General features: G+C 70.6%; 49 protein-coding genes and 2 pseudogenes (2 of these 51 only partly in view). 22 read left to right on the plus strand and 29 right to left on the minus strand.

What is annotated here, in order from left to right; genetic code table 11:
* The 4 genes from glgB to sppA all read left to right on the plus strand — a co-directional run.
* Nucleotides 1-1767, plus strand: the 3' portion of a protein-coding gene (gene glgB, locus AB0F88_RS40740; RefSeq protein ID WP_362696827.1) for a 1,4-alpha-glucan branching protein GlgB. It extends 555 nt beyond the left edge of the window; 1767 of the gene's 2322 nt are visible here — the last part of the coding sequence; its start codon lies beyond the left edge, outside the window; its stop codon occupies nt 1765-1767.
* Between the two features lie 269 nt (nt 1768-2036).
* Nucleotides 2037-3635, plus strand: a complete 1599-nt coding sequence (locus AB0F88_RS40745; protein WP_362696829.1) for a glycosyl hydrolase family 18 protein — start codon at nt 2037-2039, stop codon at nt 3633-3635.
* A gap of 147 nt (nt 3636-3782) precedes the next feature.
* A complete protein-coding gene (locus tag AB0F88_RS40750; protein ID WP_362696831.1) occupies nt 3783-5855 on the plus strand; it encodes a S8 family serine peptidase in 2073 nt (690 codons plus the stop codon).
* A 104-nt stretch (nt 5856-5959) separates the two neighbouring features.
* Nucleotides 5960-7663 (plus strand): signal peptide peptidase SppA, encoded by a 1704-nt coding sequence (gene sppA / locus AB0F88_RS40755; RefSeq protein ID WP_362696833.1) that lies wholly within the window; start codon nt 5960-5962, stop codon nt 7661-7663.
* 92 nt (nt 7664-7755) lie between these two features.
* On the opposite strand, the gene AB0F88_RS40760 is transcribed toward sppA, so the two are convergent.
* Entirely contained in the window at nt 7756-8226 is a 471-nt protein-coding gene (locus AB0F88_RS40760; RefSeq protein WP_362696835.1) for a flavin reductase family protein, read from the minus strand.
* A gap of 286 nt (nt 8227-8512) precedes the next feature.
* Between AB0F88_RS40760 and AB0F88_RS40765 the strand changes: the two genes are divergently transcribed.
* The 3 genes from AB0F88_RS40765 to AB0F88_RS40775 all read left to right on the plus strand — a co-directional run bounded on the left by AB0F88_RS40765 (nt 8513) and on the right by AB0F88_RS40775 (nt 10350).
* Nucleotides 8513-8680, plus strand: coding sequence for a hypothetical protein (locus AB0F88_RS40765; RefSeq protein ID WP_362696837.1), 168 nt, complete (start codon nt 8513-8515; stop codon nt 8678-8680).
* A 75-nt stretch (nt 8681-8755) separates the two neighbouring features.
* Nucleotides 8756-9133 carry a hypothetical protein gene (locus AB0F88_RS40770; protein ID WP_362696839.1) on the plus strand — a complete coding sequence of 126 codons (378 nt, stop codon included), beginning with the start codon at nt 8756-8758 and terminating at the stop codon, nt 9131-9133.
* A 584-nt stretch (nt 9134-9717) separates the two neighbouring features.
* Nucleotides 9718-10350 carry a hypothetical protein gene (locus AB0F88_RS40775; protein ID WP_362696840.1) on the plus strand — a complete coding sequence of 211 codons (633 nt, stop codon included), beginning with the start codon at nt 9718-9720 and terminating at the stop codon, nt 10348-10350.
* Nucleotides 10351-10426: 76 nt separating this feature from the next.
* Here the strand turns inward: AB0F88_RS40775 and AB0F88_RS40780 are convergent, their stop codons facing one another.
* From AB0F88_RS40780 to AB0F88_RS40795, 4 genes and pseudogenes are all read right to left on the minus strand, one after another.
* On the minus strand, nt 10427-11350 hold the full coding sequence (locus tag AB0F88_RS40780; RefSeq protein ID WP_362696842.1) for an ABC transporter substrate-binding protein: 924 nt from the start codon (nt 11348-11350) through the stop codon (nt 10427-10429).
* A 36-nt stretch (nt 11351-11386) separates the two neighbouring features.
* Complete coding sequence (locus AB0F88_RS40785; protein WP_362696844.1) at nt 11387-12058, minus strand: ABC transporter permease; 672 nt, start codon at nt 12056-12058, stop codon at nt 11387-11389.
* A 67-nt stretch (nt 12059-12125) separates the two neighbouring features.
* A complete protein-coding gene (locus AB0F88_RS40790; protein ID WP_362696846.1) occupies nt 12126-12788 on the minus strand; it encodes an ABC transporter permease in 663 nt (220 codons plus the stop codon).
* A gap of 190 nt (nt 12789-12978) precedes the next feature.
* Nucleotides 12979-14052: pseudogene (locus AB0F88_RS40795) on the minus strand (ABC transporter ATP-binding protein); the annotation flags it as partial.
* A gap of 301 nt (nt 14053-14353) precedes the next feature.
* Between AB0F88_RS40795 and AB0F88_RS40800 the strand changes: the two are divergent.
* Nucleotides 14354-16504 carry a hypothetical protein gene (locus AB0F88_RS40800; RefSeq protein WP_362696848.1) on the plus strand — a complete coding sequence of 717 codons (2151 nt, stop codon included), beginning with the start codon at nt 14354-14356 and terminating at the stop codon, nt 16502-16504.
* Nucleotides 16505-16567: 63 nt separating this feature from the next.
* Here AB0F88_RS40800 and AB0F88_RS40805 read toward each other — a convergent pair whose 3' ends face one another.
* Nucleotides 16568-17551 (minus strand): helix-turn-helix domain-containing protein, encoded by a 984-nt coding sequence (locus tag AB0F88_RS40805; RefSeq protein ID WP_362696850.1) that lies wholly within the window; start codon nt 17549-17551, stop codon nt 16568-16570.
* Nucleotides 17552-18032: 481 nt separating this feature from the next.
* Here AB0F88_RS40805 and AB0F88_RS40810 point away from each other — a divergent pair, with 481 nt between their 5' ends.
* Nucleotides 18033-19121: a glycoside hydrolase family 19 protein gene (locus AB0F88_RS40810; protein ID WP_362696852.1), complete on the plus strand. Its 1089-nt coding sequence runs from the start codon at nt 18033-18035 to the stop codon at nt 19119-19121.
* Between the two features lie 206 nt (nt 19122-19327).
* Here AB0F88_RS40810 and AB0F88_RS40815 read toward each other — a convergent pair whose 3' ends face one another.
* From AB0F88_RS40815 to AB0F88_RS40835, 5 genes are read right to left on the minus strand one after another with little or no spacing between them, the layout of a single operon-like run.
* Nucleotides 19328-20533, minus strand: coding sequence for a lipid-transfer protein (locus AB0F88_RS40815; protein WP_362696854.1), 1206 nt, complete (start codon nt 20531-20533; stop codon nt 19328-19330).
* Nucleotides 20534-20576: 43 nt separating this feature from the next.
* Nucleotides 20577-20987, minus strand: a complete 411-nt coding sequence (locus tag AB0F88_RS40820; RefSeq protein ID WP_362696856.1) for a MaoC/PaaZ C-terminal domain-containing protein — start codon at nt 20985-20987, stop codon at nt 20577-20579.
* Nucleotides 20987-22051, minus strand: a complete 1065-nt coding sequence (locus AB0F88_RS40825; RefSeq protein ID WP_362696858.1) for a bifunctional MaoC family dehydratase N-terminal/OB-fold nucleic acid binding domain-containing protein — start codon at nt 22049-22051, stop codon at nt 20987-20989. Before AB0F88_RS40825 ends, AB0F88_RS40820 begins: the two co-directional genes overlap by 1 nt.
* Entirely contained in the window at nt 22048-23202 is a 1155-nt protein-coding gene (locus AB0F88_RS40830; RefSeq protein ID WP_362696860.1) for an acyl-CoA dehydrogenase family protein, read from the minus strand. The genes AB0F88_RS40825 and AB0F88_RS40830 overlap by 4 nt, the downstream gene beginning before the upstream one ends.
* On the minus strand, nt 23202-24296 hold the full coding sequence (locus AB0F88_RS40835) for an acyl-CoA dehydrogenase family protein (protein ID WP_362696862.1): 1095 nt from the start codon (nt 24294-24296) through the stop codon (nt 23202-23204). The genes AB0F88_RS40830 and AB0F88_RS40835 overlap by 1 nt, the downstream gene beginning before the upstream one ends.
* 298 nt (nt 24297-24594) lie before the next feature.
* Between AB0F88_RS40835 and AB0F88_RS40840 the strand changes: the two genes are divergently transcribed.
* From AB0F88_RS40840 to AB0F88_RS40855, 4 genes are all read left to right on the plus strand, one after another.
* On the plus strand, nt 24595-25203 hold the full coding sequence (locus AB0F88_RS40840; protein ID WP_362696944.1) for a TetR family transcriptional regulator: 609 nt from the start codon (nt 24595-24597) through the stop codon (nt 25201-25203).
* Between the two features lie 226 nt (nt 25204-25429).
* Nucleotides 25430-26587 carry a steroid 3-ketoacyl-CoA thiolase gene (locus AB0F88_RS40845; RefSeq protein ID WP_362696864.1) on the plus strand — a complete coding sequence of 386 codons (1158 nt, stop codon included), beginning with the start codon at nt 25430-25432 and terminating at the stop codon, nt 26585-26587.
* Nucleotides 26588-26705: 118 nt separating this feature from the next.
* The gene (locus AB0F88_RS40850) at nt 26706-27725 is read left to right on the plus strand and encodes an MBL fold metallo-hydrolase (protein ID WP_362696866.1); all 1020 of its coding nucleotides are present in this window, start codon (nt 26706-26708) and stop codon (nt 27723-27725) included.
* Nucleotides 27726-27762: 37 nt separating this feature from the next.
* Nucleotides 27763-28437, plus strand: a complete 675-nt coding sequence (locus tag AB0F88_RS40855; RefSeq protein ID WP_362696868.1) for a FadR/GntR family transcriptional regulator — start codon at nt 27763-27765, stop codon at nt 28435-28437.
* 1 nt (nt 28438) lies between these two features.
* On the opposite strand, the gene AB0F88_RS40860 is transcribed toward AB0F88_RS40855, so the two are convergent.
* The 3 genes from AB0F88_RS40860 to AB0F88_RS40870 all read right to left on the minus strand — a co-directional run bounded on the left by AB0F88_RS40860 (nt 28439) and on the right by AB0F88_RS40870 (nt 30673).
* Nucleotides 28439-29656: an RNA polymerase sigma factor gene (locus tag AB0F88_RS40860; protein WP_362696870.1), complete on the minus strand. Its 1218-nt coding sequence runs from the start codon at nt 29654-29656 to the stop codon at nt 28439-28441.
* Nucleotides 29657-29664: 8 nt separating this feature from the next.
* Nucleotides 29665-30021, minus strand: a complete 357-nt coding sequence (locus AB0F88_RS40865; RefSeq protein WP_362696872.1) for a YciI family protein — start codon at nt 30019-30021, stop codon at nt 29665-29667.
* 73 nt (nt 30022-30094) lie between these two features.
* The gene (locus tag AB0F88_RS40870; RefSeq protein WP_362696874.1) at nt 30095-30673 is read right to left on the minus strand and encodes a dihydrofolate reductase family protein; all 579 of its coding nucleotides are present in this window, start codon (nt 30671-30673) and stop codon (nt 30095-30097) included.
* A 238-nt stretch (nt 30674-30911) separates the two neighbouring features.
* Between AB0F88_RS40870 and AB0F88_RS40875 the strand changes: the two genes are divergently transcribed.
* On the plus strand, nt 30912-31910 hold the full coding sequence (locus AB0F88_RS40875; protein WP_362696876.1) for a TIGR03564 family F420-dependent LLM class oxidoreductase: 999 nt from the start codon (nt 30912-30914) through the stop codon (nt 31908-31910).
* A 110-nt stretch (nt 31911-32020) separates the two neighbouring features.
* Here AB0F88_RS40875 and AB0F88_RS40880 read toward each other — a convergent pair whose 3' ends face one another.
* Nucleotides 32021-32641 (minus strand): ABATE domain-containing protein, encoded by a 621-nt coding sequence (locus AB0F88_RS40880; protein WP_362696878.1) that lies wholly within the window; start codon nt 32639-32641, stop codon nt 32021-32023.
* A gap of 177 nt (nt 32642-32818) precedes the next feature.
* Here AB0F88_RS40880 and AB0F88_RS40885 point away from each other — a divergent pair, with 177 nt between their 5' ends.
* Together AB0F88_RS40885 and AB0F88_RS40890 are read left to right on the plus strand one after the other, a co-directional pair.
* The gene (locus AB0F88_RS40885; RefSeq protein ID WP_362696880.1) at nt 32819-33562 is read left to right on the plus strand and encodes a metallophosphoesterase; all 744 of its coding nucleotides are present in this window, start codon (nt 32819-32821) and stop codon (nt 33560-33562) included.
* A gap of 43 nt (nt 33563-33605) precedes the next feature.
* Nucleotides 33606-34247 (plus strand): LysE family translocator, encoded by a 642-nt coding sequence (locus AB0F88_RS40890; RefSeq protein ID WP_362696882.1) that lies wholly within the window; start codon nt 33606-33608, stop codon nt 34245-34247.
* Between the two features lie 10 nt (nt 34248-34257).
* Here the strand turns inward: AB0F88_RS40890 and AB0F88_RS40895 are convergent, their stop codons facing one another.
* Nucleotides 34258-34743 (minus strand): hypothetical protein, encoded by a 486-nt coding sequence (locus AB0F88_RS40895; protein ID WP_362696884.1) that lies wholly within the window; start codon nt 34741-34743, stop codon nt 34258-34260.
* A 283-nt stretch (nt 34744-35026) separates the two neighbouring features.
* Between AB0F88_RS40895 and AB0F88_RS40900 the strand changes: the two are divergent.
* Nucleotides 35027-35605: pseudogene (locus AB0F88_RS40900) on the plus strand (phosphatase PAP2 family protein); the annotation flags it as partial.
* Nucleotides 35606-35698: 93 nt separating this feature from the next.
* Here AB0F88_RS40900 and AB0F88_RS40905 read toward each other — a convergent pair.
* The 3 genes from AB0F88_RS40905 to AB0F88_RS40915 form a co-directional block, all read right to left on the minus strand.
* Nucleotides 35699-36382, minus strand: coding sequence for a response regulator transcription factor (locus AB0F88_RS40905; RefSeq protein WP_362696886.1), 684 nt, complete (start codon nt 36380-36382; stop codon nt 35699-35701).
* A 7-nt stretch (nt 36383-36389) separates the two neighbouring features.
* Nucleotides 36390-37814: a histidine kinase gene (locus AB0F88_RS40910; RefSeq protein ID WP_362696888.1), complete on the minus strand. Its 1425-nt coding sequence runs from the start codon at nt 37812-37814 to the stop codon at nt 36390-36392.
* Between the two features lie 157 nt (nt 37815-37971).
* Complete coding sequence (locus tag AB0F88_RS40915) at nt 37972-38376, minus strand: phosphotransferase (RefSeq protein WP_362696890.1); 405 nt, start codon at nt 38374-38376, stop codon at nt 37972-37974.
* Between the two features lie 34 nt (nt 38377-38410).
* Between AB0F88_RS40915 and AB0F88_RS40920 the strand changes: the two genes are divergently transcribed.
* A complete protein-coding gene (locus AB0F88_RS40920) occupies nt 38411-38704 on the plus strand; it encodes a hypothetical protein (RefSeq protein WP_362696892.1) in 294 nt (97 codons plus the stop codon).
* A 143-nt stretch (nt 38705-38847) separates the two neighbouring features.
* Here the strand turns inward: AB0F88_RS40920 and AB0F88_RS40925 are convergent, their stop codons facing one another.
* The 8 genes from AB0F88_RS40925 to AB0F88_RS40960 all read right to left on the minus strand — a co-directional run bounded on the left by AB0F88_RS40925 (nt 38848) and on the right by AB0F88_RS40960 (nt 47582).
* The gene (locus AB0F88_RS40925; protein WP_362696894.1) at nt 38848-39723 is read right to left on the minus strand and encodes a hypothetical protein; all 876 of its coding nucleotides are present in this window, start codon (nt 39721-39723) and stop codon (nt 38848-38850) included.
* A 122-nt stretch (nt 39724-39845) separates the two neighbouring features.
* Nucleotides 39846-40781: an aldo/keto reductase gene (locus tag AB0F88_RS40930; protein ID WP_362696896.1), complete on the minus strand. Its 936-nt coding sequence runs from the start codon at nt 40779-40781 to the stop codon at nt 39846-39848.
* A gap of 213 nt (nt 40782-40994) precedes the next feature.
* Nucleotides 40995-42008, minus strand: coding sequence for an ABC transporter permease (locus tag AB0F88_RS40935; protein ID WP_362696898.1), 1014 nt, complete (start codon nt 42006-42008; stop codon nt 40995-40997).
* The gene (locus AB0F88_RS40940; RefSeq protein ID WP_362696900.1) at nt 42008-43501 is read right to left on the minus strand and encodes a sugar ABC transporter ATP-binding protein; all 1494 of its coding nucleotides are present in this window, start codon (nt 43499-43501) and stop codon (nt 42008-42010) included. The genes AB0F88_RS40935 and AB0F88_RS40940 overlap by 1 nt, the downstream gene beginning before the upstream one ends.
* Nucleotides 43501-44559, minus strand: coding sequence for a sugar ABC transporter substrate-binding protein (locus AB0F88_RS40945; protein ID WP_362696902.1), 1059 nt, complete (start codon nt 44557-44559; stop codon nt 43501-43503). The genes AB0F88_RS40940 and AB0F88_RS40945 overlap by 1 nt, the downstream gene beginning before the upstream one ends.
* Nucleotides 44560-44624: 65 nt before the next feature.
* Nucleotides 44625-45371 (minus strand): SDR family oxidoreductase, encoded by a 747-nt coding sequence (locus AB0F88_RS40950; RefSeq protein WP_362696904.1) that lies wholly within the window; start codon nt 45369-45371, stop codon nt 44625-44627.
* The gene (locus AB0F88_RS40955) at nt 45364-46740 is read right to left on the minus strand and encodes an L-fuconate dehydratase (RefSeq protein WP_362696906.1); all 1377 of its coding nucleotides are present in this window, start codon (nt 46738-46740) and stop codon (nt 45364-45366) included. Before AB0F88_RS40955 ends, AB0F88_RS40950 begins: the two co-directional genes overlap by 8 nt.
* Entirely contained in the window at nt 46737-47582 is an 846-nt protein-coding gene (locus AB0F88_RS40960; protein WP_362696908.1) for a fumarylacetoacetate hydrolase family protein, read from the minus strand. The genes AB0F88_RS40955 and AB0F88_RS40960 overlap by 4 nt, the downstream gene beginning before the upstream one ends.
* Before the next feature lie 467 nt (nt 47583-48049).
* Here AB0F88_RS40960 and AB0F88_RS40965 point away from each other — a divergent pair, with 467 nt between their 5' ends.
* The 3 genes from AB0F88_RS40965 (at nt 48050) to AB0F88_RS40975 (ending at nt 53847) form a co-directional block, all read left to right on the plus strand.
* The gene (locus AB0F88_RS40965; RefSeq protein WP_362696910.1) at nt 48050-51292 is read left to right on the plus strand and encodes a glycoside hydrolase N-terminal domain-containing protein; all 3243 of its coding nucleotides are present in this window, start codon (nt 48050-48052) and stop codon (nt 51290-51292) included.
* Between the two features lie 548 nt (nt 51293-51840).
* Nucleotides 51841-53046 (plus strand): cytochrome P450, encoded by a 1206-nt coding sequence (locus AB0F88_RS40970; RefSeq protein WP_362696912.1) that lies wholly within the window; start codon nt 51841-51843, stop codon nt 53044-53046.
* Nucleotides 53047-53394: 348 nt separating this feature from the next.
* The gene (locus AB0F88_RS40975; RefSeq protein WP_362696914.1) at nt 53395-53847 is read left to right on the plus strand and encodes a DNA-binding protein; all 453 of its coding nucleotides are present in this window, start codon (nt 53395-53397) and stop codon (nt 53845-53847) included.
* 98 nt (nt 53848-53945) lie between these two features.
* Here the strand turns inward: AB0F88_RS40975 and AB0F88_RS40980 are convergent, their stop codons facing one another.
* A complete protein-coding gene (locus AB0F88_RS40980) occupies nt 53946-54830 on the minus strand; it encodes a helix-turn-helix transcriptional regulator (protein ID WP_362696916.1) in 885 nt (294 codons plus the stop codon).
* A gap of 139 nt (nt 54831-54969) precedes the next feature.
* Here AB0F88_RS40980 and AB0F88_RS40985 point away from each other — a divergent pair, with 139 nt between their 5' ends.
* Nucleotides 54970-55662 carry an SDR family NAD(P)-dependent oxidoreductase gene (locus AB0F88_RS40985; RefSeq protein WP_362696918.1) on the plus strand — a complete coding sequence of 231 codons (693 nt, stop codon included), beginning with the start codon at nt 54970-54972 and terminating at the stop codon, nt 55660-55662.
* A 224-nt stretch (nt 55663-55886) separates the two neighbouring features.
* On the opposite strand, the gene AB0F88_RS40990 is transcribed toward AB0F88_RS40985, so the two are convergent.
* Nucleotides 55887-57073 carry the 3' portion of a macrolide family glycosyltransferase gene (locus tag AB0F88_RS40990; RefSeq protein ID WP_362696920.1) on the minus strand. Its footprint extends 22 nt past the window's final position, so only the last 1187 of its 1209 coding nucleotides appear in the window; its start codon lies beyond the right edge, outside the window — the gene reads right to left on this strand; the stop codon is at nt 55887-55889.

Below are 57073 nucleotides of genomic sequence, written 5' to 3' on the forward strand. Positions count from 1 at the left end.
ATCCTCGGCGCCGACGGGGTCTGGCGGGCCAAGGCCGACCCGATGGCCCGGCGCACCGAGGTGCCGCCCGCGACCGCCTCGGTGATCGAGAAGTCGGAGTACGTCTGGCGGGACGACGAGTGGATGCGCCGCCGCGCGGGCGGCAATGCCCTGCGGGAGGCGATGAGCGTCTACGAGGTGCACCTCGGCTCGTGGCGGCCCGGCCTGTCGTACCGGGAACTCGCCGTCGAGCTGGTCGACTACGTGGTGGACATGGGGTTCACGCACGTGGAGCTGATGCCGGTGGCCGAGCACCCGTTCGGCGGCTCCTGGGGGTACCAGGTGACCTCCTACTACGCCCCGACGTCCCGCTTCGGCTCCCCCGACGACTTCCGCCACCTGGTCGACAGCCTGCACGAGGCGGGCATCGGGGTGCTGGTCGACTGGGTGCCCGCGCACTTCCCGATGGACGACTGGGCGCTGGCCAGGTTCGACGGCACCCCGCTGTACGAGCACGCCGACCCCGCGCGGGGCGAGCACCCCGAGTGGGGCACCTACATCTTCGACTTCGGCCGCAGGGAGGTGCGCAACTTCCTGGTCGCCAACGCCGTGTACTGGCTGCGCGAGTTCCACGTCGACGGGCTGCGCGTCGACGCGGTCGCCTCGATGCTCTACCTCGACTACTCGCGGCGCGAGGGCGAGTGGACGCCCAACGAGTACGGCGGCAGGGAGAACCTCGACGCGGTCGCGTTCCTCAAGGAGATGAACGCGGTCGCCTACCGGGAGGCGCCGGGCATCATCACCGTCGCCGAGGAGTCGACCGCGTGGCCGGGCGTCTCCCGTCCGGTGCACCTGGGCGGGCTCGGCTTCGGGTTCAAGTGGAACATGGGCTGGATGCACGACACGCTCGCGTACCTCAAGCACGAGCCGGTCTTCCGCCAGTACCACCACCACCAGATGACGTTCTCGCTGATGTACGCGTACTCGGAGAACTTCACGCTGCCGCTCTCGCACGACGAGGTGGTGCACGGCAAGGGGTCGCTGCTCGGCAAGATGCCCGGCGACGAGTGGCAGCGGTTCGCGAACCTGCGGGCGCTGTTCGCCTTCATGTGGGCCCACCCCGGCAAGCAGCTGCTGTTCATGGGCGGCGAGTTCGGCCAGGGCTCGGAGTGGTCGGAGGAGCGCGGGCTCGACTGGTGGGTGCTCGACTTCGACGGGCACAGGGGGGTGCAGCGGCTGGTCCGCGACCTCAACCGGGTCTATAAGGAGTCCCCGGCCCTGTGGAGCGTGGACGCCTCCCCCGACGGCTTCCGCTGGATCGACGCCGACGACGCGCTGGGCAACGTGTTCTCCTTCCTGCGCTACGCCGAGGACGGCTCGGTGGTGGCGTGCGTGGCCAACTTCTCCGGCGCGCCGCACGACGACTACCGTCTCGGGCTGCCCTTCCCCGGAACGTGGGAGGAGGTGCTCAACACCGACGCCTACGACTACGCGGGCAGCGGGGTGGGCAACCTCGGTGCCGTCGAGGCCACCGAGGAACCGCGGCACGGCCTCCCGTACTCCGCGACCCTGCGCGTCCCGCCCCTGGGCGCCCTGTGGCTGCGCCACCCGGGCGCGCCCGAACCCGCCGTGGACGAGCGCGCGGTGGAGATCATCGAAGCCGCGGAGCGGGAGCTCGTACGGGAGCGGGTGGTGAGCGAGCTGCCCGCCGCGGACGAGCCGAGGGGGCCGGAGGAGCCGGAGGAGCCGGAGGAGCCGGAGGAGCGCAGAGAGGCCGAACCGGCCTGACCCCGTCCCCGGCTCTCTGACAGGGCCTTTGACTCTCTGACAGGCCAGATTCCGAAACGGGCCGGCCGCGCGGATGCGCGACCGGCCCGTTTTCGCGTTCCGCGCTTCCGGCATCCGCGCCGCCACCCACCCAACCGAAAACCTTAAATCGGCCTTATATCCACGAACAAGGCATTGACCGTCGGCGAACGAGAACCTACGCTCAGGAAACTAATAGGAAACTTTCCTATGAATACGGGGACTTGGCACTCTCTGACCTGGAGCGACCCTTGCGACGAATTACCATCGGCTCCTTCATCGCGGCGGCAGCGCTGCTCGTCCCCCTGGGGATCGGCACGGCGACGGCCGCCACACCCGCCACCGCGACCTACTCGACGACTTCGAACTGGGGCTCCGGTTTCGAGGGCAAGGTCGTCGTGAAAGCCGGGACGAGCGCGCTGACCAGCTGGAAGGTCGAGTTCGACCTGCCCTCCGGCACCTCGATCAGCTCGTCCTGGGACGCCGACCTGACGAAGAGCGGCAACCACTACACCTTCGTCAACAAGTCGTGGAACGGCGCGCTCGCGGCGGGCGCCTCGACGAGCTTCGGTTTCAACGGCGCGCCCGGTGGCATCACCGGAGTGCTGAACTGCAAGCTCAACGGCGCCTCCTGCGACGGCGGCGGCACCCCGGACCCGACACCCACCCCCACGCCCACGGTCACCCCCACGCCGACCCCGACCCCGACTGTCACCCCCACCGTCCCGCCCCCCGGCGGTAAGAAGATCGTCGGATACTTCACCCAGTGGGGCGTCTACGCCCGCAACTTCCACGTGAAGAACCTGGTCACGAACGGCTCCGCGTCGAAGCTGACGCACATCCTGTACGCCTTCGGCAACACCACCGGCGGCCGGTGCACCATCGGCGACTCCTACGCCGACTACGAGAAGGCCTACACCGCGGCCGACAGCGTCGACGGCGTGGCCGACACCTGGGACCAGCCGCTGCGCGGCAGCTTCAACCAGCTCCGCAAGCTGAAGAAGGCCTACCCGAACATCAAGGTCATCTGGTCCTTCGGCGGCTGGACCTGGTCCGGCGGCTTCACCCAGGCCGCGCAGAACCCGGCCGCGTTCGCCGACTCCTGCTACAACCTGGTCGAGGACCCGCGCTGGGCCGACGTGTTCGACGGCATCGACGTCGACTGGGAGTACCCCAACGCCTGTGGCCTGACCTGTGACAGCAGCGGCCCGAACGCCTTCAAGAACATCATCTCCGCGCTGCGCACCAAGTTCGGCCCCAACGCCCTCGTCACCGCGGCGACCACGGCCGACGGCTCCAACGGCGGCAAGATCGACGCCGCCGACTACGCGGGTGCCATCAACAACCTGAACTGGCTCATGCCGATGACGTACGACTACTTCGGCGCCTTCAACGCTCAGGGCCCGACGGCTCCGCACTCCCCGCTGACCTCCTACCCCGGCATCCCGCAGGCCGGGTTCAACTCCGACGCGGCGATCCAGAAGTTCAAGTCCAAGGGCATCCCGGCCGGCAAGCTGCTGCTGGGCATCGGCTTCTACGGCCGCGGCTGGACCGGCGTGACCCAGGCGGCTCCGGGCGGCTCCGCCACCGGCGCGGCCCAGGGCACCTACGAGGCGGGGATCGAGGACTACAAGGTCCTCAAGACCAAGTGCCCGCCCACCGGCACCGTCGGCGGCACCGCCTACGCCTTCTGCAACGGCAACTGGTGGAGCTACGACACCCCCTCCACCATCGCCGGGAAGATGACCTACGCCAAGAACCAGGGTCTGGGCGGGGCGTTCTTCTGGGAGACCAGCGGCGACACCACCAACGGTGAGCTGATCACGGCTATCTCCAACGGCCTCAAGTAATATTTCGACCACTCGACCCTCCGTGTGCGCTACGCCGCGGGGGGTCGAGCTTTTCTCCGAAGATCCTCCAAATCTGGGGCAAAGTATTCACGCGGCGCATACGGCTGCTTAGACTCCGAAACGCCCGTTTGATCCCCCGGAGGACGTGTGCGACTTCGAGCTCTCGTGGCCATGGCGTTGGTTCTCACCATCGCGCCCGCGGTACCCGCCCTCGCCGAGGACACACCGGCGCCACCGGCGGCCTCCGCGAGCGAGAGCCCACCCGCGGCCCCGGACGGCGGATCCGGAGGGACGGAGGGCCAGGAGACGCCCGCCGCCACCCCGGCCCCGCCCCCCGCCGACGCGACGCCCCCACCGGTGCCTCCGCTGCCGAAACTGGAGGCGGGACTCGCCTCCGACGGCGACGGGGCCCGGGTCATCGTCGAGCTGGCGGCCCCGGCGGAGGCGGCGCCGGTGGCCGGGGAGGCGCGGCAGCTGCCCGACGCCCAGGTCGTCCTCGAACCCGCCGACACCTCGTTCATCGTGGTCGAGGGGACCGGCGAGTCGCTCGCCAAGCTGGCCGAGGACCCGCGCGTGCTCTCCATCCGCCGCGACCGCACGTACTCCCCCACGTCGCTGGAAGCACTGAGCTCGGGCTCGCTCGCCACCAGCCTGCAGGTGATCGGCGCGGACAAGGCGCACGCCGCGGGGACCAAGGGCGCGGGCCAGACGATCGCGATCATCGACACCGGGATCGACGCCGCCCACCCCGACTTCGGCGGCAAGGTCGTGGCGCAGGCCTGCTTCTCCGCGACGGACGACGGCGCGCAGTCCCTGTGCCCCAACGGGCAGACGAGCGACCCCGGGTCCGCCGACGCCAACACCGCCGCCTGCGTCCACGAGCAGGTCAACCTGTGTGACCACGGCACCCACGTGGCGGGGATCGCCCACGCCGTCGCACCCGACGCGGACATCGTGGCGATCCAGGTCTTCAGCAGGATCAACGACTGCGCCGACGAGGGCGGGGTCTGCCTGACCGCGTTCGAGTCCACGATCCTGCTCGCCCTGGAGCACGTCGCGAAGCTCAAGGAGGAGGGCAGGAACGTCGCCGCGGTGAACCTCAGCCTCGGCGGCGGCCTCTACGAGGGGACGTGTGACGCCGAACCCGAACTGTCGGCGATGAGGAGCCGGATCGACGACCTTCGTGCCAAGGGCGTGGCCGTCGTGGCCGCCGCGGGGAACGAGGGCGTGCCCGGAGCCGGGGCTCCCGGCTGCTTCTCCGGCCCGGTGACGGTGGGCGCGACGGGCGACGACGACACCGTCCCCCACTGGTCCAACCACGGCTCCGTGCTGGACCTCTTCGCCCCCGGTCTCGAGATCGAATCCGCGGTGCCCGGCGGCGGCCACCAGGTCTACAGCGGCACCTCGATGTCCACCCCGTTCGTCACCGGCGCCCTCGCGCTGATGGCCCAGAAGGCCCCGGGCACCCCGGACGCACTGGCCGAGCAGCTCAAGAAGGCGGGCCGGCCGATCACCTACGGCACGGTGACCACCCCGCGCCTCGACCTGAACGCCGCGATCGCCGGGGGCACCCCCGGCCCTCCCGTCACCCAGACGCCCCTCCCCGAGGAGCCCGCCGACCCGCCCTCCGACTCCGACGACCCGTCAGAGGAGCCCTCGGACGAACCGTCGGAGGAACCCAGCCCCGAACCCAGCTCGGGCCCCTCCCCGTCGGCCACGCCGAGCGACCCGGTGCCGACGCCGATCCCGCTGCCGACGGTGACGATCACCGTGACCGTGACCGTCCCCCCGGCGAAGGCGACGGCGCCCGCGGTGTGCACGCGCGGCAAGTCCACGAAGACGCTGAGCGCCGCGCAGTGGGCGGTGGAGGCCACCCGGGGCAAGGGCAAGATCTCGGACGCGACGCTCGGCTGCTACCTCGGCATGGTGACCAAGGCCAGCAAGGTCTTCGCCGAGGTCACGCCCGCCTCCACGCCGGCCGGCGCGTACAAGGTGCTCAAGCCCGCCAAGAAGACGGCGAAGGCCAAGCTGGAGAGCGAGCTGCTGGCCGCCTGGCTGAACTGGGCGAACGGCGGCGTGAACTTCACCGCCAAGATCAAGGAGACGGCCACCCTGAAGACGGTCCTCACCTCGGTGGAGAAGGCACGCCTGAAGGGCAGTTCTCCCGCCGCGTCCACCTCGATGCTCAAGAAGCAGGTGAACGCCCGCCGAACCGCGTAGTGCCGCGCGGTCCCCGGGGGTCGTGCAGACCCCCGGGGACCGGAAAGCAGGTGGACGCTCGCCGAACCGCATAAGCCCGGTATGTGTCGCTTAGGGTGAGGGGCATGGACGCGACCAAGGTGATCATCGACAGTGTCGACCGATTCAAGCAGCGGCGTACCGCTCCACTGGTCCTTGAGCTCGACCTCACCGAGGGCCTGACCGACGGCAGTCCCCCGGCGGATCCGCTGAGCGCCGTCCTGGCGATGCGCAAGACGAGCCTGACCGACGTGCTGGCCGGGCTCAAGCGCGCCAGGAAGGACGACCGGGTCAAGGCGCTGATCGTCAAGATCGGCGGCCGGCCGCTGGGGCTCGCGATCGTCCAGGAGCTCCGCCAGGCAGTGATCCACTTCCGGGCCTCGGGCAAGCTCACCGTCGCGTTCGCCGAGACCTTCGGCGAGCTCGGCGGGGGCACCGTCCCCTACTACCTGGGCAGCGCCTTCGAGCGGGTCTACCTCCAGCCGTCCGGCGACGTCGGGCTGACCGGCGTCGCGATGGAGCAGCGCTTCCTGCGGGGCGCGCTGGGCAAGCTCGGCGTCGAGTACCAGATAGGCCAGCGGCACGAGTACAAGACGGCCGCCAACACCTTCACCCAGGACCACATGACCGAGGCCCACCGCGAGTCGATGAGCCGCATCACCGAGTCGATCACCGAACAGGTCGTGGCCGGCGTCGCCGAGGGGCGCGGCCTCGAACCGGCCAGGGTGCGCGAGCTCATCGACCAGGGCCCGTTCATCGGCGCCGAGGCCGTCGAGGCCGGTCTCGTCGACCGGCTGGCCTACCGCGACGAGGTCTACGACGAGGTCAAGGAGACCTTCGGCGAAAACACGCTGCTGCTGTACGTCGGCCGCTACGCCAAGGCGCTGTCCGCCAAGAAGCTCCCGCACCCCGGCGAGCAGACCGTCGCCCTGGTCCGCGGCAACGGCCCGATCCGGCTCGGCCGCAGCGGCCGCAGCCCGCTGGGCGGCGGTGGCGCCATGGGGTCGGACACCATCTGCGCCGCCCTGCGCGCGGCCCGCCGCGACGACCACGTCAAGGCGGTCGTCTTCCGGGTCGACAGCCCCGGCGGCTCGTACACGGCCTCCGACGCCATCTGGCGCGAGGTCGTGCTCACCCGCGAGGCGGGCAAGCCCATCGTGATCTCGATGGGCGACCTGGCCGCCTCCGGTGGCTACATGGTCTCGATGGCCGCCGACGCGATCGTGGCCCAGCCGGGCACGCTCACCGGCTCCATCGGCGTGTTCGGCGGCAAGGCGGTCATCGGCGGGCTGCTGGAGAAGATCGGCGTGTCCTCCGAGACCGTCGGCGAGGGCGCCAACTCCGGGATGCTCTCCCCCACCAACGCCTTCTCCGAGGCGCAGTGGGCGCGGGTCAACGCCTGGCTCGACCGGGTCTACGACGACTTCGTGAACAAGGTCGCCGAGGGCCGCGGGCTGTCCCGCGAGCGGGCCCACGAGCTGGCCAAGGGCCGGGTCTGGACCGGGGCGGACGCCCTGGAGGGCGGTCTCGTCGACGAGCTCGGCGGCCTGGAGGACGCCCTGGCCCTGGCCCGCAAGAAGGCAGGGCTGCCCGTCGACGCCCCGGTGCGCGTCTACCCCAAGCTCAGCCCCCTGGAGCGGCTGCGTCCCCCGGAGTCCAGCGAGGACAGGACCGCCGCCACGGCCCAGGTCCGCTTGGAGGCCTGGGGCCCGCTCGCCCACCTCGCGGGCGAGCTGGGCCTGCCGTCGTACGGGCCGCTGATGCTCCCGGGCTCCTGGACGATCCGCTGACCATGCCTTTCCTCGTCCTTCGGTGAGGAGCCGCCGCGTTCGAACGCGGCGGCTCCCGCCCGTGAGAGAGGGATGAGCGGCGACCCGCCGGGTCAGCGGTAGCGGCTCCGGTAGCGGGCCAGCGGCAGGACGGAGGCGTCGACGTAGTCGACCCCGAGCACCTTGGCGATGAACAGCGTGTGATCCCCGGCCGGGACGACCTTGACCGTCTCGGCCTCCAGCGCGGTGACGCCGCCGTCCACGACGAGGGCCTCGCTCAGCGCGCCCCGATGGTGCGGCGTGCCCGCGAGCAGCAGCCTGGCACCCGGACGGCCCGCTGTGGCGAAGCGGCTGGCGATCGCCTTCTGCCCCGCCGACAGCACGCTGGCGGCCCAGCGGTCGTGCCGCAGCAGCAACTCGTTGAGGTATCCGGCGTTGTCCAGGCTCACCATCACCAGCGGCGGGTCCAGCGACAGCGAGGTGAAGGTGGCGACCGTCACCCCCACGTCGTCGCGCCCGTCCTTCACCGTGACGACCGTCACACCGGTCACCACCTGGGCCATGGACTCGACGAACTCGTTCATGTGGCCATCATCCCGGAACCGGGCAGGCGCTCGACCCGGCGAGGTGTGCTGCGAATCACATCGATCCACGATCTCATCGTCGCCATTTCCCTCCGCGGCAGGCAGCCTTCCGCGCCTTCGCCTTCGCCTTCGCCTTCGCCTCCGCGAGCGCCAACTTCGGGCCGCCCCAAAGCCGCGCGGTCGACCTCCCTTTTCTCACCGCGTCCACCATGGACGCTGCCGCGTTTTACCGGGCACGAGCTGCACTTTCAGGAAAAGTCGGAGGACGAGACATGTGGGATACGGCATGGTGATGCCAGAGGCAGGCGGCACAAAAGGCGTGCCAAGCAAGGGACTATCCGCCGCGTTGAAGCAACAGGCGAAGCTGAACAGCGTCCTGAGCGATTGCCATCCCAAAGAAAAGCTGAAGAGCGAGACCTGCCGGAATGAGATAAAAAAGGCATGGGAGGGTTGACGGAAACTTTTCTGCGGGAACAGCGTTCACACAACCAGCTGCGAAGCGACTGTCGCGGCCAAAGCAGTCGCGAAGTTGACCGGGATTCCGGTCAAGCTGTACGAGTTCCTCGCAACCGTACCGCCGTGGGTCCCCAGCCATGAGCTACGCAAAAGAACAATCGCATGGGTGGGAAAAAACCAAGGGGTATGCGAGCGCGACACCGGAACAGGGTTGACCGTGTGCTCGGGATTGAAGAGCGGCGTCCACTTCGGCCGCTCGGGTCAGACCATAGGATCGATACTACTGACCGATAAAAAGCTGGCCGACCTGACTCCAGATTTTCTGAATCACGAGGCCGAGCACATGAGGCAGTACCACTACTACCAATCATTGACCGATTTCTGGCCGGTCTACTTTGTTTACTACCTTGACCAGCCCTCCAATCCGTGTGATAACATCTACGAAAAATAGGCCGAGGCCAAGGGCGTGACCTACGATTGCCGATGAGCCCTACAACGACTGATTTCAGTATCCTCAAGACATGCACCCCGGCTCGACTGCTGATTTTCCTGTCAACATGCGCATTGATGCTGACGGCATGCAGTCCACCGATGGGCGGACAGTCTCCCCGACCTATAGGAATCGGCCTTACGGAAAGCGGACGACTCCGGTTCGTCGTGTCTCTTTGCCCAGGTCAGGAACTCTCCTCCTTCGAGGTGGTGGACCGTCCGACACAACGCCCCATATGGGTGGTGTCCGGGCCGGTAGACGCAATGCAACATGGCGGACGAATAACTCTCGGAGAATCCGCCGGATTCACAAAAACCGAGACTCCTCTGGCGCTTCCCCTTCCGCCCAATATTGCCGCCACAGCGCGGTTGAGCAGCGGCCCACCGGTAGCGGTCGCATTTTTGGCCGCTGAGATACCAGGCGATTTGGCCAACACGAACGAGGTGTTGAACAAAGACAGGGAGAGGGTCTCGGAAGAGGATTTCAAGCAACAGATGGACGACGAATACTGCTGACTTCTGCCGGATGTCCGGTAGCGTGAAGTGATGTTCTTCGATCCCGTACCAACGGAACAGGAACCCTCCTTCGGCCGGCCCGAGCTCCCTCCCTGGTCCGCTCCCCCCTCGCTGGAGGCCGGAGCCGTGCTCGCGGTCGAGCGGGTGGTGGCCCGGAGCCCGAACGTCGTGGTGCTGCTGCCGACGATCCGGGTCTTCAGCACCGGCTGCATGCTGGAGGTGGAGGTCGTGTCCCGGCAGGGTGACCTGTCGGCCCAGGACTGGTGGTACCTGCACATGGGCGGTTCCCCGTTCGCCCAGGCGGCCGGACCGCGCGGCGGGGCTCAGCCGCCCGACTCGCTGCTGCGGCTGGGCGTGCGTTTCGCCGACGGCACGAAGGCCACCACCGTCGATCAACTGCGGAACAGGATGAGCCCCTTCGGCGAGCCACCGGCCGGGCCCACGCTGGCCTGGTCGCCGGTCGGCAGCGGCATGCGCGGCGGCGAGTTCGGCTTCAGCGATTTCGGGCTGTGGCTGTGGCCGCTGCCCCCGGCCGAGACCTTCGAGTTCGCCGTGGAGTGGCCGCTGGGCGGCATCGAGCTGACCATCGTCGAACTCGACGGCGCGGCGATCGTGTCGGCCGCCGGCCGCTCAGCGCACTACTGGCCCGGCGACGACCGGTGAGAACGCCGGAAGGCGGGTGGAGATCCACCCGCCTTCCGTTGGTACCGCTGATGAAACTTGGTACCGCTGATGAAACCTAGAGCAGGCCGTTCTGGGTCAGCCAGTCCTTGGCGACCATCTCCGCGTCGTCCTTGTCGACCGCGACGCGCTTCATCAGCGCGACCAGGCCGGCGGTGTCGAGCTTGGCGGAGACCGCGTCGAGGGTCGTCTTCACGGTGTCGTTCACGCCGGCCTTGTTGACCAGGGGGGCGATGTTCTCCGCGGCGAAGGCGCTCTTGTTGTCCTGGAGGGAGACCAGGTCATTGACGATGATCTTCGGGTCGGTGGTGAAGACGTTGCCGACCTGGACGGTGCCGTCCTTGATGGCGTCGGCGGTGGCGTCGCCGGTCTTCTTCCACTCCTTGAACTCCAGGCCGTAGGTGTCCTTGAAGTTCTTCTCCTGGCGGGTCTGGAACTCCGGCGGGCCGCCCACCGAGTAGTTCTTGGCGACCTTGACCAGGTCCTCGATCGTGGTGAGGCCGTCCTTGGTGGCGGTCTCCTTGGTGACGGTCAGCGAGTTGTTGTCCTCGGCCGGAGCGGGGGTGAGGACCTCCAGCTCGGCGGGGAGCTTCTCCTTGAGACCGGCGACGACGTCGTCCTTCGACTTCGCCGTGGTCGTGTTGTCGACGAAGGCGAGGAGGGAGCCGATGTACTCCGGCAGGATGGTCAGGCCACCACTCTTGACCTGGTCGTACAGGACCTCGCGGCTGCCGATGTTGAACTTCTCCTCGACCTGTACGCCCTTGGCCGCCAGGGCCTGGGAGTAGATCTCGCCGAGCAGGACGTTCTCCGGGAAGTTGGCCGACCCGATGACGACCTTCCCCCCGGCCGCCGGCGCCGAGCCGGACCCGGCCGGAGCCGGGGAGGCGGAGGCGCTGGTGAGCGGATCTCCGCCGCCGCACGCGGTAAGTGTGAGCGCCGCGGACAGGAGGACCGCCGCGGTGCCGATCAGGCGCTTCATGGTGCTATTCCCTTCCAAAACGGGGGGTAAAGAAGACTATCTGATGTTCTGGCGCTCGCTCACCCCCGGGGAGACCGTTACGCGCTGCACCAGAGTGAACCCGAGCTGGACGAGAAGCGCCAGCAGTGCTACGAGGACCGCCCCGCCGATCGTGCTCGGGAAGTTCTTGGTCGCGAGACCGTCGATGATGAAGCGGCCGAGGCCGCCCAGGCCCACGTAGGCGGCCACGGTCGCGGTCGCCACCACCTGGATCGCGGCCAGGCGCAGGCCCAGCAGGATCAGCGGCAGCGCGACCGGCACCAGCACCCGGCCGAGGACCTGCCCGCCGCGCAGGCCCATGCCGTACGCGGCGTCGCGCAGGTCGGGGTCGACCCCGCGGATGCCCTCGTAGGTGTTGACCAGGATGGGCGGCACGGCCAGCGCCACCAGCGGGATGAGCACCGGCAGGATGGTGCCGACGCCCATGAAAAGGACGATGAGGACCAGCAGGCCGAGCGTCGGCAGGGCGCGGGCCGCGTTGGCGGTGAGGATGACGAGCGTCGCGCCCTTGCCGGTGTGGCCGATCAGCAGCCCCAGCGGGATCGCGATCAGCATGGCGAGCAGCAGCGAGAGCCCGGCGAACTCCAGGTGCTCGAGCAGCCGGTTGGGAATCCCGTCGGGTCCCGACCAGCTGGCCGGGTCGCCGAAGAAGTCGATCAGCCAGTTCACGCGGCCTCCTCTGCCCGCGACCCGATCAGCCGGTTCACGCGGACCACGTCGAGCCCGACCATCCGGTTCACGCGGACCCCCTTGCCCGCGACCACGGGGTGAGCAGGCGCTGCGCCAGGATCAGCAACAGGTCGGCGACCCCCGCGAGCACCACGACCAGCACGATGCCGACGACGATCGGGGTGTAGAACTGCCGCTGCCAGCCGTCGATGAACAGGTAGCCGAGCCCGCCCCTGCCGACCAGCGCGCCGACGCTGACCAGGCTGACGCTGGCGACCGTGGCCACCCTGAGCCCGGCCAGCACGACCGGTACCGCGATCGGCAGCTCGACCTGGAGCAGCCTGCGCAGCGGGGTGAAGCCCATCGCCACCGCGGACTGCCGCACGTGGTCGGGGACCGAGCTCAGCCCGTCGACGACCGCGGGGATCAGCACCGCCATGGCGTAGAAGGTGAGCGGGACCATCACGGTCGTCCGCGTGGCGAGGCCGGTGATCGGGATGAGCACGATGAAGACGGCCAGCGAGGGCAGCGAGTAGATCACGTTCATGACGCCGACGGTCGGCTGGTAGAGCCAGCGCCACCGCACCCCGGCCAGCCCGAGCGGGAGCGCGATGATCAGCCCGATGAGGATCGGTACCAGCGCCATCACGATGTGGTCCTCGAGCAGGCCCTGGATCGTGGGCCAGTTGCGCCCGATCCAGTCCCAGCGGACCAGCGGTTCCTCACCCATCGACACCTCCCGCGAGTCCGTCCGCGCCTCGCGCGAGTCCGTCCGCGCCTCGCGCGAGTCCGTCCGCGCCTCGCGCGGAGCCTTCTGTGCCTCGCGAGGAGCCGTTCGCGTCTCCCGCGGGTCCGTTCGCGCCTTCCGCCGGGACGTCGGCGCCCCGCGCCGGTCCGCCGACGCCTCCCGCGACCCTGGTGAGCGCCTCGTCCAGTGACTCGCGGGTGGCGACGCCCACGGCCCTGCCCGACCCGTCCACCGCGACGGCGTGGCCCGAGGGGGACAGCAGCGTCGCGTCCAGCGCGGCGCGCAGCGAGTCGCGCCCGCTGACGAAGGTCCCGTACGGCGCGAGCTCCACGTCGGCGAGGGTGCCCGGCTCGGGCAGGTCCTTGACGGCGGCCCAGCCCAGCGGCCGGCCGTCCTCGTCCGTCACGGCCAGCCACGGCTCCCCGGTGGCGCGCGCCGCGACGGCGTCGGTGGAGGCGGACACCAGCAGGTCGGTACGGAGCCGCACCCCCTCGTCCGAGACGAACGACAGCCGCCTGATGCCCCGGTCGCGGCCCAGGAACTCGCGGACGAAGTCGTCGGCGGGCCGGGCCAGCAGCGTCGCGGGGTCGTCGAGCTGGGCCAGGTGGCCCCCGACGCGGAGCACGGCCACCCGGTCGCCGAGCTTGACGGCCTCGTCGATGTCGTGGGTGACGAACACGATGGTCTTGTTCAGCTCGGCCTGGAGCCGCAGGAGCTCCTCCTGCAGGCTCGTACGGACGATCGGGTCGACCGCGCTGAACGGCTCGTCCATCAGCAGCACGGGCGGGTCGGCGGCGAGCGCACGTGCCACGCCGACGCGCTGCTGCTGCCCGCCGGAGAGCTGGAAGGGATAGCGGTCGGCCATCTTGAGGTCGAGCCCGACCCGTTCGAGCAGCTCCATCGCCCGGTCGCGCGCCTTCTTCTTGTCCCAGCCGAGCAGCAGGGGCACCGTCGCCACGTTGTCGACGATCTTGCGGTGCGGGAAGAGCCCCGCCTGCTGGATGACGTAGCCGATGCCCCTGCGCAGTGTCGGCGGGTCGATGGTCTTGACGTCGACGCCGTCCAGGAGGATCTGGCCCTCCGAGGCGTCGATCATTCTGTTGATCATGCGGAGGGACGTCGTCTTACCGCACCCCGAAGGACCGACGAAGACGGTGATCTCCCCGGTCGGCACCTCAAGGCTCAGATTGTCCACGGCGACGGTCCCGTCGGCGTAGCGCTTGGTGACACCGTTGAATGTGATCATGCGCAACCTCTTGTTTTCGCAGGGTTACGGCCCCCCTGCCCCAACCGTCCCCATGATCCCGCACGAGTCAGCCTATGCCCCCCTTCTCCGATCTGTCTTCCAGGCTTTCCCGAACCAGCTCAACGGGAGATCCACAAGTGTATTTCTCAACAAAAGGGCATTGAGTAGTGCGGGAGGTGCCCATGACTTGACATGATTACCCACATCGCTGGAGTTGATCCCTCCGGCACCGTACGTCACAGGCCTCACAGCCGCCCCGCCTCTCCACCACGCTCGCCGAACCACCAGAGGAACCGGTCCCGTGACTCAACCGCTCCTCGGTCAACGCTCGCGCGTCGAACTCATCGCCGAGCTCTATGACCGCCACGCAGCAGGGCTGTTCGCCTACTCCCACGACCAGCTGGGCAACGCGGACTCGGCCTCCGACGTCCTGGTGGCCGTCCTCTCTGGCGTCTCGGACGCCGAACCGCCGCGCGCCGCGCTGTACGCGCTCGCCCGCCGCGAGATCTTCCTGCGCGACATCGTCTACTCGCCCCCGGCCGTCGGTCTCGACCCGGCCGCGGCCCTCGTCGAGCGCGTCCTGGGCGACCTGCGCACGCACCAGCGTGAGGTGCTGTACCTGTCGGGCGTGTGCGAGATGGACGCCTCCGAGCTGTCCTGGGTGCTCGACGTGGCCGTCGACACCGCCGACGAGCTGACGGTGAGCGCCTGCCGCCGCTTCGCCCAGTCGCTGGGCTACGCCCTGGCCTCGGCCAGGGTCCCCGAGAACATGACGGAGGTGTTCGGCGCCCTCGCCGTCGCCCCGGTCCGCGACGTGCTCAACCTCGCCCCCTGGGCCACTCCCCCGATGGGACTTCGCGCCGCCGTGCTCGGGCCCCAGGCACCACCCGCCGTTCCGGTCGCCAGACGGTCGATGTCCCCGCTGGTCAGGCAGCTGTGGCCGACGACGCCCGCGTGGCCGCTGCCGCTCGCGGAGACCGGCGTCCCATCCGGTCCGCCGATCGGCGCCTCGGCCTTCCCCCTGCCGGACCTGCCGGACCATATGGCGGAGGACCGCTTCCCCGATCCCTTCGCACCGCGGGATCCCGACGCCGTCTCCACCCACGAGGCGACCACGGAGCCGATGCCCAGGCTCGGCGACTCGGTGCTCACCGCCCTGGACACCGCGGCCCTGCGGCCGCGCCGCCGCCTCCAGCGTCCCCGGCCGCGCCGGGCGGCACCGCTGTCGGCCCCGATCCCCGGGGACGTGCTGGACGACGCCCCCGGGCGGGAGGACTTCTTCCGCCCGCTCACCCCGGAGGCACGGGCGGCCCGCGTCCACACCGACAGGCTCGTCGCCGCCGCCCCCCGCACCGAGACGCCGGCCGCCGACCACATCGAGGCCCCGACCGCCGACCACACCGGGACGCCGACCGCGGATCGCACCGGGACGCCGGCCGTCGACCGCGCCGAGGCCCCGGCCGCCGACCACACCGGGGCGCCGGCCGCGGAGACGCCGCGGAGCCCGGTTCCCGCCGCCGAGACCCCCCGCACCCCGCTCACCGTCGTCCCGCCCCTCGGGAACCCCGGGCACCGCGGGAATCTCGGGAGCCCCGGGCGCCTCGGCGACGTGCTGGACGACGGCCTCGGGGACGTGCTGGACGACGCGCGTCCCCTTCCCGGCTGGCCCCTGCAGACCGACCAGCTCGACGCCCTCGCCGACCGCGAGCACCACCGTCCCGCTCCCGCGCCCTTTCCCGCGCGAGAAGCCGGGCGGCACGCGTCCACCGCCGACGACCGTCCCCGGCTCTCGCTCCCCGTCTGGACCACGCGGACGGAGAACCCCCCGCCTCCGGCGGAGCGCGCCGAGCCCCCGCTCCCCGCCCCGGCCCCCCCTGCCGCCGATCCGGCCGGGCCCTCCGCCGTCGACTGGTTCGCCGACGCCCCTCCCTCCGGCGCCCGAAGCCGTGAGACCCCGCCCCCTCCCTCCGGCGCCCGAAGCCGTGAGACCCCGACCGCCCTTCCTGTCTGGTCCCCCCGGACCGACCACCTCCGCACCCCCGCCGGTCGCGCCCAGTTGCGTCTGCCCCGCTGGGTCATGCGCGAGGACCAGCCCGGCGACGCCCCCGACCGGACCGCCCCGCCGAACCACACCCTGACGCCGTACGACGCGCCGCCGGACGACGCGGCGACCATGCCGGGGAACGGGTTCGCGGCCATACCTCCGGCACCCCCGGCACCCCCGACGCCCCTGGCCTCCGCGCCGTCCGCGCCGCGCCCGGCGCCCGAGGAGACCTCCTCCTCCGGCCGGACCCTGTCCCGCAAGCGCGGGGGGGACCGGGCACCACGCAGCCACAAGGCGATGAAGAACGCGACCCATCACGACTGGGCCTGGGAGGTGATCGGCTTCGTCATCGCGGTGACGATCGCCATGATCGTCTTCTTCGCGGTACCGATGATGACCACCCCGTAGGACCTCCGGAACCCCCGGGCCCCTTCCGTACCGCCGCCCGGCCGCGCCGGTGGGGCCGGGCGCTCAGAGCCAGTGCTCGGTGGCGGCGCGCCAGGCCAGCTGCATGCGGGTCCGGGCGCCGACGAGTTCCATGATGTTCGAGACGCGCCGCTGCACGGTCCGCTGGCTGACGCCCAGCCGGGTGGCGATCGACTTGTCCGGTACGCCCGCGACCAGCAGCGAGACCAGGGAGAGGTCGTCGGAACCGAGCGGGCAGGACCTCGTCCCCTCGGTGAGGGCGCCGTCCTCGGCGATCCGTAACGGCGTCGCCCGCTCCCAGCAGCCCTCGAAGAGGGCGATCAGCGCCTCCAGCAGCTGGCCGCCGCGGACCAGCGCCGCCGCCGGTTCGGAGGTTCCCTCCTCCCGCGCCACCGGGAGCACGGCGACCTCCCGGTCGACGACCGTCAGCCGCACCGGCAGGCAGGGCGCGACCCTGGCCTGCTCACCCAGTTTGACCCCGTACGCCACGTTGGCGGGCATGTCCTGCTCCTCCAGCAGGAGCCTCTCGTAGATCACCCGATACTCGACCCCGCGGCGCAGCGCGTCCGGCTCGGCGAGGTCCTCCTCCGCGGGCGGCACGACCGCGTGGCCCTGGCGAAGGCAGAGGACCTCGCGGCGGGCGTTCTCCTGCAGGTGGTCGAGGTGATCCCGGAGCACGACGCGGTTCGGCAGCACCTCGACCAGCCGGCCGGCGTCACGGCGGCGGGCGCCGTCCCGGTACTCCTCCGAGAGCCGGTCCACCTCGCGCCGCGCCCAGTCGAGCGCCTGCTGGTGGCGGAGGAGCTGTGAACCCAGCACGATGTCCGGCGCCACGGCCGTGAACCGCCGCCTGCCGGGACCGACCGTCCTGACCAGCCCTCTGACCCGCATGGACACCAGCACCGTCTCGGCCGTCTCGGCGTCGATGCCCAGGTTCCCCACGAGGTCGGCGACCTCCGCCTCCACGGTGGTGACCAGGAACCGGTAGACGCGCTCCTCCACGGGATCGAGCCCGAGGGATTCCAACATGACGCACATGATGACATCCGAAACGCCAGCAAAAGTTACATTCACCGTCTAACCGGACTTATACCGCCATTGTGAATTAACCGGGCGCAGGTCATATCGGGCATGGAACGCACCCGCCCGCGACGACGGAAATCGCGGGCGATCGGGGTTGTGACAACGATCTGTCAAGGCTAGTATCACGGCAACTCTTAGGAAACTTTCTTAAGAGAAAGTTAAGGCGGGAGCCTTTTCGGCCCCCTGGGAAACCGTTCGAACCGACCAGGAACTGCGCGAACCTCGATGACACGAGCCGTCGTCACCCACAGGTCCGGCCGGCCGGACGTCTCACACCGTCCGGCAGCCGTAATGGGACCGGTAATGCGAATCCTGCCGTCCTTACTCGCCCTGACTGGGTTTGCAAGCCTCTCGCGCGAGCCACTCGCGCCCCGGTCACACGGAATCCCGAACCTCTGCGGCCCCCACCGCACGAAGGAGTGATCAAGTGTTGAGACAGCGCATCATGGCCGCCCTCGCCGCCCTGGCGGTCACGGGCGTGCTCGCGGTCGCCCTGCCGATGGCCTCCGCGTCCTCCGCGTCCTCCGCCGCCGCGGCGGCCTGCGTGACCCCGTGGAACTCCTCGGCGGTCTACACCAACGGCATGACCGCCTCCCACAACGGCCGAAACTGGTCGGCGAAGTGGTGGACCCAGAACGAGGCCCCCGGCACCGCCGACGTGTGGGCGGACCAGGGCGCGTGCGGCGGCGGCACGACGCCTCCCCCGGGCAACTGCAACCACCCGAACTGGGCTGCGGGCACCTGGTATCCCGCCGGGAGCATCATCAGGTACACCAACGGCCAGTTCTACCGCGCCGAGCACGAGAATCCCGGCTACGACCCGGTGATCAGCACCTGGTACTGGGAGCCGTACACCTGCGGCGGCACGACGCCTCCCCCCACGAACCCGCCCACCTCGGGCTTCGTCGTGAGCGAGGCCCAGTTCAACCAGATGTTCCCGAGCCGGAACTCGTTCTACACCTACAGCGGCCTGACCGCGGCGCTGAGCGCCTACCCGGGCTTCGCGAAGACCGGCAGTGACACCGTCAGGAGGCAGGAGGCGGCCGCCTTCCTCGCCAACGTCAACCACGAGACCGGCGGCCTGGTCCACGTCGTGGAGCAGAACACCGCGAACTACTCGCACTACTGCGACGCGAGCCAGTCGTACGGCTGCCCCGCGGGCCAGTCGGCCTACTACGGGCGCGGCCCGATCCAGCTGAGCTGGAACTTCAACTACAAGGCGGCGGGCGACGCGCTCGGCATCAACCTGCTCGGCAACCCGTACCTGGTCCAGAACGACGCGGCGGTGGCCTGGAAGACCGCCCTGTGGTACTGGAACACCCAGAACGGCCCCGGCACCATGACGCCGCACAACGCGATGGTCAACAGCCGCGGCTTCGGCGAGACGATCCGCAGCATCAACGGCAGCCTGGAGTGCAACGGCAGGAACCCCGCGCAGGTGCAGAGCCGGATCAACGCCTACCAGCGCTTCGTGCAGATCCTCGGCACCACCCCCGGCGGCAACCTGAGCTGCTGAGCCGCCGGACGACCGGACCGCCGGTCATCCGGCGGCCGCCGCGCGCCCGGCCTCCGCACCGGGCGCGCGGCCCCGCGGGCCGTCCCGCGGAACGCGCGAACCCCTGGGGCGACGGCTCACCCGGGCGACCTCACCCGGGCGCCCCCGCGCCGGCCGCGCGGCCCACGGACCGTCCCGCGGGACGCGCGGACCCGCGGGGCAGCGCGTCAGCCCGACGACAGGACCAGCCCGCTGGTCGGCACACCCGTGCCGGCGGTGACCAGTACGTTCCGCACCCCGGCCACCTGGTTGGCCGAGGTGCCCCTGATCTGCCTGACGGCCTCGGCGATGCCGTTCATGCCGTGGATGTACGCCTCCCCCAGCTGGCCGCCGTGCGGGTTGACCGGGAGACGTCCGTCGATCTCGATGCCGCCCCCGGCCACGTAGTCGCGGGCCTCGCCGCGCCCGCAGAAGCCCAGCTCCTCCAGCTGGGTGAGGACGAACGGGGTGAAGTGGTCGTACAGGATGGCCGTCTGCACGTCCGAGGGCCCGAGCCCCGACTGCTTCCAGAGCTGGCGGCCGACCACCCCCATCTCTGGCAGGCCGGTCATGTCGTCGCGGTAGTAGCTGGTCATCATCATCTGGTCGGCGCCCGACCCCTGGGCGGCGGCGGTGATCACGGCGGGTGACCTGCGCAGGTCCCTGGCCCGCTCGGCGGAGGTGACCACCAGCGCCACCGCGCCGTCGCTCTCCTGGCAGCAGTCGAGCAGGTGCAGCGGCTCCACGATCCACTTGGACGCCTGGTGCTCCTCCAGGGTGATCGGGCGGCCGTGGAACCACGCGGCCGGGTTGGTGGAGGCGTGCCTGCGCATCGCGACCGCCACCCGGCCGAAGTCCTCGGAGGTGGCCCCGTACGCGTGCATGTAGCGCCGGGCGAACATGGCGACCCAGGCGGCGGGGGTCATCAGCCCGTACGGCACGTGCCAGCTCATCTCCAGGCCCTGGGACGAGGGCTCGCCGCCGATGCGGGCGTCGGGCTGGCCGAACCTGTTGCCCGAGCGCTCGTTGAACGCCCGGTAGCAGACCACGGTCTCGGCGACCCCGGTGGCGACGGCCATCGCCGCGTGCAGCACGGTCCCGCACGCCGCGCCGCCGCCGTAGTGGACGCGGGAGAAGAACGACAGGTCGCCGATGCCCACCTCGCGGGCCACGGCGATCTCCTGGTTGGCGTCCTGGGTGTAGGTGACGAGGCCGTCCACGTCCGAGGGCGCGAGACCCGCGTCGTCGAGCGCCGCGAACACCGCCTCGGCCGCCAGCTGGAGCTCGGACCTGCCCGACTGTTTGGAGAACTCGGTCGCGCCGATCCCGGCGACGGCCGTGCTCCCGGAGAAGGAGACCACGGTGGTGGGGGCCTTTCTGTGTTGCCGCGTCAACGCGTTGCCGCGTGTCCGCGTTCTCGCCGCCGCTGGGGCGCGGTCAGCGGGTGGGGAGGGCGAACCTGACGGTGCCAGAGACGTGGTCGCCGAGGCTGACCCCGCCGCGGACCTCGACGGTGAACTCGCCGTCCTCGCAGGCGACCACGCTGCCGGTGAAGGCCAGCCTGTCGCCCGCGTACGCGGGGACGCCGAGCTTGACGTTGATGCCACGGATGATCGCCTCGGGTCCGGCCCAGTCGGTGACGTAGCGCTCGACGAGACCCATGGTGGTCAGGATGTTGAGGAAGATGTCCTTCGACCCCTGTGCCCTCGCGCCCTCGACATCGTGGTGGACGGGGGTGAAGTCCATGGTCGCGAGCGCGGTCGACACGACCACGGTGGGGCTCAGGTCGATCGCGAGCTCGGGAAGCGGAGCTCCGACCCGCACCTCGTCGTCGGTAAGTGTCCGCATCACGCCTCCAGGGGGACCCACATGGGCAGGATCAGCTCGTCGTCCATCCGGCGGTACGTCAGACGCACCCGCATACCGATACCCACCCGCGAAGCGTCGCAGTCCACCACGTTGCCCACGATCCGCACACCTTCCGGCAGTTCCACCACGGCGACCACGAAAGGTGTCCGGTGTCCCGGAACCGGCGGGTTGTGGTGGACGACGTAGCTGTACACCTCGCCCTCGCCGCTCGCCGTCACGAACGTGCGGGCGGCCGAGCGGCACGAGGGGCAGACCGGTCCCGGCGGGTGGCGCAGCTCGCCGCAGTCGGCGCACTTCTGGATCCGCAGCTCGCCCGCGGCGACGCCCTCCCAGAAGAAGGCGGTGTCGGCGTTGATCGCGGGTCTCAGCGGGTACGGCGTGCGCGGGGACGCGTTCCCGCTCGCCGCGGCTCCGTTCCCGCCGGTCGCGGCCGCGTCCTCGCCCGGCCCCCCGGCCCGCTCCCTGGGCAGGAACTTCAGCACCCGGAACAGCATGTCGGCCACGGCCTCGCCGCCGGCGTACCAGGTGACGTTCCAGGTGACGAAGTAGCCCTCGCCGAGCGCGGTCCGCTTCGGCCCGGTGATGCCGGTCAATCGGGTGGCCGGAACCAGGGACTCGCCGAGCCTCACGTAGCGGTGGTAGGTCTGCTCGCAGTTGGTGGCGACCACGCCGGTGTAGCCGTTGCCGTCCAGCATCGCGAGCACGGCGTCGACCGGCGTGCCCGGCCGTTTCCTCCTGCTCCCGTCCACGCCGGGCATGGTCCAGACCTGGATCATCGCCGGTGGGGCCACGATCCCCCCGTGCACCCCCGCGGCGGCGGCCTCGGGGTCGGTGTAGAGCGGGTTGGCGTCGCCCATGGCGTCGGTCCAGTGCCGGATCATCGGGATGTTCACCGGGTCCGCCTCCGCGACGCCGAGCACCTCGCCCTCGGCGATCTGCCGCTCGGCCAGGGCGGTGAGCCGTTCGTGCAGGGAGGCGGACTCCGCCGTCGCGGAGGCCGGGTTCGTCGCGGGAGCCGGGTTCGTCGGAGGCGTCTCGGTCATCGGGGCGGCCTCGGCAGGCTCAGGCCGAGCATGGCGATGAGCTCGCGCTGGACCTCGTTGACCCCGCCGCCGAAGGTGAGCACCAGCCCGCCCTTGGCGCCGCGGTCGACGCGTCTCATCAGGTCGGCGGTGTCCGGGTCCGACGGGTCGCCGAAGCGGGCCAGGACCTCGCCGACGATCCTGCCGACGTCCTGCAGCCGCTCGGAGCCGTACACCTTGGTGGCCGAGGCGTCGGGGGCGCCCAGCCAGCCGAGGTCCATGTTGGCCGCGACCTGCCAGTTCAGCAGCTCGTTGGTCCGGAAGTAGGCGTAGACCTGGCCGAGCGCCCTGCGGACCGCGGGCTCCTCGATCGTGCCGGTACGGCGGGCCCAGGCCAGGAACCGGTCGTAGGTGTGGGCGAGGTTGCCCGCCGGGCCGAGCGTGACCCGCTCGTGGTTGAGCTGGTTGACGATCAGGTCCCAGCCCTTGTTCTCCTCCCCCACGACCATGTCCACCGGCACCCGCACGTCGGAGTAGTAGGTGGAGTTGGTGTGGTGGTTCCCGTCCATCGTGATGATCGGGGTCCACGAGTAGCCGGGGTCGGAGCAGTCGACGATCATCATCGTGATCCCGCGGTGCTTCTTCGCGTCCGGGTCGGTGCGGGCGGCGAGCCAGATGTACTGGGAGTAGTGGCCGCCCGAGGTGAAGATCTTCTGCCCGTTGACGACGTAGTGGTCGCCGTCGCGGACCGCGGTGGTGCGCAGGGCCGCCAGGTCGGTGCCCGCCCCGGGCTCGCTGTAGCCGATCGCGAAGTGACACTCCCCGGCCAGGATCTGCGGCAGGAAGAACTCCTTCTGCGCCGCCGTCCCGTACTGCATGAGGGTCGGGCCGACGGTCTGCACGGTGATGATCGGGTACGGCACCTCGGCGCGGGCGATCTCGTTGGCGAAGATCTGCTGCTCCAGCGGGCCGTACCCGCCGCCGCCGTACTCCTTGGGCCAGCCGAGCCCGAGCTTGCCGTCGCGGCCGAGGGTACGGCAGTGCTCCATGTAGGCCTGGCCGAAGGGGTCGGTGGAGATCCGCGCGCGCCCCTCGGCGGTGAGACAGGACCCGAAGTACTCGCGCAGCTCGTCGCGGAGCCTCTTCTGGTCGGGAGTCAGGTCGATCAGCATCAGACGAGCGCTCCGATCGTGTCGAGCCGGGCTTCCACCCCGCCCAGCAGGTGGGCGTGGTGCTTGCCCCAGGCGAAGTAGCGGTGCAGCGGGTAGGTCACGTCCACGCCGATCCCGCCGTGCAGGTGCTGGCAGGTGTAGAGCGCCCGCAGCGCCTGGTCGGTCGCGGTCAGGGCGCCGACGGCCAGGTCCACCTCGGCCTCCTCGTCCGCGCCCTCGGCCAGCCGCCACGCCCCGGACCACACGGCCACGTCCAGGGCCCGCCCGGCGATGTAGACGTCGGCGATCTGCACGGTGACCGCCTGGAACTCGGCCAGCGCCCGGCCGAACTGCTTGCGCGTCCTGATGTAGTCGGTGGTGAGCGCCAGCGCCCCGGCCAGCACCCCGGAGGTGACGGCGATGTTCCCGGCCAGCGCCAGCCTGCGCAGGCCGCCGGCCGCCGTACCGTCCTCGGCCCCGACGAGCTCGCCCGGGACGCCCTCCAGGGCGAGCGCGGCTGCGGGTTCTCCGGTGGAGGTCGGCACCGGCCGCAGGTCCGCCCGGGCCGGGTCCACCAGGAACAGGCCGACCCCGGTGGCGGTGGCGGCGGGGACCAGGATCCTCGCCGCCTGGGCGGCGTAGGGCGTCGTGCCCTTGGCACCGTCCAGCACCCACCCGGCGCCGTCCCGGCGGGCGGTCGTGACCGGCGGGGCACCGAAGTCGCCGAAGTCACGGCCCGGCTCGGAGGGGGCGACGGCCAGTGAGATCTCGCCGTCGGCCAGCGGGGCCAGTGCCTCGCGCTGCTCCCGGGAGCCGTACCTGGTGATCACCTGCGCCGCGACCAGGCTCTGCTCGGCGGGGACCGGGGCCACGTGGGCGCCGATCTCCCGCAGGACGACCGCCATCTCCACCGGTCCGAGTCCCGCGCCTCCGGCCTCCTCGGGCAGGACGGCACCGAGCAGCCCGGTCCCGGCGAGGGAGCGCCACAGGGCGGTGTCGTAGGACGCGCCGCTCTTCTCGTGGGCTTCGAGCCTGGTCGAGGTCACCTCCTTGCCGAGGAGGTCGACCGCGAGTTTGCGCAGGTCGGTCTGTGTCTCGTCGAGATTGAAGTCCACTGGCGCTCCAGGGTTTCTGTCGGCCGCTTCGCCCTTCGGGAAAGTAGAACAGATTCTATTCTGTGTCCAGAGCCAGCTAATCGCAATAAGTCGCCGCATAACCGTCGCACCGCATATGCCATGTAAGCGTGGGGCATCTTTGTGACTGGCGAGTAACCCATCGGAGTATCCGGAAATCAGATAACGTGTTCTCATGCGCACCTCGCATGTGACCACCGATACGCCGGTCATCCCGCACCGGACCGGAAGGCACGCCCCGAGCGACGCCGATCCGGCCACGACCGAGGGGGCATCCGGCATGCAGAGTGAATCGGCGTCCACAGGCGTCCGCACCAGGAGCCAGCACCAGCGGCGCAAGCGCATCGTCCAGGCCGCCGCCGCCCTCGCCTCGCGGGGCGGCGTCGAGGCGATGCAGATGCGGACCGTCGCCGAGCGTGCCGGGGTCGCGCTCGGCACGCTCTACCGATACTTCCCCTCCAAGATGGATCTCGTCGTCGCCGTCGTCGGCGAGGAGATCGACCTCCTCGAGACCAGCATCGAGCGCCGCCCGCCCAACGCCACCACTGCCTCGGGCCGGGCCGTCGACGTCCTGATGCGCGCCACCCGGGGCCTGATGCGCGAGCCCGAGCTCGCCGACGCGCTCATCCGCTCGTTGATCATGGCCGATGTCGACATACCGTTCGGCGACCGCATGGCGGGCCTGCTGCTCCGCGTCGCCGGGGACGACCTCACCGTCGAGACCGCCACCGAGGAGCAGTTCGCCCTGGCGGGCTCGCTGTCCAGCGTCTGGGTGCACGAGCTCATGGAGATGCTCAGGGGCCGGCGCACGTACGAGCAGATCCAGCGCCGCATCGAGATCGCCGCCGGACGCCTGCTGGCCGACTTCCGGCCCTCCCCCTCCGGCTGAGTCCGTCCCCGCCCCACCGGAGGCCCCGTTCCACCGGAGGCACTGTTCGCCGGAGCCTCCCTGCCACCGGAAACCCCGCCGCTCCTTCCGCCTGAAACTAGAACCCGTTACAGTCGGTGGCGGAAGCGACTAGAGCGACGTTCTGGAGCGACGCGCGAGCGGGCGGATCGGCGGGAACGGCCGCCCGGCGGCCGCGAGCTCCGACCCGGATGGCGAGGAGATCGTTATGGGTGCGGTGATCGTCGAGGCCGTGAGGACCCCGATCGGCAGGCGCAACGGATGGCTCGCCGGGCTGAAGCCGCAGGCGGTCCTCGCCGCGGCGCTCAACGGCCTGATCGGCAGATCGGGCATCGATCCCTCCGCCGTGGAACAGGTTTTCGCCGGATGCGTCACGCAGGCCGGGGAGCAGGGCGGCCATGTCGGGCGGCACGCCTGGCTCTACGCCGGGCTGCCGTACCAGACGGGCGTGACCACGGTCGACGCGCAGTGCGGCTCCTCGCAGCAGGCGGTGCACCTGGTCGCGGCGCTCATCCAGGCCGGGGTCATCGACGTCGGCGTGGCCTGCGGCGTCGAGGTGATGAGCCGGGCGCCACTCGGTTCCAACGTGCTGCCCGCCGACCCCCGGCCCGACGACTGGGCCGTCGACCTGCCCGACCAGTTCACCGCCGCCGAGCGGATCGCGCGACGGCGCGGGCTGACCCGCGAGCGGCTCGACCGGTTCGGCGCCAGGTCCCAGCGCCTGGCCGCGGAGGCGTGGGCCCAGGGACGCTTCGACCGGGAGGTCGTCGCGGTGACCGCGCCGGTGCTCGGCCAGGACGGGGAGCCCACCGGCGAGACCCGCGTCGTCGACAGGGACCAGGGACTGCGCGAGACCACCGTCGAGGGGCTGGCCGGGCTCAGGCCCGTCATGGGCGAGGACGGCATGCACACGGCGGGCACCTCCTCGCAGATCTCCGACGGCGCGGCGGCGGTGCTCCTCATGAGCGAGGAGGCCGCCGCCCGGCACGGCCTGCGGCCCCGGGCCCGCGTCCTCGCCCAGGCGCTCGTCGGCTCCGAGCCGTACTACCACCTGGACGGGCCGGTGGACGCGACCGCCAAGGTGCTGACCTCGACCGGGATGAGTATGGCCGACATCGACAGGTTCGAGGTGAACGAGGCTTTCGCCTCGGTGGTCTTATCCTGGTCCTCGGTGCACAAGCCGGACATGGAACGGGTCAACGTCAACGGCGGCGCCATAGCGCTCGGCCATCCGGTCGGAGCGACCGGATCCCGACTGATCACCACCGCCCTGCACGAGCTTGAGCGGTCCGGCTCCTCGACCGCGCTGGTGGCGATGTGCGCGGGCGGGGCGCTCGCGACCGCGACCGTCCTGGAGCGCCTCTGAGCGGCGTCGCCGCCCCGGGGCGGCCGTGAACGGCGCCGATCCCCCGGAACGTCCTGAGCGGCACCGCACGAGGAGCACCACCGTTGACATACCGCAGGCCGCACAAGGAGCACCACCGTTGAAATCCCTCCGCAGGCCGTACAGCGAGCAGCGCCCGTTCGACACCGGCGGCGGGGTGTGGAGCGTGCCCGTCCCGATCCCGGGCAATCCGCTCGGCTACACGCTCGTCTACGCGATCGAGTCCCCCGCCGGTCCCGTGCTGGTCGACGCGGGCTGGAACGCCCCCGAGGCCTGGCTGGCGCTGCGCGACGGGCTGGGGGCGGTCGGCATGGACGTCCGCGACGTGCGCGGGGTGGTCGTGACCCACTTCCATCCCGACCACGCCGGGCTGGCCGGTCAGGTCAGGGAGGAGTCCGGCGCGTGGATCGCCATGCACGAGGCCGACGCCGCGCTGATCGGTTTCATGCGGAACTTCCAGGGGGACGCGCACCGCGACTTCCAGGCCGACATGCTGCGCCGGGCGGGAGCGGGCGCCGTCGAGGTGGAGGAGGTGACGGGGAACCGGCCGCAGCCGCCCGCGGTACCCGACCGCGTCCTCACCGACGGCGACCTGATCGACCTGCCGGGGCGCAGGCTCCGGACGATCTGGACGCCCGGTCACACGCCCGGCCACGTCTGCCTGCACCTTGAGGACGCCGACCGGATCTTCACCGGGGACCACGTGCTGCCGGCGATCACGCCGCACATCGGGATCTACCCGTACGACCGCGCGGACGTGGATCCGCTCAGCGACTTCCTGGAGTCGCTGGAGAAGGTGAAGGGCCTGGGCCGGCTCGAAGCCCTCCCCGCCCATGAATGGATATTTCAGGACACGGGGGCTCGGGCGACGGAGATCGTCGTCCACCACGAAGAGAAGCTCCGACGGCTGGCCGCCCTGCTCGCCGAGGCCGAGGGACCTCTCACCATCTGGGAGATAGCTGGACGTATGACCTGGAATCGCCCTTGGGAGGACTTTCCCCCCGTGCTGCGCGGGATGGCGGCCGGGGAGGCCGCGGCCCACCTCCGCACGCTGGAGGTTCGCGGAATCATCCGCCGCGTGATGGGGGTGGATCCGGTCCGGTTCGCCATACACTCATAGACATCGGATGTCTGGCGCGACCTGAGGACGGTGCAGAGTGGCGGTCACCGACGCCGCTATCGACAAGATCAAGCAGATGATCCTGTCTGGCGAGCTCGCCCCGGGCAGCAGGCTGCCCAAGGAGGCCGACCTGGCCGATCGGCTCGGCCTGTCGCGCAACTCGCTGCGCGAGGCCGTCAGAGCCCTGGCCCTGATCAACGTGCTGGACGTGCGCCAGGGCGACGGCACGTACGTGACCAGCCTGGAGCCGAGGCTGCTGCTCGACGCGATGTCGTTCGTGGTCGACTTCCACCAGGACGACACCGTGCTGCAGTTCTTCCAGGTCCGGCGGATCCTGGAGCCCGCCGCGACCGCGATGGCGGCGACGCACATGTCCGAGTCCGAGGTCGCCGAGCTGCGCAAGATCCTCGACGAGCTGCCTCCCGACCCGAGCGTCGAGCAGCTGGTCGCCAACGACCTGGAGTTCCACCAGCGCATCGCGGCGGGCTCGGGCAACGCGGTGCTGTGCTCCCTCATCGAGAGTCTCTCGGGGCCCACCACCAGGGCCAGGATCTGGCGGGGCCTCACCCAGGAGAACGCCCTGGAGAAGACCCGCGAGCAGCACACCGCGATCTGCGACGCCATCGCCGCCCGCCAGCCGGAGGTGGCGCGGGCCTGGGCCACGGTCCACATCGCCGGCGTCGAGGAGTGGCTCCGCAGCGCCCTCGCCTGACTCAGGTGAGCGCCTGGCGGCTGCGCCGCAGGAAGTCGCGCTCGGCCGCGTTGCCGGTGCGGGCGATCGCCTCCTCGTAGGCCAGCGCCGCCTCGGTGGTGCGGCCCAGGCGCCGGAGCAGGTCGGCGCGGACGGCGTGGAACAGGTGGTAGCCGTCGAGGTCGAGGTCGTCGACCAGGGTGAGCGCCGCCCCCGGCCCCTCGACCTCGGCCACCGCGACCGCGCGGTTGAGGGCCACCACCGGGTTGGGTGCCAGGGCCAGGAGCAGGTCGTACAGCGCCAGGATCTGCCACCAGTCGGTGAGGGCCGCGGTCGGCGCGTCGCTGTGGACGGCGTTGATCGCGGCCTGGATCTGGTACGGACCCGGCCGGTCGCGCCGCAGGCACCACCGGACGATGTCCTGCCCCTCGCTGATCAGGTCGCGGTCCCAGCGGCCCCGGTCCTGGTCCGCCAGCAGCACCAGGTCGCCGTCCGGCGTGGTGCGGGCGGCCCGGCGGGAGTCGACGAGCAGCATGAGCGCGAGCAGCCCCATGACCTCGGGTTCGCCGGGCATGAGCTCGGCCAGGAGCCGTCCCAGCCGGATGGCCTCCGCGCAGAGCTCCTCGCGGACCAGCCGCTCGCCCGAACTCGCCGTGTGGCCCTCGTTGAAGATGAGGTACACCACGGCCAGGACGGCCCGCAGCCGGTCCGGGAGATCGGCCTCGGCCGGGACACGGTACGGGATCCCCGCGTCCCGGATCTTGTTCTTGGCCCGGACCAGGCGCTGGGCCATGGTCGGCTCGGGCACCAGGAAGGTCCTGGCGATCTCGGCGGTGGTGAGCCCGCCCAGCAGCCGCAGGGTCAGCGCGACCCGGGCGTTGGCGGCCAGCGCGGGATGGCAGCAGGTGAAGATCAGGCGAAGCCGGTCGTCGCGCACGGCGCCCTCCTCCAGGGGTTCGTCGGCGGCGTGCAGCAGGACCGCCTGGGCGTGACGGTCCCGGCGGGTCGCCTCCCGCCGGAAGCGGTCGATCGCCCGGTTGCGTGCGGTCGTGATGATCCACCCCGCCGGGCTCGGCGGCAGGCCGGCGGAGGGCCACCGGCCCGCCGCCACGGTGAACGCGTCCTGGACCGCCTCCTCGGCGAGGTCGATGTCACCGAGGAGGCGCACCAGGACCGCGACCGCGCGCCCGTACTCGGCACGGAACACGCGCTCGATCTCCGCGGCGGAGACGCCTGGCATACCGGACGTCAGCCGTCCACCTCGCCCTGGAACGGCCGCACCTCGATGGGGAGGAGGCCGATCGCCAGGGCGAGCCTGCGACCCCATTCGAGCGCCGCGTCGAGGTCGGGCGCCCTGACGACGGTGAACCCCCCGAGGTGTTCCTTGCCCTCGGCGTACGGGCCGTCGGTCATGAGCGTGTCGCCGTCCTTGACCCGGACCACGGTCGCCGTGTCCGGGGAGTGCAGGCCGCCGGAGAAGACCCACGCACCGGCAGCCCGCATCTCCCGTTCCAGGGTCTCCAGATTCCGGGCGATCGGTTCCAGCACCTCGGGAGCGGGAGAACCTCCGTCGGGCTGGTAAACGCTGAGCAGATACTGTTTCATCGCGCGTCCCTCCTGGACGACCGGTGCGGCGCCGTCGCCGCCTTCCTACCCACCACCTGAACGGCGTCCGGGGTCACGACCGGTCGTAGGTCGCGATCACCACACCGGTGGTGGTCGTGACGGAGTCGGTGAGCCGCAGCCCGGCGAGCGGACCATTCTCGGGGAACAGACGCCGGCCCGATCCCAGGACCAGCGGGTGGATCATGAGTTTGTACACGTCGACGAGGTCGTGCCGCATCAGCGACCGGACGAGTTCCCCGCTGCCGAGCACCGCGACGTCCGCGCCCGGCTCCTTCTTGAGCTCCGCCACGGCCGTCGCGGCGTCGCCGGCCAGCAGCGTGGAGTTGGCCCACGGAAGAGGTCCGGTCAGCGTCGTCGACGCGACGTACTTGCGCGTGTCGTTCAGCACCTCGGTGAACGGGTTGGCCGGCTGTTTCGGCCAGAAGGAGTGGAACCTCTCGTAGGTCAGCCTCCCGAACAGCAGCTCGGAACCCCCCATCCCCTTCGCCATCTCGCCGCCCATCACCGCGTCGTTGCGGGACGCCGCCCAGCCGCCGTGTCCGAACCCGCCGCGCACGTCCTCGTCCGGCGCGCCCGGTGCCTGCATCACCCCGTCGAGGGTGAGGTGTTCGACCACAACGATCTTCCTCATCTTCGCGATCCCTTCGGCTGCCCGCCGGCACCGCGCCGGCTTCTCACCCCCTACACGAACGACGTCCAGCGGGATCGACACCGGGTGCGACCGTCCTTCGAAAATTTCCCCGCCCCGGCGCGAAGGACTCGCGACCACGGGCTCGGAGGAAGGCAGGGACCAAAATGCTTTCCCGAGACAATATATTAACCAAGTAAAGACTTCTGGCCGGCCCCCGGCCGAACGATTGGAGTACGCCATGCGCATCGGTGTCGCACTGCCCACCGATCACACGCGGCTGTCCGCCGCGGCCAACTCCGTCGACACCCTGATCGGCGAGACGCGGGAGCTCGCCGACGCGGGGCTGACCTCGGCCTGGTTCACCCAGCGGTTCGACCACGACGCCATCACGGTGGCCGCGCTGGCCGCGCGTGAGGTGCCCGGCATCGACGTCGGCACCGCGATCGTGCCGATCTATCCCCGTCACCCGATCGCGATGTCGATGCAGGCCCAGACCGCGCAGGCGGCCGGCCACGGGCGCTTCACACTGGGCGTCGGGCTGTCGATCAGGTCGTTCGTGGAGGCGACCTACGGGATCGCGCCGCACCCCAGGATCCGGCATCTGCGGGAGTACCTGGAGGTGCTGCGCGACCTCTTCGAGAACGGCGCCGCGAACCTGGACGGCGAGACGCTGGTCGCCAGGACCCCCCTGCCGGTGAAGGTGCCGGGCGCGAGGCCACGGGTGCCGGTGCTGGTCGCGGCGGCGGGCGAGCTGACCCTGCGTGCCGCGGGCGAACTCGCCGACGGCGCGCTGCCGATCCTGTCCGGCCCGCGCACGCTGGCCGGGTACACCGTGCCGACCATCACCCGGTACGCGGAGGCGGCCGGGCGGCCGGCGCCCCGGGTCGCCGCCATCGTCTCCGGCGTGGTGACCGCCGACGTGGCGGGCGCCCGAGCCCGCGCGGAACAGAACATGGGGTACTACGGGACCATCCCGTCCTATCGCGCGGCGCTGGACCGCGAGGGCGTCGACCATCCCGCCGACCTGGTCGCGATCGGGGACGAGGAGCTCCTCGCGGACCAGGTGGCCGCGTACTTCGAGTCGGGCGTGACCGAACTCGTCTACACCCAGACCTCGATCGGTTCCGCGGAGGACGAGCGCCGCACCTGGAAACTGCTCGGCGAGCTGGCCGCGAGATACAGGCGCGAACCGGCCGGCACCGGGCCGGCCCCCGTTCCGGGAACCGACGCGCCGTAGACGGCGTCCGTCGGCTCATCCGCGACCCCCGGGTCAAACCCGGCGTCCTCGGCAGCGGTTTCAGAGGTGGGAGAGCCCGCGCCTCAAGCCTGGCGTCCTCGGCGGCGCTTTCAGGACTGGGAGGGATCCGCGCCGACCGCGGCGCGCCGGCGGTAGTGGCGTGCGGCTCGGGCCCTGTTGCCGCACGACGGCTTGCACCACTCCTGCCGGCCGTGCTGCTTGACGAAGTAGCGGACGCAGCGCGGCGCGGTACAGGCCCGCAGATCCTCACGCAGCGGGCCGGTCAGGAAGTCGATGGCGGCGCGGGCCAGTGCCGCGACAAGACGGAGGCGCGGGTCCTTCTCGGCCGACAGCAGCCGGGGCGCGGGCGCCCCTCCGGAGGGCCAGTCCAGCTGCGGGGTGACCGGCTCCCTGCCCGCGGCCGCGTTGAGTAGCGCCAGAGCCCGGTCGACCGGCATGAGGCGATGGGCGTCGGCGGGGCTGGGCGGACCGGGACTGACCGAGTGGGCGAACAGCGCCCGTACCGCCTGCCGCAGCGCCACGATCTCGCCCCTGAGGTTCTCGTCGACGGTGACGCCGTCGGCGAGGTCACTCCCCCGCTCCCTGACCCAGCGGGCCGCTCCCTGGAGGGTGGCCAGGTCGTCGGCGACGCCACCGTCCCCGTCGTGGCGGATCGTGCTCGCCAGCTCCAACGCCAGGCAGCGCTCCACGGCCCTTCCTTCCTTTTTCATACGAATCAGGTCGCCTTCGTGCGAATCAGGTCGCCGACCACTTGATCACATCCTCGCTCCCAGCTTAAGGTTCCTAATGGAAAATAGATAATTTTCCATTAGGTGCCGAGGCGCGGGCGATCGCGTACGGCGGCACGGACCGGCGGGCGGTGTCCGCCGCGAGAGGGGAACGACACGATGACGACGATGCTCGCCCAGATCAGCGACCTGCACCTGGACGGCGGTGATCGGGCGACCCTGCGCGCCACCCGGATCATGGACTATCTGCGGGCCCTGCCCCGCCGCCCCGACGCCATGCTGGTCACCGGGGACATCGCCGACCACGGCGCGGAGTCCGAGTACGAGGAGGCCGCCCGCATCCTGGCCGCCCCCTTCCCGGTGCTCACCTGCCCCGGCAACCACGACGCGCGCCCGGCCTATCGCAAGGCCCTGCTCGGGGAGGTCCCCGGCGACGGCCCCGTCAACCGGGTCCATCACGTCTCCGGCACCGCCGTCCTGATGTGCGACTCCACCATCCCGGGCCGCGACGAGGGACACCTCGACGCCCAGACCCTCGACTGGATCGACACCACCCTCACCGGCCTGCCCAGGGACACCCCGGCGCTGATCGCCTTCCACCAGCCGCCGGTCGCGCTCCACCACCCGCTGCCCGACTCCTCGGCGCTCCAGCGGCCCGAACGGCTGGCCGCCCTGCTCGACGCGCACCCGGAGGTCGTCGCCGTCCTCACCGGCCACGCCCACACCGCGGCCGTCTCCACCTTCGCCGCGCGCCCGCTGATCGTCGGACCGGCCGTGACCTGGACCCTGCGCCTGCCCTGGGAGGGCGACGAGGTCGCCGACCTCGACCAGCCGCCCGGCCTGGCCTTCCACATCCTGGACGACAACCGCCGCCTGACCACCCACTACCGCGTGGTCCCCTGATCCCCCGACGGCTCTCGACCTCGGAGACCTCGTGGGAGACCTCGTGCCACACCCCTACGCCGTCGCCGGGTTCCTGGTGGCGCTCCTCCCCCTGACCGCCATCCCCGGAGCGAGCCTGGCCCTGCTGGTCCGGCAGGTCACCGAGGGCGGCCGCGGCCGGGCCGTGCCCGTCGTCCTCGGCACGGTCACCGGCCTGTACGTCCACGCCACGCTCGCCGTGGCCGGCCTGTCCGCTCTCGTCATGCACTCCAGCCAGGCGTTCACCGCCGTCAAGCTCGCCGGAGCGGCCTATCTCGTCGGCCTGGGCGTCTGGACCTGGCGCTCGGCCGCGCCCTCCGCGTCCCTCGCGGCCTCCCGGCCCCACCGGCGCCTGCCGGAGTTCTCGGACTCCGTCTACCTGCAAGCGCTCCTCGCCAACGTCCTCAATCCGAAGGCGGCCTCCATCTATCTGACCCTGGTGCCGCAGTTCATCACCCCCGGCGAGTCCTTCGGCGGGTCCTTCGGCGGCCAGATCCTCACCCTGGCCACCGCCCACGCACTGTTGATCGCGCTCTGGCTCCTCGGCTGGACGATCCTCGTCGGCAGGGCCACACACGCCCTGCGGAGCCCTCGCTTCAAGGAGGTCAGCGCCAAGGTCACGGCGGTCGTGCTCATCGCCCTCGGGATCCGTTCCGCGACGGTCTAGCGCCGGAAGCTCAACGGCCCCGCGTACCCCGAAAGTAAGCGTTCGCCGTGGGGCCGAACATCAGCGCCATCGCGGCCAGGACGGCCGCGAGGTGCACGATCCGGCTGGCGGCGAACACGAACGTCATCGCGTCGGCGTCCGCGACGGCCTGGCCGAGCGAGTTGCCGTCGAGCAGCCACTGGATCGGCTCCATCACCAGCGAGAGGGTGCCGAAGATGCCGAGGGCCAGGGCGAGAGCGATCCGGGACCAGCCCTGGCCCCGGCGCAGGCACACCGCCATGAAGATCGCCACGGCGAAGACCGTCAGCCGGAAACCCATCTCCGGGGCGAGGTCGGCGACCGACGCCGAACCGTCGGCCAGCATGCCGGCGACGGCCAGGCCGGCCTCGAAGGCACCGGCGCCGACGGCGGTGAACCAGAGTGCCGCCGCGGTCTTGACACTCCCTGGAACGGTCGGCGGGTCGGACAGCGGCAGGGGTGCGAACTGCGTGGACATCGATGACACCTCTCGGGCGAGCGCTGGACGTTACCCCCGAAGTCTTCTCCGCCCGACAGGAAAGATCATGCCTGCCCGCACTCCAACCGGAGGACCCACCCACATGCCGGCCGAGGGTAGGGAGAGCCCTACCTTCCGCCGTGGAGAGACGGGCCTCGGCCGTCAAGGGCGACAGCGGCTTCGGACACGGTGGCCGCGGGGTGTCAACCCTGACGTTCGTCCAAGCCCGGCCCTGCCGTTCGGCCCGGGTGCCCGGCTGCCGCCGTTCCTATGGTCGGGGGCCATGAGAATTGACTCTTGGCACGGTTCGGGTCGTCGGCTGCTGGGTTCGGCCGTGGTGCTGGGCGTGGGGGCGGGAGTGGTCGCCCGGCTCTCTCCGGGCGGGCTGGGCGACCCCGGTCCGGTGAAGGTCGTGGGCGGGGCTTCGGCGTCCGCGTACCGATGGGTGACCGGGGCGGTGGCCGGCGCGCCGTCATGGGCGGGCACGGCGCTGGAGGTGGCCACGGAGGGCACCCTCGTGGTCCTCGGGTTGTCGCTCGTCCTGGTGTGGTGGCTCGCCGTTCGCCGCGGGGACGCCCACGGTGTCGGCGCGACCGTCGTCATCGGTGTCGGCACCGTCGCCGCCTATGCGATCAGCGAGGCGCTGAAGCCGGTGGTGGACGAGGAGCGGCCGTGTCGCGCGGTGCCGGGGGTGACGATCGCGGAATGTCCCGCGGTGGGCGACTGGTCGTTCCCGAGCAACCACGCCACCCTCGCCGCCGGACTCGCGGTCGGGCTGGCCGTGCTGCGTCCTCGCCTCGCCGCGGTGACGCTGCCGCTGGCCGGAGCCGCGGCGCTGCTGCGGGTGGTGGTGGGGGTTCACTATCCGCACGACGTGCTCGCCGGCGCGGTCCTCGCCGCCGCCGTGGTGGTGTCGCTGCTGCTCGCGTTCACACCGTCGGTGACGCGGCTGGTGTCACCGCTGCTCGGGCGCCTGAGCGGGGACGATTCCGGCCTCGTGCGCCACCACGGCGGCCGCCGCCCGGTTGTCGACGGCCAGGCGGGCCAGGATCGAGCTGACATGGGCTTTGACCGTCCCCTCCACCACGTGCAGCCGGCGGGCGATCTGACCGTTGGACAGCCCGCCGCCGAGGAAGGCCAGTACCTCGCGTTCCCGGGCGGTGAGCGTGTCGATCCGCCTGCGGGCGGTGTCGCGCCGGCCCGCCAGGGTTCCCGCGCCGCTCGCCGCGAGATGGGCGACCACCCGGGCGGCGACCTTCGGTGACAGGTAGGCCGCGCCGTCGGCCACCGCGCGGACTCCCGCGATCAGTTCCTCGGGCTCACCGGATTTGATCAGGAACCCCGCGGCTCCGCCGCCGAGTGCCCGAAGGATGTAGTCGTCCTCGCCGAACGTCGTCAGGACGACGACACCGGTGGCCGGGACCGTCCTGCGGATCTCCGCGGTGGCTTCGATGCCGTTGACCTTCGGCATGCGGATGTCGAGCACGGCCACCTGGGGGCGGTGGCGCTGGGCCAGTTCCACCGCCTCGTGGCCGTCGGCCGCCTCGGCGACGACGGTGATGTCCGGGTCGGTGGACAGCACGGCCCGCACACCCGCGCGGATCATCGGCTCGTCGTCGGCGATCAGTACGCGGATCATCGGACGCTCACCCGGCGAGTATGTCCGCGGACCCCAGCTTGCCCGCTCGGAAGCACAGGCGGTACGCGTCTCCGGACCGGTCGTCGAAGGGATCGGCTGTCATCGCGTAGTACTCGCACGTCACACCCTGTTCCTCTGATTCGGCGGCCCCTGGCCGGCGGGCCGTCTGCTCGTCCGGCAGATACCGCTCCACCTCGGAACGATCCTGCCCGACTCGCAGGCCCGCGTAGTCCTCCGGAGCCAGCACCGACCGCCACGCCGTCAGCGTCTCCCGCCCTCTCAGGACACCGCCGATCAGCGCGCTCGTCACCAGAGGCAGCATGAACGCGGCGACCAGGGTGCGGCCGAGCCTGCGGCGGGCGCGCCGGTGCTCCCTCGGCACGGCACCGCCCGGGACGGGCGGTACGGGACCGGAGGGGTACGGCGACCGCGCCGCGGGGGTGTGCGGGAGCCGGGCCAGGACGGTGAAGCCGCTGCCCGAGGGGCCGTAGGTGAGGGAGCCGCCGGCCAGCCGGACGCGTTCGTCCAGGCCGATGAGGCCGCGGCCTCCGCCCCGGGACGGGAGATCGGCGGTATTCGAGGGACCGTTCTCCACCCGGACCTCGGTCTCCGTGTCCGTGTGCCGGAGCCGGACGGCCACAGCCCCGCCGGGCGCGTGTTTGGCGACGTTGGTCAGCGCCTCCTGCACGACGCGGTGCGCGGCCCGTTCGACCACCGGCGGCAGGTCGCCCGTCTCGCCCTCGACGCACAGCGTGACCGCGAGCCCGGACGCGGACGCCTTGCCGACCAGGTCCGCGACACCGGCACCGGCCGGCCGTGCCGGCGCCTCGTCCGTCTCCTCGCGCAGGATGCCGACCACCTCGCCGAGGCGCTCTACAGCGGCCGCCGCCCTCGCCCTGATGTCGGCCGCGGACGCCCGGTGCGCCTCCGGCAGGCCGGGCGCGAGCTTCAGGGCGGCGGCCGACAGGGCGATCAGGCTGAGGTCGTGGCCCAGGACGTCGTGCATGTCCTGGGCGATACGGGTCCGCTCACGTAGCCGGGCCTGCTCGGCGACGAGCCGCTGCTCACGTTCCAGATGCTCGGCCCGCTCCCAACCGGCCCGGACGAGTTGCCGGTACTGGCGCCAGAACCGGCCCGCGAACCAGGGCAGCATCGCCGCCCCCACCACCGCCGCCATGAACCGGCCCACCGGCTCGATCCAGAAGGGGACAATCAGGACCGCGACCACGGCCGTCGCGAGCACCGCGACCAGCGCGAGCGCCGTCGACCGGGTTCGCCCGGACCGCGACCCCGCCACGAACGCGGCGGCCGCGGTCGGCACACCCCACCACGGGTTGACGACACTCAGACCGGCCGTCACCGCGGCCACCGCGCTCAGCGGGAGCGCCACCCCGGAGGGCCACCACCCTCTGGCGTCCCCGGCTCTCCTCACAGCGGTCGCTCTTCCCACAACCGTGACGATACGCAGAGCCGTGGAGTGCCGGCACCGCCGAAAGTCCAATACACGCCTGGGGAGGGGGCATCGTGGCGTTCGCGGACGGCGGCGACGCGGCGGGCCTGGTCGAGCTGCGGGCCAGGACATGGTCGTATCAGCTCAGCGGTCGCCAGTGCCTCCAGGGACGGGGACCGCTCTCGCCGCGGATAGCGGCCAACCGGGAGGTCGCCTCCCCGCGCATCGCGGAGTTTTCCATACCGATCTGGGCTGCCATGGTGACCATGCGAAGCTCACGGATGTCGCGCAGGACGGGAAAGCCCACCCAACTCATGACGTCGTGACCGTAGATCGCGACGAACTCGGCGTACTGGGCTTCGGAGATCCCGCCGAGTGTGTCGTATTTGACCGCCGTGGACACCAGATCCCACTCCGGCGGCCCGAGGGCACTGCGCTCGAAGTCGGCCAGAACCACGCGGCCATCGCCGGTCGACAACACGTTGCCGACCCAGGCGTCCCCGTGCACCACGCAGTGCGGCAGTCCCGGCGTACCCGCGCTCAAGGTCCGCCAACCGCTCGCGCAGCCAGTCGTGCTCTTGGGGAGTGAACATGTCGGCCTGGTCGATCCGCTGGGCGAGCCGTACGAACGGAGCCAGCGGAGGAAGGCGGAACTGATGAAGCTCTACGGACGCACCTGGACGATCGCAGAGGGAATCGGGGGCGGCTGGTACGCCGTATGGCGCGCGGACATTTCGGCGTACGGGCTTGAGCACGGCCTGTCCAACATCCGGTGCGGGGCTACCCTGGCCGAACTGGCCCGTCACCTGGACACGGAGACACGGCTGGAGAACCAGCCGTGGCGACGCGTGCCGCTGAGAGCAGCGCCGTAACACAGACGGGCCTCAAGCTTCATCGGTGGCTGGCCGGAGTTCCTGAAACTCCACTCCGCGCGGATCTCCCGCCACGAACGGCCCCGACAGACGCGCTCCAGTGGTGGGCCAGACGTCGACGGCCACGGCTTCAGGGCCGTCGATCACGGGCAGTCCTTTTTGACGGGACAAGGCCGTATCTCCGTTATCCAGGCCGCCTGGACGTTCTTCCCTTGCACGTTTTTCCGGACGGCGTACGGCGAGAAATTGCCGATGATCCCGTATACCAACCCGTCGCGGGCCGCGCGCCGGAGATCGACCGGGTTCAGCCCGAACCTGGCCAGAATCGGCTCGTCCTCAGCCGTCAGCGTCAACACCCAGCTTCTGAACTGACTGACCGACGAGTAATCGACACACGGCTCGGGCAGTCCCTTGTCCGAACACCCCTCGTGGCCCGGCCAGTAGATGGCCTTGCCCCCCACGTGCCCGCGCGACAGGAAGACGTCTCTCGCCGGCCCGTTTTCCAGTCCGAGACTCTTTTCCGTCACCGGCTTCTTGAATTCGATCACAGTGGTCGTCATCACCCCCGGCCTCAGCTTGCTCAGGGACTCGACACCGGACACTCCCCGCACACCCGATCCGAACTTGGCGACGGCGGCGGTGAGGCCGGTCGGCGGGAGCTTGGACATGTCCTGCACCTCACCTGAGAGGCTCATCTTCACCCAGTAGGGCGATTCGAAAGAGATGGACGGACCGGCGTACGGTCGTGCCGCGGTTCCCGTGAATCGAAATTCGTAGCCTCCCAGGACGGGCCAGAGCTCGGATCCTCCCATGATGAACTTGTGCTCCGGATTGGCGGCCATGGCAGCGTTCCCGACAACCGTCAGGAGATGGTCGTTCGCGACGGCTGTCGGCATCTCCTGCCGATATGCCGGAAAATCCGACTCCCGTATTCGAAGATCTGACTGCTCTGCCCGGAGATTCGAGTGGGATGATCCTTCCGCCGTACAAGATGTCAGGAAAAGCAGCAGGCCGACCATGGCGCCGGCAGTTGACGACCGTTTCACGGACTTTTTTCCCCGCTTCTCACCATCGGACCGTCGCACCATTCTGGCGCCTCCGAGTCCCTACGGTGACCGGAGCCTCTTCAACATGAAGGGCGTCAGGGAATCAGGCCCTCGGCGGCAAGGTCGGTCCACAGGGCCTCGGGGACGGGCTTGGCGGTCAGTTCCGCGTTGCGGGTCACCTCGGCGGCGGAGCGGGCGCCGATGACCACGCTGGCGACGGCGGGGTGGCGCAGGGGGAAGGCGAGGGCCGCCTGGGGCAGGGTGACGTCGTGGCGTTCGCAGACGGCGGCGATGCGGCGGGCGCGGTCCAGGAGCGGTCCGGGGGCGGGGGCGTAGTCGTAGGTGCCCGACGGGTCGTGGGTGGCCAGCAGGCCGCTGTTGAACACCCCGGCGGCGAGCACCGCGACGCCGCGCTCGGCGCACAGCGGCAGCAGCTCGTCCTCGCCCGACCGGTCGAGGAGGGTGTAGCGCCCGGCGAGCATGACCGTGTCGACCTCGGTCTCGCGGACGAACCGGGCGAGCATCCCCGTCTGGTTCATGCCGACCCCGACGGCCTTGACGACACCCTGGTCGCGCAGTTCGGCCAGGGCCGGGTACGCCTCGGAGACGGCCTGCTCCCAGTGGTCGTCCGGGTCGTGGATCAAGGCGATGTCGACCGCGTCGAGGCCGAGCCGCTCCAGGCTCTCCTCCAGCGACCGCAGCACCCCGTCGCGCGAGAAGTCCCACACCCGGCGCAGGTCGGCGGGGACGTCGAAGCCCTGGTCGTCCCGGCCGAAGGGTCCCTCGCCGCCGGCGGGCACGAGCAGGCGGCCGACCTTGGTGGACAGGGCGTAGGAGTCGCGGGGCCTCTCCGCCAGGGCGGCGCCGAGGCGCCGTTCCGACAGGCCGAGCCCGTAGTGGGGCGCGGTGTCGAACAGGCGGACCCCCGCCTCGTAGGCCGCGTCCACCGCCGCGCGCGCCGTATCCTCGCCGACCGCCGAGAACAGGTTCCCGATCGGGGCCGTACCGAAGCCGTATCTACTGACCTGCACCGCTCGCTCCGTTCTGTACGGCTTCATGGCTCTCATGCCGCTTGATGCCTTTTTATCGCTTCACGCAGTGCGGGGGCCGCATATTTCCACACGTGTCCGTGCGGGATCCACCGCCCGTACGATCGCACGGTTTCGCGCGGACCTCGCGCCCGTACGGGCTTCACATCCCCGTACGGGCCGCGCGTCCGCGTGGCTCACGCCACCGTCAAGGCGTCAGTCTTGGGCCTTGCCGCCCGCCAGGCGACTGATCATCAGGGCGACCAGGATGATCGAGCCGTAGACGAGCTGCTTCCACTCGCCGGGGACGCCCTTCAGGGTGAGGATGTTCTCGACGAGGCCGATCACCAGGACGCCGGTGAGCGCGCCGAGGATCGTCCCCTTGCCGCCGTCCATGCTGACGCCGCCGATGACGGCCGCGGCGAAGGCCATGAAGATCCAGCCGACGCCCTGGTTGGCGCTGATGCCGCCCAACCGGCCGGTCTCCAGCACCCCGGCGAGCGCGGCGACGATCCCGCCGATGACGAAGACGACCCAGACGACCCGCTCGACCCTGATGCCGGCCGCGCGGGCGGCGTCGGCGTTGCCGCCGATGGCGTAGAGCGAGCGGCCGCCCCGGAAGTAGCCGAGGGCGACGATGGCCACCGCGAAGAGGACGCCGGTGATCCAGATGGCCGCCGGCAGGCCCAGCCAGCGGGCGCTGCCGAGGTAGAGGAACGACTCGGGCAGCTCGAACAGGCTCTTGCCCTGGGTGAGACCCAGCTGGAGGCCGTGCACGACGATCATCATGGCCAGCGTGACGATGAAGGCCGACAGCTGGAACCGCAGGATCAAAAAGCCGTTGAAGGCGCCGACCAGGCCGCCGATCAGCAGGCACAGCGGGATCGCCAGGATGGCGGGCAGCTCCAGGCCGAACCCTCCGGCCGCCACCGGGATGACGAGCATCACGCCGACGGCGGGCGCCATGCCGACCGTGGACTCCAGTGACAGGTCGAACTTGCCCGCGATCAGGATCAGCGCCTCGGCGAGGACCACCAGCGCCAGGGCCGACTGCTGCTGCAGCACGTTGGTCAGGTTGCCCGTGGTGAGGAAGACCGGGTCCACGAAGGAACCGGCGATCAGCAGAACGACGATCACCGGGACCAGGGTGAGGTCGCGGAACCGCCCGAGCTGGATGCGACGGCCCTGGGGGGCCGCCAGCGCGGGCGGAGGGGTCTTTGTCGTGGTCATCAGTGGTCGATACCTTCCATCGCCGCCACCAGCTCGTTGTCGGTCCAGCCGCGCGGCACGTCCTTGACGATCCTGCCGTGGAACATGACGAGAACGCGATCGCAGATTCGCAGGTCGTCGAGCTCGTCGGAGACCAGTACGGCCCCCGCCCCCCGCTCGGCCGCGTCCTCCACGGCGCCGAGCAGGGAGTGCTTCGCCTTGACGTCCACCCCGGCGGTCGGGTTGATGACCACGAGCGCGTTCGGGTCGTCGGCGAGCGCCCTGGCCAGCACCACCTTCTGGGCGTTGCCGCCGGACAGGTCGGCCACCTGCTGGTCGGGGCCCGTCGTCTTGATGTCCAGCAGGTCGATCATCCGGGTGCCGCGCTCGCGGCGGCGGGCCGGGGAGACCACGCCGTAGCGGCCGAGCTTGTGGGCGATCGGGATGGTCGCGTTCTCGGCGATCGACAGCAGCGGCACGAAACCCTGGTGGTGCCTGTCCTGGGGGACGAACCCGAGCCCGGCGCGGAGCGCGGAGGGCACGTCGCCCTGCCTGATGTCGGTGCCGTTGACGGTCACCGTCCCGGTGTCGGCCCGGTGCAGGCCGACCAGGGTCTCGGCGAGACCGACCTTGCCGCTGCTGCCGGAACCGGCGAGACCGACGATCTCCCCCGCCCTGACGGTGAGGTCCACGTCCTCGTAGCGCCCGGCGAGGCTGAGCGTCCGCGCGGACAGCACCACGGGGGCCGAGGGGGCGACCGTCCGGGTGCGGTACTCGTAGGCGGCGGTGGCCTCGCCGGTCATCGCGTCCACGAGCCGGTCGTGCGGCAGGTCGCCGACCGGGGCGGTGACGATGTGCCGGGCGTCGCGGAAGACCGAGACGCTCTGGCAGATCTCGTACACCTCCTCCAGGTGGTGGGAGATGAACATCATCGTGACGCCCTGCTCCCGCAGGGAGCGCATCCGGTCGAAGAGCCGCTGGATGGCCGGGCCGTCGAGCTGCGCGGTGGGCTCGTCCAGGATGATGAACCGGGCGCCGAACGACAGCGCCCTGGCGATCTCCAGCAGCTGGCGCTGCTCGACCCCCAGGTCTCCGGCCATGGTCTCCGCGTCGACGTCCACGCCGTACTGTTCCAGCAGCCGGCGGGCCCGCGTGCGGAGGCTCCGCCAGCTGATCCTGCCCCGCTCTGTCTGGCGGTTCAGGAAGAGGTTCTCCGCGACGGACAGGGTGGGGATGATCGTCGACTTCTGGTAGACGCACGCGACCCTCTGCCGCCAGGCGTCCCGGTCGGCCGGCGGCGGCGCGGGCTGCCCGGCGAAGCGGACCTCACCCTCGTCGGGGCGCTGGAGCCCGGTCAGGATCGACACCAGCGTGGACTTGCCCGCGCCGTTCCTGCCGACGAGCGCGTGCGTCTCCCCCTCGGTGATGGCGATCCCGGCACCGTTGAGCGCGGTGGTCGGGCCGAAGCGCTTGGTGATCCCAAGCGCCTCGACTGCCTTGACGGAAGATGTCATCACTTGACCTGGTTGCCCCAGAGAGCCTGGTCGTCCACGTTCTCCTTGGTGACCAGGGGAGCGGGGAGCTGGTCCTCGAGACCGTTCGGCAGCTGGATGATCGTGCTGTCGTGGTCGGTCGGGCCGGGCTGGAAGGTCTTGCCCTCGGCCGCGGCCTTGGCGTAGAAGAGCGCGTACTTGGCGTAGAGGTCGGCCGGCTGGGAGACCGTGGCGTCGATCTCGCCCTTGCGGATCGCCTCGAACTCCTGCGGGATGCCGTCGTTGGAGATCACGAAGACGTGCTTGGGGTCCTCCGGCGGCACGATCAGGCCCTTGGCCTTGAGCACCTGGAGGGTGGGGGCGAGGTGGACGCCTCCGGCGTGCATGTAGACGCCCTTGATGTCCGGGTGCTGCTCGAGACGGGTCTGGAGCATGGAGGCGGCCTTCGTGCCCTCCCACTCGGTCGGCTCCTCGAAGACCGTGATGCCGGGGAACTTGTCCTTCATGCAGCCGCGGAACGCCTCGGCCCGGTCACGGCCGTTGATCGACGAGAGCGCGCCCATGAGCTGGACGACCTTGCCCTTGCCGCCGAGCTTCTCGCCGAGGAACTCGCACGCCTTCGTGCCGTACGCCTTGTTGTCGGCGCGCACGACCATGTAGACCTTGCCCTTGTCGGGGCGGGTGTCCACGGTGACGACGGGGATGTTCCTGCCCTCCAGCGACTGCAGCGTGGAGGCGATGGCACCGGTGTCCTGCGGGGCCATGACGATCACCTTGGCGCCCTGGCCGGTCAGGGCCTGGGTGTTGGCGACCAGCTTGGCCACGTCGTTCTGGGAGTTGGTCGGCGGCATCAGGTCGACGCCCAGCTCGGTCGCCATCTGGGGGACGTACTTGTTGTACGAGTTCCAGAAGTCGGAGTCGGTGCGGGGGAAGTCGATCCCGACCTTGGCGCCCGCGGGGGCGGCGGCCGCGTCACCGGAGGGCTGGGCCGCGGTGGTGGGCTCCGACGATCCGCAGGCGGAGAGGGTGAAGGAGATCGCGAGCAGTGCCGCACCTGTCGCCGCGGGTCCGATTTTCATACCGTTGCCTCGATTCAAAGCTGTGTGGGGGGTGAATCATTTCTCGACCGATACGGGGAATCCGGTCATGACTTCGGCCGGAGCCTGAGCCCCTGCATCCCGCCGTCCACGGCCAGGACCGTGCCGGTGGTGGCCGCCGCGAGCGGGCTCGCGAGGTAGGCGATCGCCGCGGCGACCTCCGGGGCGCTCACCAGGCGGCCCATCGGCTGGCGGCCCTCCAGGGCCGCCCGCTCGGCCGCCGGGTCCTGCGCCGCGTCGAGCAGGCGCTGCACCCACGGGGTGTCGGCGGTGCCGGGGTTGACGCAGTTGACCCGGATGCCCTCGCGGACGTGATCGGCAGCCATCGCCAGGGTCAGCGACTGGATGGCGCCCTTGGACGCGCTGTAGAGCGCCCGCTGGGGCAGTCCCGCCGTCGCCGCGATCGAGCAGGTGTTGACGATCGCGGCGTGCGCCGAGCGGCGCAGGTGCGGCAGGCTCGCCCGGGTGACCCGGACGATGCCCAGGACGTTGACGTCCAGGACCCTGGACCACTCCTCGTAGGGGTTGTCCTCGATCGTCCCGGCGGCGCCGATCCCGGCGTTGTTGACCAGGATGTCCAGGCCACCCAGCTGCTCGACGGCCTGGGCGACGGCCGCGTTGACCGCCTCCTCGTCGGTGACGTTCGCCGTGACCTCGACGAACGGGCCGCCGGAGGCGTTGATGTCGAGGGAGGCCACGCGCGCGCCTCGCTCTGCCAGCAGGGTGGCGGTGGCCAGGCCGATGCCGGAACCGCCACCGGTGACCAGGGCGCGCAGGCCGTCGAACTCACCCATTGAGAGACCTCCATACCGGACCGTCGGGGTAGGTGTAGTCGATGATCGAGGCGGCGTGCATGGCCGCTCCGAAACCGGGCCGGCTCGGCGCGGCGTAGGCGCCGTTCTCGATCACCACGGGGTCGACGAAGTGCTCGTGGAGGTGGTCGACGTACTCGATCACCTTGCCCTCCATCGAGCCGCTGACCGCGACGTAGTCGAACATCGACAGGTGCTGCACCAGCTCGCACAGGCCGACCCCGCCCGCGTGCGGGCAGACCGGGACGCCGAACTTGGCGGCGAGCAGCAGGATCGCGATGTTCTCGTTCACGCCCGCGACGCGGGCCGCGTCGATCTGCAGGTAGGAGATCGCGCCGGCCTGCAGGAGCTGTTTGAAGACCATGCGGTTCTGTACGTGCTCGCCGGTGGCCACCGGGATGGGCGCGATGCCCCGGGCGATGGCGGCGTGGCCGAGCACGTCGTCGGGGCTGGTCGGCTCCTCCACCCAGTGGGGGCGGAACTCCGCGAGGGCGTTGACCCAGGCGATGGCCGAGTCGACGTCCCAGCGCTGGTTGGCGTCGATCGCGATGGGGAAGTCCTCGCCGCAGGTCTCGCGGGCGATGCGCATCCGCCGCCTGTCGTCCTCCAGGTCGGCGCCGACCTTCAGTTTGATCTGGGTGAAGCCCTCGTCCATCGCCTCCTTGCACAGGCGGCGCAGCTTGTCGTCGCCGTAGCCGAGCCATCCCGGGGAGGTCGTGTAGGCCGGGTAGCCGTGCTCGCGCAGGTGGGCCACGCGCTCGCGCCTGCCGGGCTCGGCGGCGCGCAGGATGTCCAGCGCCTCCTGCGGGGTGAGCGCGTCGGTGAGGTAGCGGAAGTCGACCAGCTCGACGAGCTCCTCGGGGGACATCTCGGCGAGCAGCAGCCAGAGCGGCCGGCCCGCCCGCTTGGCCTTGAGGTCCCAGAGCGCGTTGACCACGGCGGAGATCGCCATGTGCATGACGCCCTTCTCCGGGCCGAGCCAGCGCAGCTGGGAGTCGTGGACCATGTCCTTCCACAGGGCGCCCATGTCCTCGACGTCCCTGCCGAGCACGTACGGCTCCAGGGCCCTGATCGCGGCGGTCTGCACCTCGTTGCCGCGCCCGATGGTGAAGGCGAAGCCGTGGCCCTCGAACCCGTCGTCGGTCCGCAGGACCAGGTAGGCGGCCGAGTAGTCGGGGTCGGGGTTCATCGCGTCGGAGCCGTCGAGCTCCAGCGAGGTGGGGAAGCGGATGTCGTGGGTCTCCATCGAGGTGATGCGGTACGCGCCGATCCCCGCCGGCACCCCCTCCGCCGCCCCGGCCACGATGGCTTCGACCGGCGTGTCCTCGCGGATGTCGATCCTGTCGCTCATGCCTGCCCCACGGTCTGTCGCTGGCGCCCGAGGCCGTCGATCTCCAGCTCCACGACCTGCCCGGCGCGCAGGTACGGCGTGCCGGGCAGGCCGAGCGCGACGCCCGCCGGGGTGCCGGTGTTGATGAGGTCACCGGGTTCGAGGACCATGAAGCGGCTGAGGTAGCGGACGACCTCCGCCACCGTGAAGATCATGTTCTTGGTGTCGCCGTTCTGGAACCGCGTGCCGTCCACCCACAGGCGCAGGCCCAGGGCCTGCGGGTCGGCGATCTCGTCGGGGGTGACCAGCCAGGGGCCGAGCGGGTTGAAGGTCTCGCAGGACTTCCCCTTGTCCCACTGGCCGCCGCGCTCCAGCTGGAACTCGCGCTCGGAGACGTCGTTGGAGATGGCGTAGCCCGCGATCTTGGACAGCGCCTCCTCGTGCGTCTCGACGTAGCGGGCCGTCTCGCCGATGACGACGGCCAGCTCGACCTCCCAGTCGGTCTTCACGCTGTCCCTGGGGATGAGCACCTCGTCGTCGGGTCCGACGATCGTGTTGGGAGCCTTCATGAAGATGATCGGCTCGGCCGGGATCGCGGCGTTCGTCTCCTCCGCGTGGTCGCGGTAGTTGAGCCCGACGCACACGATCTTCCCTGGCCGCGCGATCGGGGCGCCGATCCGCAACCCCTCGGCGTCCAGCACGGGAAGCTCGTCCCGCTCCAGCGCCTCTCGGACACGAGCCACTCCCCCGGAAGCGAGGAAAGCCCCGTCGATCTCGGCTTCCGAGATTTCGCGGAGGTTACCGGCCCCGTCCAGGACGGCCGGTCGCTCCTGGCCGACGGGTCCCACTCGCAGCAGCTTCACACCGCACCCTTCGTTGATACATCGGATGTCTTGTCTCGTGATGCTGAACGACGCCGAACCTCGGTGTCAACCCCTCACGGACCGATACGTCCGATCCGTTATCGAGGAGAAACCGCAGATGGCAGGGGTAATACCGGATCGTGCCCCAATTTTGACCTCCAGTCATCGGATTTCCTAGCGCGGACGGAAACGGAGATCATCCGGGACGTTCGCGGTGCTGAGAGGCACAAAAGTGATCAACCGCCGAGAAACATCGGAGGATGAGGCTTGTTACGACGGAATTTCGGTGCTATCTCCTTGAAACAGTCCCGCCCTGTGATCGGAGGAATCCGTTGCACCGCCCCCCACGACGTCGTCTCGGCGTCGCTCTCCTCGCCGCCCTCACCCTCGCTACCGGGTTATACAGCCAGAGCTCGGCCGACGCGGAGCCGTCAGCAAATATGACCACGCCAAATACACCCGATGACTTGACGCTCTGGTACGACAAACCGGCCACCGACTGGGAGACCCAGGCGCTGCCGATCGGCAACGGCGCGCTGGGCGCCATGGTGTTCGGCGGTGTGAACAGCGAGCAGATCCAGTTCAACGAGAAGTCCCTGTGGACCGGCGGCCCCGGCGCGAACGGCTACGACTTCGGCAACTGGACCTCCCCCAGGCCGAACGCGATCGCCGAGGTCAGGGCACAGATAGACCGCGACGGCAGGATGTCCCCCGAGGCGGTGGCGGCCAAGCTCGGCCAGCCCAAGAGCGGCTTCGGCGCCTACCAGACCTTCGGGGACCTCTGGCTGGACATGCCCGAGACCCCCGGGGGCCCCGAGAACACCGAGAACACCGAGAACACCGTCACCGGCTACCGCCGGGAGCTGGACCTGCGCGAGGCGGTCGCCAGGGTCGGCTACACCGCGAACGGGGTGACCCACTCCCGCGAGTACTTCGCCAGCTACCCCGGCAACGTCGTCGTCGGCAAGGTCTCCGCCGACAAGCGAGGCAAGGTCTCCTTCACGCTGCGCACCTCCTCACCTCGTGACGACAAGCAGGTCTCGGTCTCCAAGGGCCGCCTCACCGTCAAGGGCGTGCTCGCCGACAACGGCATGAGGTTCGAGTCGCAGGTCCAGGTGATCACCCAGGGCGGCACCCGCACCGACGGCACCGACAGGATCACCGTCACGGGCGCCGACAGCGCGGTGTTCGTGCTGTCGGCGGGCACCGACTACTCCGACGTCTACCCCGCCTACCGGACCGTGGACCCGCACGCCAAGGTGACCAAGGCGGTCGACAGGGCCTCCCGCAAGTCGTACGAGGAGCTCAGGTCCGAGCACCGGGCCGACTACCGCAAGCTGTTCGACCGGGTCAGGCTGGACCTCGGGCAGAAGGCCCCGGCGATCCCGACGGACAGGCTCCGCGCGGCGTACACCGGCGGCGCCTCGGCCGACGACCGGGCGCTGGAGGCGATGTTCTTCGCCTACGGCCGCTACCTGCTGATCGCCTCCTCCAGGGAGGGGTCGCTCCCGGCCAACCTGCAGGGCGTGTGGAACAACTCCACCAATCCCCCCTGGTCGGCCGACTACCACGTCAACATCAACCTGCAGATGAACTACTGGCTCGCCGAGCAGACCAACCTCGCCGAGACGACCGAGCCGTACGACAGCTACATCCGGTCGATGGTCGCCCCCGGGCAGAAGACCGCGAAGGAGATGTTCGGTGCGCGCGGCTGGGTGGTGCACAACGAGACCAACCCGTTCGGCTTCACCGGCGTGCACAACTGGGCCACCTCGTTCTGGTTCCCCGACGCGGCGGCGTGGGTGACCCAGCAGATGTACGACCACTACCGCTTCAGCGGCGACACCAAGTACCTGCGCAAGACCGCGTACCCGGTGATGAAGGGCGCGGCCGAGTTCTGGCTGGACACCCTCTACACCGACCCGCGTGACGGCAAACTGGTGGTCTCCCCCAGCTACTCCCCCGAGCAGGGCGACTTCACGGCGGGCGCCTCGATGTCCCAGCAGATCGTCTTCGACCTGCTGACCAACACCCTGGAGGCGGCGAAGGAGCTGAAGACCGACAAGGCCTTCCAGGCCGAGGTGAAGGCCGCGCTGGCCAAGCTCGACCCGGGCATCAGGATCGGCTCCTGGGGACAGCTCCAGGAGTGGAAGGAGGACCTGGACGACCGGGGCAACACCCACCGGCACGTCTCCCACCTGTTCGCCCTGCACCCCGGACGGCAGATCACGGCCGGCACCCCGGAGGCCGAGGCGGCCAAGATCTCGCTCACCGCGCGGGGCGACGGCGGCACCGGCTGGAGCAAGGCGTGGAAGGTGAACTTCTGGGCCCGCCTGCTGGACGGCGACCACTCGCACAAGATGCTCAGCGAGCAGCTCAAGGGTTCCACGCTGGACAACCTGTGGGACACCCACCCGCCGTTCCAGATCGACGGCAACTTCGGCGCCACCTCCGGCATCGCCGAGATGCTGCTGCAGAGCCAGCACGACACGGTCCACGTGCTGCCCGCGCTGCCGTCGGCCTGGCCCACCGGGTCGGTCACCGGCCTGCGCGCCCGGGGCGACGTGACCGTGGACGCCTCGTGGAAGGACGGCAACGCCGACAGGGTCACCGTGCACGCCGGGACGTCCGGCCCCCTCAAGGTCCGCGCCGCCATGATCGGCGGCCGTTACCACGTCGAGGACGAGCGCGGCCGGACGATCACCCCGCGCCGCGACGGTGACGTCGTCACCATCGACGCCAAGGCCGGAAGGTCCTACACGCTCGTCAACGAGGTGACCGTCAAGATCACCGCCCCGGTCGTCGCGGGCGCCGGCGAGTCGATCCCGGTCACCGTCACCGTCACCGCGACCGGCCGGGAGAGCGTGCCCGCCGGCACGCTGGCCCTCGCCCTGCCGCAGGGCTGGACCGCCGTCCCCGCCTCGGTCGAGGTGCCCGCCGTCTCGCCGGGCAGCCCGAAGACCTTCTCGTTCTCGGTGACCGTCGGCCCCGCGAACGGGACCCGGTCCGCGCGGGTCGCGGCGGAGCTGTCGGGAAGCGGCTGGAAGGCGGGCGGCTCGGCGGCCGTCGGCCTGAACCCGTGCGCCTCTCCCCCGGCGGACCGCGCCGTCGTCGCCTGGGACCCGACGTCGGGCACGACCGTCACCGACGCCTCCGGCAGCGGCAGGAACGCCACCGTCGTCGGCGGCGCGACCTACGACGCCGAGGCCCCGAGCGGCAGCGGGCTGGTCCTGAACGGCTCGACCTACCTCACCACCGGGAACACCCTGCTGGGCTACCTGCCCGAGGCGACGTTCGCGGCCGAGGTGAAGATCGGGGGAACCGGCTACCGGCGGCTCTTCGACTCCCAGCCCGGCGGCAACCCGGGCACCGACGGGATCATCGTCGACCTCACCCCCTCCAACACCCTGCGCTTCATCGGCGCCGGGCAGAACGTGGGGCTGAGCGGGACGATCCCGACCGGCCGTTACATCGACCTCGTCGTCACCATGGACCGCAACGGCGTGGTCAACACCTACGTCGACGGCACCCGGGTCGGCGGCGGCACGGCCACCAGCGACGGCATCACCGGCTGCACCTCCCGGCCGCTGCGCTTCGGCGCCGACCAGGACGGCGGCCAGCGCCTGAGCGGCGCGGTCGACCGCATGGCCATCCTGCCGAAGGCCCTGACCGCCGCGGAGGTGGGCACCTGGCGCGACATCGCGTTCTGATCCCGGCGCTCCCGTACGCGATCCGCCCCCGGTTCCCCCCGGTCTCCCCGGGCTCCCCGGGCTCCCCTGTAGGAACCGGTTCTGAATCCCCGTGAGGCCCGGGACGCGCCCCCACGCGTCCCGGGCCTCACGGCCGTGCGAAGCGCCGGGAGCCCGTGCGGAGCGGCCGGGAGCCGCCGCGCGGAGTGCCGAGGGCGTCGCGCGTGGGGTGCCCGGCGCGGGGTGCCGGCGGTCGTCGCGCGAAGTACCCCGCGGCCACCGCGAAAGGGGCCCGCGGCCGGGGTCCGGGGTCCTGACTTGACGGGGTCCCCCTCCCGTAATAGAACACGTTTCAGAAAGAGGAATCACCAAACGCCTGATCAAGCGCTTGGTGGATCGGCGTGCCCCGGGCGGGAGGCGGGAACATCGGAAAGTCCCGCGATCGCCACGTTCGCGATGGATTCTCAGCGAACGAGTAGGGTACGCCGCTGACCGCACCCCCAGGCCGCACCGACAATGAGCCGTGTCACCGCGTCACGAGAACGCCGGCCCGGCTCGCAGGAGGACCAATGGATATCGATCTGGTCGACCAGGACTTCTATTGGCGGAACGGCGCGCCGCACGAGCAGCTGGCCTGGTTACGGGCGAACGCGCCGGTATACGCGCACCCGGGCGACACCGAGCGCGGCTGGCCGGGCTTCTGGGCGGTCACCAGGCACGCCGACGTGGTGCAGGTCTCCCGCCGCTCCGACCTGTTCTCGTCGAGCAGGAAACTCGCGCTCTTCAACGAGATGCCCGAGGACCAGATGGCCCTGCAGCGGATGATGATGCTCAACCAGGACCCGCCGGACCACACCCGGCGGCGCTCCCTGGTCAACCGGGGCTTCACCCCGCGCATGATGGGCGCCCTGGAACAGCACATCCGCGACATCTGCCACGAACTGGTGGACGAGGCCAAGGGACGCGGTTCGGTCGACTTCGTCAGGGACATCGCCGCCCCGCTGCCGCTGTACGTGATCTGCGAGCTGCTCGGCGCCCCCGTCGAGGACCGCGACAAGATCTTCAACTGGTCCAACCAGATGATCGGGGCCGAGGACCCCGACTACGCGGCCGACCCCGCGGAGGGCACGAACGCGGCCATGGAGGTCTACGCCTACGCCAACGCCCTCGCCGCCGAGCGGCGCGCACAGCCCCGCGAGGACATCGTCACCAAGCTGATCATGCCCGACGCCGCCGGGGAGACCCTCACCGAGGAGGAGTTCGACCTGTTCGTGCTGCTGCTCGTGGTGGCGGGCAACGAGACCACCCGCAACGCGGCCTCGGGCGGCATGCTCGCCTTCTTCGAGAACCCCGAGCAGTGGCGGCGGCTGGTCGCCGACCGCGCCCTCGCCCGCACCGCGGCCGACGAGATCGTCCGCTGGGTCTCCCCGGTGAACCTCTTCCGCCGTACGGCCACCACCGACACGACGATCGGCGGGCAGGAGGTCAAGGCGGACGACAAGATCGTGGTCTTCTACAGCTCCGCCAACCGGGACGAGGAGGTCTTCGCCGACCCCGGCGTCTTCGACATCGGCCGTGACCCCAACCCGCACATCGGCTTCGGCGGCGGCGGGGCCCACTTCTGCCTGGGCAACCACCTCGCCAAGCTCGAACTGCGGGTCCTCTTCGAGGTGCTGGCCGAGCGGCTGCCCGGCCTGGAGCAGGCCGGCGAGGCCCGCCGCCTGCGGTCCAACTTCATCAACGGCATCAAGGACCTGCCGGTCTCCGTCGCCTGAGATCCGGCGCCGCCGGGGACGACACCGAGAACTCCGCTAAGAACTCCACCGAGAACTCCACCGAGAGCGACACGGAGAACGACGCCGGAGACGGCGTCGGAAGGCCATGCGGGGCCGCCCGGCCCCGCATGGCCTTTCCCATGCCGACATGCCGACATGCCGACGGTGGCGGTGGTGCCGGTGGTGCCGGTGGTGCCGGTGGTGCCGGTGGCACGGGGGAAGGCCGGAGAGATCCCCGCCCCTCCGACTCGTCCAGCGGGTCGCAGAAGTGACAGCGCCTCCACTTTTAAACAGTTTGTTGAACACTATGTGTTGACAACAAACTGTTCGACGGCTCATCCTGGTCGCATGCCCACTTCTCATGACGGATCATCCGACCCCTTCACGCCTCCCGACCCGGGCCTGACCCGGGCGCACCGCGAGTACGCCTCCCTGTCGCGCATCGCCGAGCGCCACGCGGCCGACGAGGGCCGGCGCCTCCGGCAGGTCCACCCCACGGTCCTCGGAGCCCACGAGGCCGTCAGGCTCGTGACGTTCCTCCTGAGCGGCAGCGCCCATCGCGAGGAGGGCGAGCCGGAGGTGGACCACGCCGACATCACCGCCGCCCTGACCCTGCTGCCCAGGGTCCGCGCGGAAATGGACGAGCTGGAGGCGTCGCTCCTCCTCATGGCGCGGGGCCGCGACCTCACCTGGCAGGAGATCGCGTTCGGTCTCGGCCTCGCCACCCCCCAGGCGGCCAAGCAGCGCTACGAGCGCCTGGCGGGCCGCACCGCCGCCCGGCCTGGAAGCCGGTTCAAGTGACCACCTCGCCGGCGCCGTGACCCCGGGTGTTGTCCCGGGGTCACGGTGAGGAGCGTTGTTCGCTCGCGCGACTCTGCTCCGCATCGGCCTCGCCGGGTTCACCCGAGTGCGGCGCTGTCCGTCTCACGTGCCGGCCTGCCGGAGCCCTTGTTCTTGTCCGAGGTCGGCAGGCCCGCGGAAGCCAGCAGAGCCAGCTTGTCCGCATCGCTGGATCCGGCTTCCGGGTGATACACGACGAGCATCAGGCCCTCGGTTCCGCCTATGCCCAGTCGTTCCCGGTTGAGGGTCAGTTCCCCGACCTGCGGGTGGTTGATCCGCATCAGCGACCCGCGCTGCCCGCGGACCTCGTGGCGGGCCCAGAGCCGGCGGAAATGGGGACTCGCCAGTGAGAGTTCTTCGGTGAGCTCGATGAAGCGAGGATCGTCGATGTCGTTGCCCACGGACTGCCGCAGGTTCGCGACGAGGCATTCCGTGACGTCTTTCCAGTCCGGGTGCAGAGCCTGCTCGGCCGGATCCAGGAACATGTCCCTCAGCTGGTTGCCCCCTGCGGCGAGGCCGGGAGAGAGTGCCCTGGCAAGACCGTTCGAGGCCAGGATGTCGAAGTACCGGCCTTCGATGAAAGCGGGCTGGACGAGGGAGTCCAGGAGCTTGAGGGCGCCGGGCGGCGGGATCTCCCTGGGCGGCCGGCGTCCGCGCCGCCGGGGTGCCTCCGAGACCAGGGTCCGCAGATGGGCGATGTGGTCGTCGTCGAGGTGGAGCACGCGAGCGATCGACTCGAGCACCTGCGCGGACGGGTTGCGATCGCGGCCCCGTTCCAACCGCAGGTAGTAGTCGGCGCTGATGCCGGCGAGCATGGCGACCTCCTCGCGCCGCAGCCCGGGCACACGCCGCACACCGACGCCGGGGATGCCCGCCTGCTGAGGCGTCACCAGCTCGCGCCGGGCACGCAGGTACGCGCCGAGGGCGTTCGTCGTCGCGCTCACGAGGCCGGCCCAGGACTCCGCGGGGCGGACAGAGGGGGCCCTGTCACACCCCAGGCTCGAGAGGGCTCTGGTCGAGGCGAGTAGCTCCGCATAGCGTGCACAACGGTCCGCTCGGGCCACGTATTTCGAGAGGTGAGACATGACCGTCACACTGGTCACCGGGGCCAACAAGGGCATCGGTTTCGAGACAGCCAAGCAGCTTCTGGAGCTGGGACACGTCGTCTACGTCGGCGCGCGTGACGTCGAGCGGGGCGAGAAGGCCGCGGCGGCGCTCGGCGCACGATTCGTGCAGCTCGACGTGACCGACGACGCGTCGGTGAACAACGCGCTGGCGACGATCGACGCGGCCGAGGGCCGGCTCGACGTCCTGGTGCACAACGCGGGCATCCTCGGGGACGGAGCCGGCGACGGTCCCACGGCTCTGCGAGTCTTCGACACCAACGCGGTGGGAATCGTGCGCGTCACGGAGGCGGCGCTCCCCCTGCTGCGCAGATCCTCGAACCCGACCGTGGTCACCGTCTCGAGCAGCGCCGGGTCGTTCTGGGCGGTGAACAACCCCGACCGGCCGGAGTTCCACGTGAGGGCCGCGCTTTACTCCGCGTCCAAGGCGGCGGCCACCATGCTCACGGTCCAGTACGCCAAGTCCCAGCCGGGCATCAAGTTCAACGCGCTCGAGCCGGGCTTCACCGCCACCGACATGACCGCCGGCCTGCCCTTCGAAGGTGGAAGATCACCGGAGGAGAGCGCCAGAACCGTCGTGCGTCTGGCGACTCTCGACGCGGACGGCCCGACAGGAACGTTCCAGGACGAGGCCGGGGAACTGCGCTGGTGAGCGCGCAGGAACGATCGAGGGGTCCGGGGTGTTCGCCGGCGAGTCCGGACGGGTGACGCGTCGTAAGGCCTCGGAAGAGGTCTGGGCCGTGCCGGAGCCACTGCCGGAGCCGGCGCCGCTGCCGAGGAAACCGGGGCGGACCGTGCCGGATCGGCGCCCGTCCGATGAGCCCGCCCGCGGAGCGCGCCGGCGGTGGGCCGGGCGTCGCCCGCCCGGCCCGCGCCTCAGGACGGGTGAACCTCCCCCCGACGCCGGAGCAGTTCCTCGATCAGGTCGGCCGCGCGGACGGTGCCGCCCTCGCCCCGGACCTCGTCCCGGAGCTTCGCCAGCCGCGCCGCCACCTCCGGGTCGGAGGTGAGGCCGAGCAGGGCGGCGCGCAGCGCCTCGGGGGTGGCCTCCTCGGTGTCGATCCGGCGGCCGACCCCGAGCTCCACGAGCCTGTCGGCGTTGCCGAACTGGTCGGCGGCCTGCGGGACGGCGATCATCGGGACGCCGCAGTACAGGCCCTCCTGGGTGCCGCCCATGCCCGCGTGGGTGACGAACGCGTCGGCCTGCTCCAGGATCGAGAGCTGCGACACCCAGGAGTGCACCTCGACGTTGGCGGGGATCACCCCGAGTTCCGCCCGGTCCACGAACTTTCCGACCTGGAGGACGACGTGCCAGCCGGGCAGGTCGCCGAAGGCCGCCAGGCAGGAGCGGTAGAAGCCCGGCAGGTTGGTGAAGGCCGACCCCAGGGAGACGAGCAGCACCTTCTCCGCGCCCTCGGGGCGGATCCAGGGCTCCTGGTGGGAGCGGGTGGCGAAGCAGGGCCCGGTGAAGGTGATCCGGGCGGGATCGACCCGGTCGGCGTTGGGCTGCATGACCTTCGGGATGAGCGCCAGCGCCCGCGGCGGGCGGCCCCCGAAGTCGTCGGAGTCGATGCCGTGGATGCCGTTGTCGCGCAGCCACTCCTCGAACCGCCGGTAGTGCTCGGCCCCGCCCGGGGCCCTCCTCAGCTCCTCGATCATCGGCGCCATGTCCTCCCGGTAACCCTCCCAGCCCACGTAGGTCGGCGAGAGCTGCATCAGGGGGATGTCCCAGTTCTCCGCGAGCACCCGGGCCGTGTAACCCCCGATGTCGTAGAGGAACAGGTCGGGCCGGTCGTTCTCGTACGCGGCGCGGAGCTGCGGCAGCATCGAGATCGCGTCGCCGAGGAAGACGTCGAGCTGGGCGATCGGGTCCTCCGGCCACTCGGCGGTGTCGCCCATGGGCAGGGTCGAGGTGTACGGGACGAGCTCGGCCCCGGCGCCGGTGATCACCTCGGCGAAGGAGGGGTCGTTGGCGTAGGTCACCCGGTGCCCGCGCGCCACCAGCTCCCTGATCACCTCGATGCTCGGGTTCACGTGGCCCGGCGCGGGGATGCTGACCATCG

The organism is Streptosporangium sp. NPDC023963 (assembly GCF_040639135.1).
Classification (GTDB): Bacteria; Actinomycetota; Actinomycetes; order Streptosporangiales; family Streptosporangiaceae; genus Streptosporangium.

What these genes read in the sequence shown, in the direction of transcription:
- AB0F88_RS40760 (WP_362696835.1), bottom strand. Translation starts at nt 8,226, where the DNA reads ATGAACGAGTTCGTCGAGTCCATGGCCCAGGTGGTGACCGGTGTGACG.
- AB0F88_RS40875 (WP_362696876.1), top strand. Translation starts at nt 30,912, where the DNA reads ATGCGCATCGGTGTCGCACTGCCCACCGATCACACGCGGCTGTCCGCC.
- AB0F88_RS40775 (WP_362696840.1), top strand. Translation starts at nt 9,718, where the DNA reads ATGTTCTTCGATCCCGTACCAACGGAACAGGAACCCTCCTTCGGCCGG.
- AB0F88_RS40945 (WP_362696902.1), bottom strand. Translation starts at nt 44,559, where the DNA reads ATGAAAATCGGACCCGCGGCGACAGGTGCGGCACTGCTCGCGATCTCC.
- AB0F88_RS40950 (WP_362696904.1), bottom strand. Translation starts at nt 45,371, where the DNA reads ATGGGTGAGTTCGACGGCCTGCGCGCCCTGGTCACCGGTGGCGGTTCC.
- AB0F88_RS40825 (WP_362696858.1), bottom strand. Translation starts at nt 22,051, where the DNA reads ATGACCGAGACGCCTCCGACGAACCCGGCTCCCGCGACGAACCCGGCC.
- AB0F88_RS40830 (WP_362696860.1), bottom strand. Translation starts at nt 23,202, where the DNA reads ATGCTGATCGACCTGACTCCCGACCAGAAGAGGCTCCGCGACGAGCTG.
- AB0F88_RS40840 (WP_362696944.1), top strand. Translation starts at nt 24,595, where the DNA reads ATGCAGAGTGAATCGGCGTCCACAGGCGTCCGCACCAGGAGCCAGCAC.
- AB0F88_RS40940 (WP_362696900.1), bottom strand. Translation starts at nt 43,501, where the DNA reads ATGACATCTTCCGTCAAGGCAGTCGAGGCGCTTGGGATCACCAAGCGC.
- AB0F88_RS40985 (WP_362696918.1), top strand. Translation starts at nt 54,970, where the DNA reads ATGACCGTCACACTGGTCACCGGGGCCAACAAGGGCATCGGTTTCGAG.
- AB0F88_RS40780 (WP_362696842.1), bottom strand. Translation starts at nt 11,350, where the DNA reads ATGAAGCGCCTGATCGGCACCGCGGCGGTCCTCCTGTCCGCGGCGCTC.
- AB0F88_RS40975 (WP_362696914.1), top strand. Translation starts at nt 53,395, where the DNA reads ATGCCCACTTCTCATGACGGATCATCCGACCCCTTCACGCCTCCCGAC.
- AB0F88_RS40860 (WP_362696870.1), bottom strand. Translation starts at nt 29,656, where the DNA reads ATGCCAGGCGTCTCCGCCGCGGAGATCGAGCGCGTGTTCCGTGCCGAG.
- AB0F88_RS40865 (WP_362696872.1), bottom strand. Translation starts at nt 30,021, where the DNA reads ATGAAACAGTATCTGCTCAGCGTTTACCAGCCCGACGGAGGTTCTCCC.
- AB0F88_RS40765 (WP_362696837.1), top strand. Translation starts at nt 8,513, where the DNA reads ATGGTGATGCCAGAGGCAGGCGGCACAAAAGGCGTGCCAAGCAAGGGA.
- AB0F88_RS40805 (WP_362696850.1), bottom strand. Translation starts at nt 17,551, where the DNA reads ATGTTGGAATCCCTCGGGCTCGATCCCGTGGAGGAGCGCGTCTACCGG.
- AB0F88_RS40955 (WP_362696906.1), bottom strand. Translation starts at nt 46,740, where the DNA reads ATGAGCGACAGGATCGACATCCGCGAGGACACGCCGGTCGAAGCCATC.
- AB0F88_RS40895 (WP_362696884.1), bottom strand. Translation starts at nt 34,743, where the DNA reads ATGTCCACGCAGTTCGCACCCCTGCCGCTGTCCGACCCGCCGACCGTT.
- AB0F88_RS40870 (WP_362696874.1), bottom strand. Translation starts at nt 30,673, where the DNA reads ATGAGGAAGATCGTTGTGGTCGAACACCTCACCCTCGACGGGGTGATG.
- AB0F88_RS40905 (WP_362696886.1), bottom strand. Translation starts at nt 36,382, where the DNA reads ATGATCCGCGTACTGATCGCCGACGACGAGCCGATGATCCGCGCGGGT.
- AB0F88_RS40885 (WP_362696880.1), top strand. Translation starts at nt 32,819, where the DNA reads ATGACGACGATGCTCGCCCAGATCAGCGACCTGCACCTGGACGGCGGT.
- AB0F88_RS40935 (WP_362696898.1), bottom strand. Translation starts at nt 42,008, where the DNA reads ATGACCACGACAAAGACCCCTCCGCCCGCGCTGGCGGCCCCCCAGGGC.
- AB0F88_RS40820 (WP_362696856.1), bottom strand. Translation starts at nt 20,987, where the DNA reads ATGCGGACACTTACCGACGACGAGGTGCGGGTCGGAGCTCCGCTTCCC.
- AB0F88_RS40970 (WP_362696912.1), top strand. Translation starts at nt 51,841, where the DNA reads ATGGATATCGATCTGGTCGACCAGGACTTCTATTGGCGGAACGGCGCG.
- sppA (WP_362696833.1), top strand. Translation starts at nt 5,960, where the DNA reads ATGGACGCGACCAAGGTGATCATCGACAGTGTCGACCGATTCAAGCAG.
- AB0F88_RS40925 (WP_362696894.1), bottom strand. Translation starts at nt 39,723, where the DNA reads ATGGTCGGCCTGCTGCTTTTCCTGACATCTTGTACGGCGGAAGGATCA.
- AB0F88_RS40845 (WP_362696864.1), top strand. Translation starts at nt 25,430, where the DNA reads ATGGGTGCGGTGATCGTCGAGGCCGTGAGGACCCCGATCGGCAGGCGC.
- AB0F88_RS40880 (WP_362696878.1), bottom strand. Translation starts at nt 32,641, where the DNA reads ATGAAAAAGGAAGGAAGGGCCGTGGAGCGCTGCCTGGCGTTGGAGCTG.
- AB0F88_RS40790 (WP_362696846.1), bottom strand. Translation starts at nt 12,788, where the DNA reads ATGGGTGAGGAACCGCTGGTCCGCTGGGACTGGATCGGGCGCAACTGG.